The sequence below is a fragment of the Streptosporangium sp. NPDC051023 genome, assembly GCF_040689595.1.
In the GTDB taxonomy this organism is placed as follows: Bacteria; Actinomycetota; Actinomycetes; order Streptosporangiales; family Streptosporangiaceae; genus Streptosporangium.
Window position 1 is genome coordinate 57090 of record NZ_JBFBCE010000003.1, and the last position, 56849, is coordinate 113938.

Annotated in this window: 52 protein-coding genes (1 of these 52 only partly in view); 28 read left to right on the forward strand and 24 right to left on the reverse strand. The window is 70.4% G+C overall.

Annotation, left to right across the window (positions count from 1 at the left end; genetic code table 11):
* Window positions 1-117: the start of an aldo/keto reductase gene (locus AB0395_RS02820; RefSeq protein ID WP_366276289.1), read on the reverse strand. 852 nt of this gene lie to the left of the window's left edge; the window shows 117 of its 969 coding nt (coding positions 1-117); it begins with the start codon at window positions 115-117; the stop codon falls past the left edge of the window.
* 124 nt (window positions 118-241) lie between these two features.
* On the opposite strand from AB0395_RS02820, the gene AB0395_RS02825 reads away from it, so the two are divergent.
* Window positions 242-1303 (forward strand): hypothetical protein, encoded by a 1062-nt coding sequence (locus tag AB0395_RS02825; RefSeq protein ID WP_366276291.1) that lies wholly within the window; start codon window positions 242-244, stop codon window positions 1301-1303.
* On the opposite strand, the gene AB0395_RS02830 is transcribed toward AB0395_RS02825, so the two are convergent.
* Entirely contained in the window at window positions 1281-2546 is a 1266-nt protein-coding gene (locus tag AB0395_RS02830) for an MFS transporter (protein ID WP_366276292.1), read from the reverse strand. The two genes, AB0395_RS02825 and AB0395_RS02830, sit on opposite strands and share 23 nt — an antisense overlap.
* Before the next feature lie 85 nt (window positions 2547-2631).
* On the opposite strand from AB0395_RS02830, the gene AB0395_RS02835 reads away from it, so the two are divergent.
* The 5 genes from AB0395_RS02835 (at window position 2632) to AB0395_RS02855 (ending at window position 10550) form a co-directional block, all read left to right on the forward strand.
* A complete protein-coding gene (locus AB0395_RS02835) occupies window positions 2632-3087 on the forward strand; it encodes a helix-turn-helix domain-containing protein (protein ID WP_366276293.1) in 456 nt (151 codons plus the stop codon).
* Window positions 3088-3266: 179 nt separating this feature from the next.
* Window positions 3267-7049, forward strand: coding sequence for a hypothetical protein (locus tag AB0395_RS02840; RefSeq protein WP_366276294.1), 3783 nt, complete (start codon window positions 3267-3269; stop codon window positions 7047-7049).
* A 183-nt stretch (window positions 7050-7232) separates the two neighbouring features.
* Window positions 7233-8423: an L-2-hydroxyglutarate oxidase gene (gene lhgO / locus AB0395_RS02845; protein WP_366276295.1), complete on the forward strand. Its 1191-nt coding sequence runs from the start codon at window positions 7233-7235 to the stop codon at window positions 8421-8423.
* Between the two features lie 10 nt (window positions 8424-8433).
* Window positions 8434-9165 (forward strand): response regulator transcription factor, encoded by a 732-nt coding sequence (locus AB0395_RS02850; RefSeq protein WP_366276296.1) that lies wholly within the window; start codon window positions 8434-8436, stop codon window positions 9163-9165.
* The gene (locus tag AB0395_RS02855) at window positions 9165-10550 is read left to right on the forward strand and encodes an ATP-binding protein (protein WP_366276298.1); all 1386 of its coding nucleotides are present in this window, start codon (window positions 9165-9167) and stop codon (window positions 10548-10550) included. The genes AB0395_RS02850 and AB0395_RS02855 overlap by 1 nt, the downstream gene beginning before the upstream one ends.
* 124 nt (window positions 10551-10674) lie before the next feature.
* On the opposite strand, the gene AB0395_RS02860 is transcribed toward AB0395_RS02855, so the two are convergent.
* Window positions 10675-12675: an efflux RND transporter periplasmic adaptor subunit gene (locus tag AB0395_RS02860; RefSeq protein ID WP_366276299.1), complete on the reverse strand. Its 2001-nt coding sequence runs from the start codon at window positions 12673-12675 to the stop codon at window positions 10675-10677.
* Between the two features lie 145 nt (window positions 12676-12820).
* On the opposite strand from AB0395_RS02860, the gene AB0395_RS02865 reads away from it, so the two are divergent.
* The 7 genes from AB0395_RS02865 (at window position 12821) to AB0395_RS02895 (ending at window position 21674) form a co-directional block, all read left to right on the forward strand.
* Window positions 12821-14020, forward strand: a complete 1200-nt coding sequence (locus AB0395_RS02865; protein WP_366276300.1) for a biotin/lipoyl-binding protein — start codon at window positions 12821-12823, stop codon at window positions 14018-14020.
* A complete protein-coding gene (locus AB0395_RS02870) occupies window positions 14017-14784 on the forward strand; it encodes an ABC transporter ATP-binding protein (RefSeq protein WP_366276301.1) in 768 nt (255 codons plus the stop codon). The genes AB0395_RS02865 and AB0395_RS02870 overlap by 4 nt, the downstream gene beginning before the upstream one ends.
* A complete protein-coding gene (locus tag AB0395_RS02875; RefSeq protein WP_366276302.1) occupies window positions 14781-16052 on the forward strand; it encodes an ABC transporter permease in 1272 nt (423 codons plus the stop codon). The genes AB0395_RS02870 and AB0395_RS02875 overlap by 4 nt, the downstream gene beginning before the upstream one ends.
* A gap of 27 nt (window positions 16053-16079) precedes the next feature.
* Window positions 16080-16784: a hypothetical protein gene (locus AB0395_RS02880; protein ID WP_366276303.1), complete on the forward strand. Its 705-nt coding sequence runs from the start codon at window positions 16080-16082 to the stop codon at window positions 16782-16784.
* Window positions 16785-16837: 53 nt separating this feature from the next.
* A complete protein-coding gene (locus AB0395_RS02885) occupies window positions 16838-17554 on the forward strand; it encodes a response regulator transcription factor (RefSeq protein WP_366276304.1) in 717 nt (238 codons plus the stop codon).
* 323 nt (window positions 17555-17877) lie between these two features.
* Entirely contained in the window at window positions 17878-19824 is a 1947-nt protein-coding gene (locus AB0395_RS02890) for an ABC transporter (protein WP_366276306.1), read from the forward strand.
* Window positions 19821-21674, forward strand: a complete 1854-nt coding sequence (locus AB0395_RS02895; protein WP_366276307.1) for a GTPase — start codon at window positions 19821-19823, stop codon at window positions 21672-21674. Before AB0395_RS02890 ends, AB0395_RS02895 begins: the two co-directional genes overlap by 4 nt.
* An 8-nt stretch (window positions 21675-21682) precedes the next feature.
* Here the strand turns inward: AB0395_RS02895 and AB0395_RS02900 are convergent, their stop codons facing one another.
* Window positions 21683-22942, reverse strand: a complete 1260-nt coding sequence (locus tag AB0395_RS02900) for a serine hydrolase domain-containing protein (RefSeq protein ID WP_366276309.1) — start codon at window positions 22940-22942, stop codon at window positions 21683-21685.
* 167 nt (window positions 22943-23109) lie between these two features.
* Complete coding sequence (locus tag AB0395_RS02905) at window positions 23110-23439, reverse strand: hypothetical protein (protein WP_366276310.1); 330 nt, start codon at window positions 23437-23439, stop codon at window positions 23110-23112.
* A gap of 467 nt (window positions 23440-23906) precedes the next feature.
* Here AB0395_RS02905 and AB0395_RS02910 point away from each other — a divergent pair, with 467 nt between their 5' ends.
* The 3 genes from AB0395_RS02910 to AB0395_RS02920 all read left to right on the forward strand — a co-directional run bounded on the left by AB0395_RS02910 (window position 23907) and on the right by AB0395_RS02920 (window position 26576).
* Window positions 23907-24491, forward strand: coding sequence for a hemerythrin domain-containing protein (locus tag AB0395_RS02910; protein ID WP_366276311.1), 585 nt, complete (start codon window positions 23907-23909; stop codon window positions 24489-24491).
* 90 nt (window positions 24492-24581) lie between these two features.
* The gene (locus AB0395_RS02915; RefSeq protein WP_366276313.1) at window positions 24582-25472 is read left to right on the forward strand and encodes a hypothetical protein; all 891 of its coding nucleotides are present in this window, start codon (window positions 24582-24584) and stop codon (window positions 25470-25472) included.
* A gap of 117 nt (window positions 25473-25589) precedes the next feature.
* On the forward strand, window positions 25590-26576 hold the full coding sequence (locus tag AB0395_RS02920) for a zinc-binding dehydrogenase (protein WP_366276315.1): 987 nt from the start codon (window positions 25590-25592) through the stop codon (window positions 26574-26576).
* Between the two features lie 254 nt (window positions 26577-26830).
* Here AB0395_RS02920 and AB0395_RS02925 read toward each other — a convergent pair whose 3' ends face one another.
* Window positions 26831-27748 (reverse strand): SDR family oxidoreductase, encoded by a 918-nt coding sequence (locus tag AB0395_RS02925; RefSeq protein ID WP_366276317.1) that lies wholly within the window; start codon window positions 27746-27748, stop codon window positions 26831-26833.
* 140 nt (window positions 27749-27888) lie between these two features.
* Between AB0395_RS02925 and AB0395_RS02930 the strand changes: the two genes are divergently transcribed.
* The 6 genes from AB0395_RS02930 (at window position 27889) to AB0395_RS02955 (ending at window position 32358) form a co-directional block, all read left to right on the forward strand.
* Window positions 27889-28497, forward strand: coding sequence for a TetR/AcrR family transcriptional regulator (locus tag AB0395_RS02930; RefSeq protein WP_366276318.1), 609 nt, complete (start codon window positions 27889-27891; stop codon window positions 28495-28497).
* A 101-nt stretch (window positions 28498-28598) separates the two neighbouring features.
* The gene (locus AB0395_RS02935) at window positions 28599-28910 is read left to right on the forward strand and encodes a type II toxin-antitoxin system prevent-host-death family antitoxin (protein WP_366276319.1); all 312 of its coding nucleotides are present in this window, start codon (window positions 28599-28601) and stop codon (window positions 28908-28910) included.
* Between the two features lie 2 nt (window positions 28911-28912).
* Window positions 28913-29431 carry a type II toxin-antitoxin system mRNA interferase toxin, RelE/StbE family gene (locus tag AB0395_RS02940; RefSeq protein WP_366276321.1) on the forward strand — a complete coding sequence of 173 codons (519 nt, stop codon included), beginning with the start codon at window positions 28913-28915 and terminating at the stop codon, window positions 29429-29431.
* Between the two features lie 224 nt (window positions 29432-29655).
* Window positions 29656-30009: a YciI family protein gene (locus AB0395_RS02945; RefSeq protein ID WP_366276322.1), complete on the forward strand. Its 354-nt coding sequence runs from the start codon at window positions 29656-29658 to the stop codon at window positions 30007-30009.
* Window positions 30010-30017: 8 nt separating this feature from the next.
* Window positions 30018-31253 (forward strand): RNA polymerase sigma factor, encoded by a 1236-nt coding sequence (locus tag AB0395_RS02950; protein ID WP_366276323.1) that lies wholly within the window; start codon window positions 30018-30020, stop codon window positions 31251-31253.
* Between the two features lie 445 nt (window positions 31254-31698).
* Window positions 31699-32358, forward strand: coding sequence for a hypothetical protein (locus AB0395_RS02955; protein ID WP_366276324.1), 660 nt, complete (start codon window positions 31699-31701; stop codon window positions 32356-32358).
* Between the two features lie 174 nt (window positions 32359-32532).
* Here the strand turns inward: AB0395_RS02955 and AB0395_RS02960 are convergent, their stop codons facing one another.
* Together AB0395_RS02960 and AB0395_RS02965 are read right to left on the reverse strand one after the other, a co-directional pair.
* Complete coding sequence (locus AB0395_RS02960) at window positions 32533-32745, reverse strand: DUF397 domain-containing protein (RefSeq protein ID WP_366276325.1); 213 nt, start codon at window positions 32743-32745, stop codon at window positions 32533-32535.
* Window positions 32733-33605 (reverse strand): helix-turn-helix transcriptional regulator, encoded by an 873-nt coding sequence (locus AB0395_RS02965; protein ID WP_366276326.1) that lies wholly within the window; start codon window positions 33603-33605, stop codon window positions 32733-32735. Before AB0395_RS02965 ends, AB0395_RS02960 begins: the two co-directional genes overlap by 13 nt.
* A gap of 230 nt (window positions 33606-33835) precedes the next feature.
* Here AB0395_RS02965 and AB0395_RS02970 point away from each other — a divergent pair, with 230 nt between their 5' ends.
* A complete protein-coding gene (locus tag AB0395_RS02970) occupies window positions 33836-34600 on the forward strand; it encodes an ATP-binding protein (protein WP_366276328.1) in 765 nt (254 codons plus the stop codon).
* Window positions 34601-34921: 321 nt separating this feature from the next.
* Here AB0395_RS02970 and AB0395_RS02975 read toward each other — a convergent pair whose 3' ends face one another.
* Window positions 34922-35686 (reverse strand): SDR family oxidoreductase, encoded by a 765-nt coding sequence (locus AB0395_RS02975; RefSeq protein WP_366276330.1) that lies wholly within the window; start codon window positions 35684-35686, stop codon window positions 34922-34924.
* Window positions 35687-36060: 374 nt separating this feature from the next.
* Here AB0395_RS02975 and AB0395_RS02980 point away from each other — a divergent pair, with 374 nt between their 5' ends.
* Both AB0395_RS02980 and AB0395_RS02985 read left to right on the forward strand, forming a co-directional pair.
* On the forward strand, window positions 36061-37422 hold the full coding sequence (locus AB0395_RS02980; RefSeq protein ID WP_366276332.1) for an AAA family ATPase: 1362 nt from the start codon (window positions 36061-36063) through the stop codon (window positions 37420-37422).
* A 5-nt stretch (window positions 37423-37427) separates the two neighbouring features.
* A complete protein-coding gene (locus AB0395_RS02985) occupies window positions 37428-38153 on the forward strand; it encodes an HNH endonuclease (protein WP_366276333.1) in 726 nt (241 codons plus the stop codon).
* Window positions 38154-38166: 13 nt separating this feature from the next.
* Here the strand turns inward: AB0395_RS02985 and AB0395_RS02990 are convergent, their stop codons facing one another.
* On the reverse strand, window positions 38167-39198 hold the full coding sequence (locus tag AB0395_RS02990; RefSeq protein ID WP_366276334.1) for a LysR family transcriptional regulator: 1032 nt from the start codon (window positions 39196-39198) through the stop codon (window positions 38167-38169).
* Between the two features lie 606 nt (window positions 39199-39804).
* Between AB0395_RS02990 and AB0395_RS02995 the strand changes: the two genes are divergently transcribed.
* Window positions 39805-40101, forward strand: a complete 297-nt coding sequence (locus AB0395_RS02995) for a hypothetical protein (protein WP_366276335.1) — start codon at window positions 39805-39807, stop codon at window positions 40099-40101.
* A 173-nt stretch (window positions 40102-40274) separates the two neighbouring features.
* Here the strand turns inward: AB0395_RS02995 and AB0395_RS03000 are convergent, their stop codons facing one another.
* From AB0395_RS03000 to AB0395_RS03055, 12 genes are all read right to left on the reverse strand, one after another.
* Window positions 40275-41276, reverse strand: coding sequence for a helix-turn-helix domain-containing protein (locus AB0395_RS03000; protein ID WP_366276336.1), 1002 nt, complete (start codon window positions 41274-41276; stop codon window positions 40275-40277).
* Between the two features lie 335 nt (window positions 41277-41611).
* Window positions 41612-42784 carry a glycine C-acetyltransferase gene (locus AB0395_RS03005; RefSeq protein ID WP_366276338.1) on the reverse strand — a complete coding sequence of 391 codons (1173 nt, stop codon included), beginning with the start codon at window positions 42782-42784 and terminating at the stop codon, window positions 41612-41614.
* Entirely contained in the window at window positions 42784-43812 is a 1029-nt protein-coding gene (tdh, locus tag AB0395_RS03010) for an L-threonine 3-dehydrogenase (protein ID WP_366276339.1), read from the reverse strand. Before tdh ends, AB0395_RS03005 begins: the two co-directional genes overlap by 1 nt.
* A 188-nt stretch (window positions 43813-44000) precedes the next feature.
* Window positions 44001-45071 (reverse strand): SPFH domain-containing protein, encoded by a 1071-nt coding sequence (locus tag AB0395_RS03015; RefSeq protein WP_366276340.1) that lies wholly within the window; start codon window positions 45069-45071, stop codon window positions 44001-44003.
* 3 nt (window positions 45072-45074) lie between these two features.
* The gene (locus AB0395_RS03020) at window positions 45075-45509 is read right to left on the reverse strand and encodes an NfeD family protein (RefSeq protein ID WP_366276341.1); all 435 of its coding nucleotides are present in this window, start codon (window positions 45507-45509) and stop codon (window positions 45075-45077) included.
* Between the two features lie 156 nt (window positions 45510-45665).
* Window positions 45666-46802, reverse strand: coding sequence for an Ig-like domain-containing protein (locus AB0395_RS03025; RefSeq protein WP_366276342.1), 1137 nt, complete (start codon window positions 46800-46802; stop codon window positions 45666-45668).
* Window positions 46803-47037: 235 nt separating this feature from the next.
* Window positions 47038-48174, reverse strand: coding sequence for a fumarylacetoacetase (gene fahA / locus AB0395_RS03030; protein ID WP_366276344.1), 1137 nt, complete (start codon window positions 48172-48174; stop codon window positions 47038-47040).
* On the reverse strand, window positions 48174-48995 hold the full coding sequence (locus AB0395_RS03035) for a hypothetical protein (RefSeq protein WP_366276346.1): 822 nt from the start codon (window positions 48993-48995) through the stop codon (window positions 48174-48176). The genes fahA and AB0395_RS03035 overlap by 1 nt, the downstream gene beginning before the upstream one ends.
* A complete protein-coding gene (locus tag AB0395_RS03040) occupies window positions 48992-50161 on the reverse strand; it encodes a homogentisate 1,2-dioxygenase (RefSeq protein WP_366276349.1) in 1170 nt (389 codons plus the stop codon). The genes AB0395_RS03035 and AB0395_RS03040 overlap by 4 nt, the downstream gene beginning before the upstream one ends.
* 184 nt (window positions 50162-50345) lie before the next feature.
* Window positions 50346-51440: a serine hydrolase domain-containing protein gene (locus AB0395_RS03045; protein ID WP_366276352.1), complete on the reverse strand. Its 1095-nt coding sequence runs from the start codon at window positions 51438-51440 to the stop codon at window positions 50346-50348.
* A 154-nt stretch (window positions 51441-51594) separates the two neighbouring features.
* Window positions 51595-52239 carry a response regulator transcription factor gene (locus AB0395_RS03050; protein ID WP_366276354.1) on the reverse strand — a complete coding sequence of 215 codons (645 nt, stop codon included), beginning with the start codon at window positions 52237-52239 and terminating at the stop codon, window positions 51595-51597.
* A complete protein-coding gene (locus AB0395_RS03055) occupies window positions 52227-53327 on the reverse strand; it encodes a histidine kinase (protein WP_366276356.1) in 1101 nt (366 codons plus the stop codon). Before AB0395_RS03055 ends, AB0395_RS03050 begins: the two co-directional genes overlap by 13 nt.
* Window positions 53328-53536: 209 nt before the next feature.
* Here AB0395_RS03055 and AB0395_RS03060 point away from each other — a divergent pair, with 209 nt between their 5' ends.
* Entirely contained in the window at window positions 53537-53995 is a 459-nt protein-coding gene (locus AB0395_RS03060) for a MarR family transcriptional regulator (protein WP_366276358.1), read from the forward strand.
* Window positions 53996-54069: 74 nt separating this feature from the next.
* Window positions 54070-54789, forward strand: a complete 720-nt coding sequence (locus tag AB0395_RS03065; RefSeq protein ID WP_366276361.1) for a DUF981 family protein — start codon at window positions 54070-54072, stop codon at window positions 54787-54789.
* A 199-nt stretch (window positions 54790-54988) separates the two neighbouring features.
* Here AB0395_RS03065 and AB0395_RS03070 read toward each other — a convergent pair whose 3' ends face one another.
* The gene (locus tag AB0395_RS03070; protein ID WP_366276364.1) at window positions 54989-55816 is read right to left on the reverse strand and encodes an SAM-dependent methyltransferase; all 828 of its coding nucleotides are present in this window, start codon (window positions 55814-55816) and stop codon (window positions 54989-54991) included.
* A 137-nt stretch (window positions 55817-55953) separates the two neighbouring features.
* The gene (locus tag AB0395_RS03075) at window positions 55954-56586 is read right to left on the reverse strand and encodes a helix-turn-helix domain-containing protein (protein WP_366276366.1); all 633 of its coding nucleotides are present in this window, start codon (window positions 56584-56586) and stop codon (window positions 55954-55956) included.
* Window positions 56587-56849: the final 263 nt, after the last annotated feature.

Below are 56849 nucleotides of genomic sequence, written 5' to 3' on the forward strand. Positions count from 1 at the left end.
GGCGTGGTCCATGATCGCGAAGGAGTCCTCCTCCGGGGTCAGGGGACCGAAGTTCATGGTGCCCAGGCAGAGGCGGCTGACCTTCAGCCCGGTACGGCCAAGCTGCGTGTATTCCATACGCTCACCCTAGGCACCTGGAGTGCACTCCAGGCGAGCCCGTTTTCCTGAGCCTGCGGGCGCGTCCCGCCGGGGACCGTGGTGGCTCCCGCCGCTACGGTGCCGCGCAGGGCATGATGGCGGGATGGGGAGCAGACCGGGGTATGTCATGATTCGCGTGCTCGTGGTGGCCGCGCTGGCCGGGTTGGCGCTGGCGCCGGGGCAGGGGGCGTCGGCGGACACGGACGAGGACGGGCAGAAGCTGTTCACCTTCAAGGACAGCCGGATCACCGAGTCGAGTGGCCTGGCAGTCTCGCCGACGCACAAGGACATCTACTACACCCACAACGACAGCTCCGACGGGCCGGTCTTCTTCGCGGTCGGCCCTGACGGGCGGACTCGCGCGAGGTTCACCCTGCAAGGGGCGGTGGCCCGTGACTGGGAGGCGATGGCCGCGACCAAGGACCCGAAGACGGGGCAGGGGGTGCTCTGGTTCGCCGACATCGGCGACAACTTCGACGGGGCGTGGCCCGACGTGTCGGTGTACCGGGTGCCCGAGCCCGCCACGCTGCGTGATGCCGTCGTCCCCGCGACGCGCTACCGGTTCAAGTACGAGGACGGCGGCCACAACGCGGAGGGACTCATGGTCCACCCCCGCACCGGGCGGCTCTACGTCGTGAGCAAGGAGTTCTCCGGATCGGTCTACGAGGCTCCGAAGCGGCTGCGCACCGACAGGACCAACGTGCTCCGCAAGGTCGGCTTCGCGCCCATCATGGCGACCGACGCCGCGTACGCCCCCGACGGGTCGAGCTTCGTGATCCGCACCTACTTCTCCGCCACGGTGTACCGCGCGCCCGGAGACCAGATCGCCCGGGTGTCGATGCCGCAGCTCGAACAGGCCGAGTCCATCGCCTACACGCTCGACGGCAAGGCGCTGCTGACCGGTACGGAGGGGAAGAACAGCCCGGTCTACCGGGTGCCGCTGCCCGACAGCGTCCTGCGGGAGACGGCCCCCTATCCCACCCCGACGCCGACGGACGAAACCAAAAAGGGCACGGGCAAGGGAGGCGCGACCACGCTGGTGGCCGACGCGAGGGAGGACTCCGGCGCCGACGCCGGGGTGCCGGGTTCGGCCGTGGCCCTCTGGCTGGCGGCGGCGGCCGGAGCCACCGGTCTCATCACCTTCATCGCCCGCCGTACCCGATAGGACGTTCCTCCCGGGCCGTGGGGGACGCGGGCGGGTCGAGGAATGCCCATACGGCGAGGGCCAGGAGGCTGAACGCCGCGCCGAGGAGGCAGACGGCGCCCCAGCCCGCGATCGCGTACAGGGTGGTGGACGCCCAGGCGCCGATGGCGCTGCCGACCGAGTAGAACACCATGTAGCCGCCGATGACGCGACCGCCCGCGTCGGGGCGGTGGGTGTAGATGACGCTCTGGTTGGTGACGTGAACGGCCTGGACGGCCAGGTCGAGCAGGACGGCGCCGACCGCCAGCGCCCACAGGGACTGCCGGGTGAACGCCAGGGGGATCCAGGAGAGCGCGAGCAGGAACAGGGCTCCGCCGGTGGTTCGCCGGGCGTGGCCGCGGTCGTGCAGGCGCCCGGCGGGTGCTGCGGCCAGGGCTCCGGCCGCACCGGCGAGCCCGAAGGCCCCGATGGCGGTGTGCGTCAGGGACAGCGGTTGGGCGCTGAGCGGCAGGGCGACGCAGCTCCACAGGACGCTGAAGGAGGCGAAGACGAGCAGGGCGAGCACGGCCCGGGTACGTAGCAGGCGCTCCTGGACGAACAGAGCGGCCGTTGAGCGCAGCAGGTCGCGGTAGCGCAGACGCTCGACGGGCGTGGTCTGACGGGGCAGGGCGCGCCGTAGGGCCAAGGCCAGGATCAGTGTCGTGGCGGCGGAGGCGAGATAGACGGTACGCCAGTCCGCCAGGTCCGCCAGCACCCCTGAGACGGTGCGGGCAAGCAGGATTCCGACGACGATGCCGCCGGTGACCTGGCCCACGACGTGACCCCGGCGGTCCGGGGTGGCCAATGCGGCGGCGTAGGCGACCAGGGACTGGGTAACGACGGCAAGGAAACCCATCACGGCGGCGGAGGCGAACAGCGCGGGCACATGAGCGGCGGTGCCGAGGGCCGCGAGCGCCGCCGCCAGCAGTAGGGACTGCGTCGTCACCAGTTTCCGGCGGTTGAGCGTGTCGCCGAGGGGCACCAGCAGGAACAGTCCGAGGCCGTAGCCGACCTGGGTCGCCGTCACCAAGGTGCCGACCGCCCCCTGACCGATTCCGAACTCCTGGCCGAGGGTGGCCAGCAGCGGCTGCGCGAAGTAGACGTTGGCCACCGCCGTACCGCTCGCCACGGCGAACAGCGCGACGGTCCCGCGTGAGAGGCCAGGGGCGGGGGAGCGGGCCGTCTCGGTCCCCTGTTTCTCGCCCTTCCGGCATTCGGTCGTCATGCGTCCTCCATGGTTTCAAGTTGCTACCACTGTGACGCTAACGGAATCTGGTAGCATTTTGCAACCAAATTGGGGAGGGATAACGGTGGTGAAGCGGACCCGGTTCGATGACAGCGAATGCCCCGTGGCTCGCTCGATGGACGCCATCGGCGACTGGTGGTCCCTGCTGATCGTGCGTGACGCCTTCGACGGCAACCGCCGTTTCGGTGAGTTCCAGCGCAGTCTCGGCGTCGCGAAGAACATCCTGGCCGCCCGTCTGCGCACCCTCGTCGCCGGAGGCGTCTTCGACGTGGTTCCGGCCTCCGACGGCAGCGCCTACCAGGAGTACGTGCTCACTCCCAAGGGCAGGGACCTCTTCCCTGTCATCGTCGCCCTTCGGCAGTGGGGTGAAGTTCACTTCTTCGCCGCCGGAGAACCCCACTCGGAGCTCGTGGACCGTCTCTCCGAACGCTCGCTGGCCCCCCTGCGGGTTCATGCCGCCGACGGCCGCGCCGTCGACCCCGACGACACCGTCGTCGTCAAGATCAACCGTGCTCCGTAGGACCTGCCGTCCGGTGAGCCGTCCGTGGCCGCCCCGCCAACGGTGCCCCTTCCGGGGATGTTCTCCGGGAACGGCGCCCGTCGGCCTGCCTGGGGTGAATGCCCGGCAAGAGGTACTCAGCAGGGATTGAGTACCTTGTCGCAAGCGGATCGCAACCTGTGCCCGGCATCCTTCGTGTCATGCACGATCAGAATCCGGTCCCGGGTCCGCATCGCCCGCGACCGAGGGCGGGCTGCCCGGAGTGCGGCGCGCCCATCACGGGGATCCCCGACCGTTGCCCGAACTGCGCGCTGCCGCTGCGGGGGCCGGAAGCGGCCGAGCTGTGGCGGCTCGACGGGGAGCTGGCCAGGCTGCGGGCCAGGGAGGCGGACCTGCTGGTCCGTCGCGGCAACCTGCTCGGCGTGCTCCGGGCGGAGCGCGCCCGCCTGGCCCGGGGCGTTCCCGGGAACATGGGCGTCCAGGGGGTTCGGGGAACCGGGGCCGACCGGGCGGGGCAGGACGTCGCGAGGGTACGGCAGGCGGCAGGTGGAACGGGTCCGGAGACGGTGGGGGCAGGGGCTCCCGGATCGGTGCGGCACCCGGACGCCGGGGCGGGGATCGTCGCCGGGCCTGTGCGGCACCGGGACTCAGGGGCGGGGGCTCCGGGGTTCCCACAGCACCCGGGTTTCAGGCCGGGAAGCGTGGAGGCCGCGCCGCGCAGGGACTTCTCCCCCAAAGCCGTGCAGAACCTGCTGCTGACGCTCGGCGGCCTGCTGCTGGTCGTCGCCGCCGTGGTTTTCACCGTGGTCAGCTGGGGCCATATCGGCATCGGTGGCCGGGCCGCGATCCTCGCGGGGGTCACCGCCCTCACCTTCGCCGCGCCGAAGCTCCTCGTGAGCCGCGGACTCGGTACGACAGCGGAGACGATCGCGATGCTCGGCGTCGCGCTGCTCCTCCTGGACGGCTACGCGGCCCGGCAGGCGGGTCTGCTCGGCGCCGACGGCCCCGAGGCGCTTCACTACACGGCCATGCTGTTCGGCCTGGTCGCGCTCCTCACGGCGGGATACTCACGGCTGCTGCCGCTGAGGCTGCCGCTGCCGGTGGCGATCGTGCTCGCCCAGTTCCCGTTCCCGCTGCTCGTGCTGGACAGAGCGTCCGTGTGGATCACCGCCGCTCTCGTGGCGACCGCCGCGATGGACGCCGTCTTCCTGGCCATTGCCCGGAGGGCGGGTGGCCAGAAAGACGTGGACGGTGTGGACGGCTCCGCTGTCCCGGGGGCGGGTGGCGTGGACGGGTCCGCTGCCCGGAGCGCGGGTGGCGTGGATGGGTCCGCTGTCCCGAGGGCGAACGGCGTGGACGGCTCCGCGGGAAGTGTCTCCGCGAGTGCGACGGCGGGGGTCTGCTTCGCCGTGGTGTGGGTGCTCGGCCTGGTCTACGGGTTCCTGGACTCGGTGCTGGAGTTCGGCCGCTTCCTCGGGGACGAGAGACTGGTGGTCGACTCCGCCAAGGGCGCGCTGCTCGTCGCGCTCGCGGTGATCGGGATCGCCGTCGCCCGGCGCGCCAGGCAGGACAGGCTCAGGGCCCTGGCAAGCGGATCGATGTTCGCGCTGGCCGTCGGTCTGGCGGCGCCTTTCTGGCGGGTGCTCCCCTACGGCTGGCTGGGTGTCCCGCACACCGCGGGGGCGCTGGCCGCCGTCGCGGTCGCGCTGTACCTCCCGGGCCTGGGCGACGCACGGATCCGCTCGGCCGGAGCCTCCTTCGCCGCGCTCGTGGCCGTGCTCACCGCCGTTCCGTTCGTTCCCTGGACGATCACCGTGCTGCTCGCGCCGTTCACCCGGCTGCACGACGTGTGGTCGTGGCCCTACGAGGGCGCCGGTGAGTGGCAGGTCTCGTCGAGCGCCTCGGGCTCGGTCGTGCCCGCGCTGCTGGCGGTCGCCTCGGCGGTGGCCGCCCTGCGCGGACGGGGAGCGATGGGCACCCGGAAGAGGCGGGCGGCGCTGGGCTTCCTCGCCCTGGCGGCGGGTACGGTCGCGGTGGCCGTCGCCCCCGGCGCCTTCGCCTGGAACCACCTGGCGGGCCTCGTCGTCCTGCTGGTCCTGGCCGTCGCGCTCGTGGCCTGCCCGACCTTGGTTGGCGAACCGCGGTGGGCGTCGGCCTTCACCGCGGCGGCCGTACCGGTGGCCGTGCTCGGGGTGGTGACCGCGCTCGCCGCGCGGGCGGAGACCTACGCCGCGCTCGCCGTGCTGCTGGCCGCGTGGGGTGTGGCGACGTTCGCCGCCAGGGTGCCGGGGGTCGCGGCGACGGCACTGGTCATGGCGGTGCTTTCCGCGACCGGCCTGATCTGGGCGGTGGTCACGGGGACGGGGTGGCAGCCGACCGGTGACGGGCTGGCGCTGTCGCTGGCGGTCGGTGCCGTGCTCGCCGTGGTTCTCTCCCTCGTGTACCGCGGAGCCGCCGGCCGGCGTGCGACCGCCGGTCAGGGGGAAACCGTCACGCAAGGTGAAGCCGGTGAACAGTATGAAACCGGTGGGCCGGAGGAGGTCCATGGACAGGGCGAAGCCGGTGAACAGGGTGAAGGCGGACAGGGCGAAGCCGACGGGCCGGGGGAGGATCTCGGTCTGGGCGCAGACGCAGAGCGGCGCGCAGCCGTTCGGGGCGTCGATCCCCGATGGGGCGCCGGGCTGGGGCTGGGCGCGACGCTCGCCGCGTTCGCGGTTTCGCCGATCGCCGAGTCCCTCGCCAGGATCGTCACCTTCTACCGTCCGCTTTTCTTCCCGTGGACGGCCCAGGGAGACCTGACGGGCCGTTTCCCGATCCTCTTCGTGGTCGTCGCCCTTCTCGCGGTCACGGCCGTGACGGTGTCCTGGCAGGTCGCGGGGCGCAAGGGCGGGCTCAGGGCGGCGCTGCTCGCGTTGCCGGTGCTCCTGACGGCGCTGCCGCTCTCGGTCGGCCTGCCGTACCCGTTCGAGGTCGGCCTGTTCGTCGCCGGGCTTGGCCCGTCGGCCTGGATGGCCGCGCGGAGCCGTACGAACTGGGCGTTCGGCGCGGGGGCCGGGCTGTGGACGGTCTCGTTCGCGCTCTCGTGGGCGCTCGCCGCACAGACCGCGACGCTGGTCGCGCTGCCGGTCGTGGCACTGGTCGCGGCGGCGACCGCGTTCCACGGGCGGGAGCGGGCGGTGCGGGCCGGGGGAGCCGGGCTGGCGACACTGCTCGCGGGAGGGGAGGCGCTGGCCGCGGGGCTGGCCCTGGAGTGGCCCGCGCGGTACGCGGCGTTCGGCGTGCTCGCCGTCGCCTGCGTCGCGGCGGCCGTCGCGGGCAGGTTCAGGAACTCGTCGTTCGCCGTCGGGGTCGAGGCCGCCGGATACCTCCTCGCCACCGTCGGCCTGGCGCTCACCGCGGACGACTTGGCGGTCGCCGCTCTGGCCTGGGCGCTGACCGGTGTGCTGATGGCCGGTACGGCGCTGCGCCCCGACCGCCGATGGGCCGGATACGTGGGAACGGCCCTGCTGCTGACGGCCTCGTGGCTGAGGCTGCTCGCCTCGGACATCACCGTGGTCGAGGCGTACACGGTGCCGTTCTCGCTGGTCCTGCTCGCGTTCGGCTGGTGGCGGGCGCGTGGCCGTGCCCTCTCCTCCTGGGCCGCGTACGGCACCGGGCTCGCCTCGAGCCTGCTGCCCAGCATGATCGCGATGCTCACCGGTGAGGGATGGCTCAGGCCGCTGGCGCTCGGCGTCGTGTGCCTGGCCGTACTGCTGGCCGGGGCGCGTCTCCGGCTCCAGGCCCCGGCACTGCTCGGCGGCCTCACCCTGGCCGTCGTCGCCCTGCACGAGCTGGCGCCGTGGATCATGCAGGCCGTGATGGCGGTGCCGCGCTGGGTGCCGATGGCGCTCGGCGGGTTGCTGCTCGTCGTGGTCGGCGCGACCTACGAGGCCCGGCTGCGGGACGTGCGCAGGCTGCGGGAGGCCGTGGGCCGGATGCGCTGACCTCCGTTCGCTCCCATGGTTTCGGCTCTTGGCCGTACCGGTGAATTTCATGACCGGAGTGGTGAAGCACTGCCGGACGGTTACGATCCCCAACAAGGCGGTGCAAGCCTCTTCTCCTTCGGAGAGGGATGGACGTCAGCTCACGCGTGTGCGCGTTCTGGTGGCGATCAGGGAGGTAGGGACGTGAACGTCGGGATCGTCGGTGCGGGGATCGTGGGGCTGGCCGTCGCCAGGGAGGTGGCGCTGACCAGCGGGGCGACGGTGACCGTTCTCGACAAGGAGGACCACGTCGGAGCCCACCAGACCGGGCACAACAGCGGGGTCGTCCACGCGGGGATCTACTACCAGCCGGGCTCGCTCAAGGCGAAGCTCTGCCGGGAGGGGGTGGCCCTGCTCAGGCAGTACTGCGCCGAGCACACCATCCCCTACGACGAGGTCGGCAAGCTCGTCGTCGCCTCGACCCCGGCGGAGCGGTCCGGGCTGAACACGATCGCGGAACGGGCCCGCGCGAACGGGGTTCCCGGAATCGCGGAGCTGGACGCGCTCGGGCTGCGCGAGATCGAGCCGCACACCGTCGGTGTGGCCGCGGTGCACTCCCCGCACACCGCGATCGCCGACTTTCCCGCGGTCGCCCGCCGTCTGGCCCAGGACGTGACGGAGATGGGCGGTTCGGTGCTGCTGTCGCATCCGGTCCGCGCGCTGCGGGAGACCGCGAGCGGGGTCGAGGTGATCGCGGGGCGGCGCAAGCTCGCCTTCGACCGGCTGATCGTCTGCGCCGGGCTCGGCACCGACACCGTCGCCCGGATGGCGGGAGCCGAGGGCGACGTGCGGATCGTGCCCTTCCGCGGTGAGTACTACGCGCTGGCCGGCGCGTCGAAGGACCTGGTCAGAGGGTTGATCTATCCGGTTCCCGACCCCCGTTACCCCTTCCTCGGTGTGCACCTGACCCGCAGGATCGACGGCGAGGTGCTGGTCGGCCCCAACGCGGTCATGGCCCTGGCGCTTGAGGGCTACTCCTGGGGTGACATCGATCTCACCGACCTGCGGAGGATCCTGGCCTGGAAGGGCACCAGGCGGCTGGCCGCCAAGCACTGGCGGACCGGGGTGAGGGAAGTGGTCGGCTCGATGCTCAAGGGCTCGTTCCTGGCGGCGGCGCGCCGCTACGTGCCCGAGCTGACCAGGGCGGATCTGGTCAGGACGACGGGTGGGGTGCGGGCCCAGGCGGTGGCGGGCGACGGGAGCATGCTGGACGACTTCGCGATCGACCGGCACGGCCCGGTCGTGCTGGTGCGGAACGCGCCCTCACCGGCGGCGACGTCCAGCCTGGCGATCGCCAGGCATATCGTGGGGTTAACCTCAGTATTGACCAGTTAACTGCTTTTTCATGTGGGCGAGTGAAGATAAATCCGTGACCGACTCTCCCGAAGCCCGCCTTCTCATCGTCGAGGACGAGCCCAACATCCTCGAACTGCTGGCCGCGAGCCTGCGGTTCGCCGGGTTCGGAGTGAACACGGCGGGTAACGGGACGGACGCCGTCGCCGCGGTCCAGCGCTACCGCCCCGACCTCATCGTGCTCGACGTCATGCTTCCCGACATGGACGGCTTCGACGTCGTACGGCGCCTGCGGGGCGGCGGGACCGACACGCCCGTGGTCTTCCTGACCGCGCGTGACGCGACGGAGGACAAGATCCGGGGGCTGACGGTCGGCGGGGACGACTACGTGACCAAGCCGTTCAGTCTTGAGGAGGTCGTGGCCCGGATCAGGGCGGTGCTGCGCCGTACCGGGGCGGGGGACCTGTTCGCCAGGCCGCCCCGGCTCACCTTCGCCGACATAGAGCTCGACGAGGAGAGCCACGAGGTGTGGCGCGGCGGCAGGGCCGTGGCGCTGTCGCCGACGGAGTTCAAGCTCCTGCGCTACTTCATGGCGAACGCGGGGCGGGTGCTGTCCAAGGCCCAGATCCTGGACCACGTGTGGGACTACGACTTCCGGGGCGACGTCGGGATCGTCGAGTCCTACGTCTCGGTGCTCCGCAGGAAGATCGACAACGTCGACCCCCGGCTGATTCACACCCTGCGCGGGGTCGGTTACGTGTTGCGTCTCCCACCGGGACAGTGATGGGCGGAGGCACCCCGCTCAGGCTGAAGCTGATCACCGTCGTCCTGGTCCTTCTCACCATCGCGCTCGCCTTCATCGGCGTCGGCAGTGTCTCGATCATGCGCGGCTACCTGATCGACCGGGTCGACAGCCAGGTGCGCCTGACCGCGGACAGCGTGATACGCCGCCTGCACCGCAGCCCCGCCACACTGGTCGGCAAGCCGGTACCCGCCGACACCAGGGTGGAGATCCGCGACGCGCACGGCGCGATCACCCTCCAGCTCGTCGGCACCGACGTCGAGGGCAAGCCGGGGCCCAGCCTTCCCCCCGAGCGGGAGACCTATCCGTTCGAGAGCGACGAGTGGCGGATTCATCGCATCCAGCTGGAAAACGGCGGAAGCGTCGTGCTGGCCGTCGACATGTCGGAGGTCAGGCAGATCGTCGGCCAGCTCGCGCTGGTCGAGCTGCTCGGCGGAGGCGGGCTCATGCTGGTGCTCGCCGGGGTCGGGGTGGTGATCATAAGGCGGAGCATGCGCCCGCTGGAGGAGATCGAGCGCACCGCCCAGGCCATCGCCGCCGGAGACCTGAGCCGCCGCGTCCCCGGTGCCAACCCGGCCACCGAGGTCGGCAGGCTCGGCCAGTCGCTGAACGGCATGCTCACCCAGATCGAGTCCGCCTTCCGGGCCAGGTCGGAGTCCGAGATCTCGGCTCGCCGCTCTGAGGAGCGCATGCGCAGGTTCGTCGCCGACGCCTCCCACGAGCTCCGCACGCCGCTGACCTCGATCAGGGGTTTCGCCGAGTTCTACCGGCAGGCCCCGGACGTCGACCCGGCCCCGCTGATGCGCCGGGTCGAGTCCGAGGCGGTCCGGATGGGCCTGCTGGTCGACGACCTGCTGATGCTCGCCAGGATGGACCAGCAGCGGCCGATGGCCATGCGCCCCGTCGACCTGCTCGCCATCGCCGCGGACGCCATCCACGACGCCCGTATCCTCGCCCCCTCCCGCGAGGTGACGCTCTCGGTCGACGGCGCCGCGCTGATCGTCTGCGGTGACGAGGTACGGCTGCGCCAGGTCGTGGGCAACCTGATGACCAACGCGCTGACCCACACCCCGGACGGCACCCCCGTGCGGATGGCGCTCTCGGCCCAGGGCGGCATGGCCGTCGTCGAGGTGGCAGACGAGGGCCCCGGGCTCAGCGCCGAGCAGTGCGAGCGCGTTTTCGAACGCTTCTACCGGGTCGACTCCTCCAGAGGACGCCGGGCGCCGGAGGACGGTGGCAGCGGTCTGGGCCTGGCCATTGTGGCGGCCATGGTCGAGGCCCACGGCGGCACCGTCGCCGTGGACTCCGACCTCGGCAAGGGCTCGACCTTCCGGGTCACGTTCCCCCTCGCCCCCGAGTCCGCCTGAGGGACGGCCCTGTCCGCGCCGGTGATCCCGCGCGGTCGCCGAGCGCGCGGACGAGCGATGGGACTTCGATGTCGCCCCGCCCGGCCCGGGTGCCAAGTCCCTCAGGCCAGGCGGGAACGCCAGGTCAAGGGGTGCCCGAGACGCCTCCCGGCCAGCCGCTGTCCGGGAACCCTCCGGTCGCGGCACCGTCGGGGAGCACGACCCGGTCGTTCTCCGCGAGTCCCGTGGTGATCTCGACGTACTGGTCGCCGCGCACTCCCGTCGTCACGACGCGTTCGCCGCCGCCCTGGACGGTGACCCGCGAGACGCCGTCCTTGGTCCGTACGGCCTGCGCGGGAAGGTAGACGGCCGCCTCCGACTCGGCGACCGTGACCGTCACCGTGGCGGTCTGGCCGACCATGAGGTTGTCCGGCGCCTCGTCGAACGCGATCGTGACCCCGTACCTCACCAGCTGGCCGGTGGTCGTCGCGGTCGGTGCGATACGTGTCACCGTGCCGGTGTACTTCCTGCCCTCCTGGGTGGCCAGGGTGATCACGGCCCGCTGACCCGGCTTCAGGCTGCCGATGTCCGACTCGGTGAACAGCGCCTCGATCTGGAGCTCGTCGAGGTCTCCGAGGGTGAGGAACGCGCCGGTGCCGACGTTGTCCCCGACGGCGCCCGCGACGGACATCACGGTGCCGCTCGCCGGGGCGACGATCCGTACCCCGGCCAGTTCCTCCCTGGCGTCGGTGAGGTCCGCCTGCGCCCGCTTGACCTGAGCCTGCGCCTGCTCGACGCTGAGCGCCCCCTGCCCGTTCCCCGAGTCGCCGTTTTGCCCGGTTCCCCGGTTCACGCCCTGCTGCTGCCCGGTGTTCTGCTGCGCGGTCAGAGCGCTGTTCTGCCCGCTGTTCTGCTTCGTGCCCTGCCCGGTGCCCTGCCCGCCGTTCTGGCCGTTGTTCCGGCCGTTGTTCTGGGCGGAGCACGCGGTCGGCCGGGGGCTCGAAGACTGTCCGGTGGTCGGCCGTGTGGTCGGTTTCCCGGTCGGCTTCCCGGTCGTGGTCGGCCGTGCGGACGAGCTGGGCCTCGGGCTCCGGCTCGGCTCGGCCCCCTGGCTCGGCGCCGCGCTCGAGGGTCCGGGGTTCGGGCGCGTCGGGGTGGCGTCCGGGGTCGCGGTCACCGTGACGGTCGCGGTGGCCGTCACGGTCACCGTGACCGTCGGCACCGGACGGGGAGTCTCCTCGCCGTGGCCCGTGCCGCGCCCCTGCTCGGCCTCGGCTGTCTTTTTCGCCTCGGCCGCCGTGGTCGACGCCGGGACCGGTGTCGGTGTCGGTGTCGGGGTCGGTGTTGGTGTCGGTGTTGGTGTCGGCGCGACCTTGACGAGGTACCCGGCGAGCGCGACCCCGCCCGCCGGAACCGCCGCCCCGAGCCGGGCGGGCGTCGTGGGCGCTATGGGCGCTATGGGCGCTGTGGGCGTTGTGAAGGGAGTCGTGGGAGCGGACGTGCTGCCCGGCACGAGGGTCAGGCCCGGTTCGGGCGTACGGCCCTGCCCCGGAGACCGGGTCGGCGTGGCCGTACCGCTCGGGTGGGGAGTGGGGGTCGCGCCGACCGGCGCGGTAGGCATGGCCGTCGGCAGGCACCCGCCCTGCTTGGTCGGGTCCGATCCCGTCTGGCCCAGATCCCCGTTCTGTCCCTGACTCTGCGGCTGCCCCTGGTTCTGGCCCTGATTCTGACCCTGGCCTTGGGACGGAGACGCAGAGGGGGACGCCGCCCTCTCCTCGGCCGTGTCCAGCGCCTCCTGCGCCGCAGCGAGCTGCGCCTTGGCCGCTGTGTACCGCTCACGCGCGGGCGCGGACCCTATGGTGGCGAGCACCTTTCCCTTGCCGACCTTGTCCCCGGCCTTGACGTAGACCTTCTTGACCGTTCCCGACCCACCGAAGGCCAGCTCGCGGGTCTTGTCGTCCACGGTGTTCCCCGCGGCGGAGACCGCCGAGGTCACGGTTCCCCGCCGGGCGGCGACGAGCTCAACCCGGGGTGCCTGGTTCGAGCCGTCGTCGAGGACGTAGAACGCGCCCGCGCCCACGAGGACGAGGGCGGCCAGGGCGAGTCCTCCCACACGCATGGGTTTCGGGAGATTGGTCGGTCTCATGGCCGACCATCTTGGCGTGCCCGATTCACTGCCTGCTCACAAACACCTGAAGGTTTCCTGTATGTCCTCATCCGTTTGGTGTTTGCAGCAAACACTCAGCAAGAGTTGGGTTTAGCCCAAGTCTGGTACGCCAGGGTCGAGCGCTGTGAAGCTGTCGACCAAGCGCGGAGCGCTGATCATGAACGGGGCTCTGGGGGTCCTGTTGCTGGGCGGCGCGGGAATCGCCTTCTCCTCTCTCGGGGGATCCGCCCCCTCCGCCGACGCCGCGGTGCGAACCGTTTCGGTGACCCGAGGCACGGTGGTCGCCTCGGTGTCCGCCTCGGGAGCCGTGGCGAGCGCCCGTGCGCGCTCGCTGAGCTTCGGGACGAGCGGCACCGTCGAGAAGGTCTACGTCGAGGTGGGGGACAAGGTCAGCAAGGGGCAGCTCCTGGCCAGGCTGGACGACGACTCCGCGCGGGAGAGCCTGGACGCGGCCGCGGCCACCCTCGACTCCGCGGACGACGACACCTCGACCGCCGCCCTGTACGCCCAGTACATCACCGCGAGGAACACCTACAGGGCGGCCAAGCGAGCGGTCGAGGCCACCGTCATCAAGGCGCCGTTCGCCGGTACGGTCACCGCCGTCAACGGTACGGCGGGCGGCTCGGCGAGCGGCTCCTCGTCGGGCACGTCCTCCACCGGATCGGGCTCGGGCGGTTCCGGGACGGGCGGTGGCGGGTCCGGCCTGGGATCCGGCTCGGGATCCGGTTCCTCCGGGGCGGGTTCCGGCTCTGGCGGTTCTTCCGGCGGCTTCATCGAGCTGGCCGACACCCGCAAGCTTCAGCTCGTCGGCACCTTCACCGAGTCGGACATCACCAAGCTCAAGGTCGGTCAGACGGCCTCGATCAGCTTCGACGCGCTCACCGGTGTCACCGCGACCGGCAAGGTCACCCAGATCCAGCCGACCGCCGCCACCAGCAACAACGTGGTCCAGTATCCGGTGACGATCTCCTTCACCGAGGTTCCCTCCGAGGTCAGGCTCGGCCAGACGGCCACGGTCAAGGTCGTCGTCGGGCAGGCGGAGAACGCCCTCGCCATCCCCTCGACCGTGGTCTCGACCACGGCGGGCCGTACCACCGTGACCGTTCTGCGGAACGGCGGGCAGGTGCCCGTCCAGGTCGAGCTGGGGGTCAAGGGCGACGCGCTCACCGAGATCACCTCGGGGCTCGCCGAGGGGGACCAGGTGGTCCGCCCGGCGCTCACCGGGACGACCCAGCAGGGCGGCGGATTCCCCGGCTTCGGCGGAGGCGGGAACCGCGGTACCGGCGGCGGCACCGGCGGCGGTGGCGTGGGAGGTGGCCGGTGACCGCCCCCGTCCTGTCCCTCACGGACATCGTCAAGGTGTACGGCAGGGGAGACGCCCAGGTCCAGGCCCTGCGCGGAGTCTCCCTCACCGTCGAGCAGGGCGACTACGTGGCCGTCATGGGCGCCTCGGGCTCCGGCAAGTCCACGCTCATGAACATCTTGGGCTGTCTGGACGTGCCCTCCTCGGGCCGCTATCTCATCGACGGAACCGACGTCGGGACGCTGGACGAGCGCAGGCTCGCCGTACTGCGCAACCGGAAGATCGGGTTCGTCTTCCAGTCGTTCAATCTCATCCCGAGGATGAGCGCGCTCGCCAACGTCGAGCTGCCCATGGCGTACGGCGGTGTCGCGGCGTCCGAGCGCCGGGCCCGCGCGCTTGAGGCCCTGGAGCAGGTCGGCCTGTCCGACCGGGTCCGCCACGAGCCGAACGAGCTTTCCGGAGGCCAGCAGCAGCGGGTGGCTGTGGCCAGGGCGCTGGTCACCTCGCCCGCCCTCCTGCTCGCCGACGAGCCGACCGGCAACCTCGACACCAAGGCCACCGGGGACGTGCTGGAGATCCTCGACAGGCTGAGCGGCTCCGGCCGCACGATCGTGCTCATCACCCACGAGGACGACGTGGCCTCACACGCCAAGCGGATCATCCGGCTGGTCGACGGGCTGATCGTCGAGGACACCCGCCGGGCGCCCGCGGACGGCCCGCCGCCCCGCGTCGCGGAGGCGGCACGCACGTCCAGGGCCTCTAGCGCGTCGGGAGCCGCCTCGTGAGCAGGCTGGAGATCCTGCGGTTCGCGCTTCGCGGCCTGGCGGCCAACAAGCTGCGCAGCTTCCTGACCACCCTGGGCATCCTGATCGGGGTTGCGGCGGTGATCCTGCTGGTCGCCTTCGGCGAGGGCGCCTCGCAGAGCATCCAGAAGAGCATCCAGCGGCTGGGGGCGAACACCCTCACCGTCTCCGCCTCCTTCGCCGGAGGAGGGGGCGGGGGGTTCGGCGGTTTCGGCGCGGTCGGTGGCGGGACCAGGCAGAACACCGGTCCCCGCACTCAGGCCAGGCAGCTCACCCTGGAGGACGCCAAGGCGCTCGCCGACCCCGAGCAGGTGCCGTCGGCCAGGAGCGTCTCCCCGGTGGTGACCACCTCCTCGGCGACCGCCGTGCACGACGGTGCCAGCCATGCGATCTCCCAGCTCGTGGGCACGTATCCGAGCTACTTCGAGGCGACGAACAAGCCCGTCGCGACGGGCTCCTACTTCGTCAACGACGACGTGCTCGCCGCCAGGAAGGTCATGGTCATCGGGCAGACGGTCGCCGACGAGCTGTTCGGCACCGCGAACCCGGTCGGCGAGCAGGTCAGCGTCTCCGGGGTGCCGTTCACCGTGGTCGGGGTGCTCAAGGAGTCGGGCTCCTCCGGTCTCGGCGGGCAGGACGCGGACGACGTGGCCGTCGTGCCGCTGCCCGCCGTACAGCAGAGCCTGACCGGGTTCGGCGCGCTCGGGTCGATCGTCGTGCAGGCGACGGGAGCCGACACGACCACCTCGGCCCAGGCCGAGGTGACCGCCGTGCTCAACCAGCGGCACGGCATCACCCCGACGGGCACCGCGGACTACCGGATCCTGAACCAGGCGACCCTGCAGGAGACCGTCAGCTCGACCGTCGGGATCTTCACCACCCTGCTCGGCGCCGTCGCCGCGATCTCCCTGCTGGTCGGCGGCATCGGCATCACCAACATCATGCTGGTCACCGTCACGGAGCGGACCAGGGAGATCGGCATCAGGAAGGCCATCGGCGCGCCGCGGAGCGCCATCCTCGGCCAGTTCCTGCTTGAGGCGACGGTGCTGAGCCTGCTGGGCGGGCTGACGGGGGTCGTGATCGCGTTCGTCGGCACCCGCTTCACGATCGCGGGCATCGAACCCGTGCTGGTGCCGTCCTCCATCGTGCTGGCCCTCGGTGTCTCGGTGGGCATCGGGCTGTTCTTCGGCGGCTATCCGGCGAACCGGGCGGCCAAGCTCAGGCCCATCCAGGCACTGCGCCACGAATGACCTGTACGACTTACCCGAGGAGAAGACATGGGCGGCAGTGCGGATGAGAAGGCTCCGGCGGGGGAACTGCTGGAGACTTCCCCGTTCGCGGGTGACCTGGACGCCGAGCTGGCGGCCGGGCCGCGGCGCGGGCTCTCCAGGCTCACGCTGGTGCTCGGCGCGGGGGTCGTGCTCGTCGTGGGCGTGATCCTGGGCATCCAGGCGCAGAAGGCGCTGGGCGGTCAGGGCGGGACGGCCGGTGACCCGGCTGCCGCGATGCGTCAGGGCGTGGCGGGCGGATACGGCCCCGGTGGCCAGGGCGGGTTCGGTCCCGGTGGCCAGGGCGGGTTCGGCCCCGGTGGCCAGGGCGGGTTCGGTCCCGGTGGCCAGGGCGGGTTCGGTCCCGGTGGCCAGGGCGGGTACGGCCCCGGCTCCGGAGGCTACGGAAACGGCGGAAACAACGGCAACGGCGGGTTCGGCGGGTTCGGTGGCAGGCAGCAGGGTGGTCAGGGTGCCCAGGGCGGTGTGACCTTCGGCACCGTGCAGCGGGTCGAGGGCGGGAAGGTCTACCTCCAGCAGCCCGACGGGACCGTTGTCACCGTGAACACCACGGGACAGACGACCGTACGGGTCTCCAAACAGGGCAAGGTCACCGACCTCACCTCCGGTGGCACGGTCGTCGTGCAGGGGACCAAGGGCGCGGACGGCTCGATCACCGCCACCGCGATCAACGAGGGAGGGGGCCGTCGATGACGTTCTCCCCTCTCAGGAAACGTTCAGCCGGACCTGAGCTGCGTTCCAGGAGGGTGAGTAAGCCTCGTGTTGTGCTGGACAAGGTCGAAGCCAGGTTGCTGATCGTCGACGACGAGCCGAACATCCGCGAGCTGCTCTCCGCCAGCCTGCGCAGGTCGGGCTTCGAGGTGGTGACGGCGGCGGACGGGCGGGAGGCCGTGCACTTCGCCGAGCGGATCCGCCCGGACCTCGTCGTGCTGGACGTGATGCTGCCGGACATGGACGGGTTCACGGTGGCCGGACGGTTGCGGGCGCTGGGCGGGCAGATGCCCGTGGTCTTCCTGACCGCGCGGGACGCGACCGACGACAAGGTGGCCGGTCTGCGCGTGGCCGACGACTACGTGACCAAGCCGTTCAGCCTGGAGGAGGTCCTCGCCAGGATCAGGGCCGTGCTGCGCCGTACCAGGGGGGACCTCGACCTTCCGGCCCGGCTGAAGGTCGGCGACCTGGAGCTTGACGAGGAGGCGCACCAGGTCTGGCGCTCCGGCAGGCCGGTACGGCTGTCGCCGACCGAGTTCAAGCTGCTGCACTACTTCATGGTCAACTCCGGCAGGGCGCTGTCCAAGGCGCAGATCCTGGACCACGTCTGGAACTACGACTTCGGGGGCGACGCCGGAGTCGTGGAGTCCTACGTGTCCTACCTGCGGCGCAAGGTCGACATGGCCGAGCCGCGTCTCATTCACACCTTGCGGGGAGTGGGATATGTCCTACGTCCTCCTCATAATGGTTGAATCTTCAGCTGACATTCAGCTTCGCCTCATGTGACCCTGAGCTTCGGGTGCTCAAATGAACAGCGAGTGACCCCCGATCACCCCGCGGTCGCGCGGAAGGGTCGGATTCGCCTCCAGCTGCGGGGGAGACGAATCCGTATGACCCCACGCGAACCCCGGGGTTAAGGCCCCACCGCTCTACCGGGTTCGCCCCCGTAACCCGGTCGAGCGGTGGGGCAAAATCGTGTCCGGGCCCCTTCACCGGCGACGCCGATCGAGGCCTGCCGCCGTGACATCCGCGCGGAACATGTCTAGGGGCCTTCCAGCAGGGAAGAGTCGCTCCTATGAGCCGGAGCGACGGTCTGCTTGAGGCGCTGCGCGAGCTGCGGCGCCGTCTCGACCACGACCTGTTCCCCCTGGCGACCGGTGACGCCGAGGCCGGGCGCGCGGCACTGCGCGAGCTGGCGGGCCAGCTCGACGACTACCTGATCCCCCGGCTCACCGCGATCGACGCCCCGCTGCTCGCCGTCGTCGGCGGCTCAACCGGAGCGGGCAAGTCGACCCTGGTGAACTCCATCGTCGGCGCGGATGTCTCCGAGCCCGGCGTGCTGCGGCCGACCACGCTGGCGCCGACCCTCGTCACCGGTGAGGCCGACGAGGCCTGGTTCACCGCCCAGCACGTCCTGCCCGGCCTTCCTCGTGTCACGGGCGGCGCGCGCGGGCAGCCGGGCACGCTCCGCGTGGTCACCGTCCCGTCCCTGCCCGCGGGTCTGGCCCTGCTCGACGCGCCGGACATCGACTCGGTCGTCACCGCCAACCGCGAGCTGGCCGCCCAGTTGCTCGCCGCCGCCGACCTCTGGCTGTTCACGACCACCGCCGCCCGTTACGCGGACGAGGTGCCGTGGGGATTCCTGCGCGCGGCCAGGGAACGGAGCACCGCGCTCGCGGTCATCCTGTCGCGGGTTCCCCCCGAGGCCATGGGCGTGGTCCAGAAGGACCTGGCCAGGCTGCTGCGGGACAACGGGCTCGGCGGCACCCCCCTGTTCGAGGTGCCCGAACTCGTGCTGCCCGAGGAGAACGCCCGCCTGCCGCGTCCCGCGGTCCAGGCCGTCGCCGACTGGCTGACCGGCATCGCGGCCGACTCCCAGGCCCGCGCGGACGTGGTGCGCCAGACCCTGTCCGGGGCGCTGGAGAGCCTCGCCGTGCGGGTGCCCGCCCTCGCCGACGCCGTCGACCACCAGCACGTCGCGGCCGAGGAGCTTCGCTCGATGACGGGCGCCGCGTACGCCGCCGGGCTGTCCGCCTTCGACGAGGGCATGCTGGACGGCTCGCTGCTGCGCGGCGAGGTGCTGGCCCGCTGGCAGGACCTCATCGGCACCGGCGACCTCATGCGCTCCCTGGAGAACCGGGTCGGCCGGTTCAGGGACCGCCTGGTCGCGATGTTCACCGGCCGTCCCGCGCCGGAGAGCGAGCTGCGGGTCGCGCTGGAGAGCGGGGTCGAGGCGCTGATCAGAGCCTCCGCGGACGACGCGGCCGAGCGCGCGCTCGAGTCGTGGTCGTCGCACCCCTCAGGGCGCGCCCTGCTCGAAGAGGCGGGGGTCGCGGCGGCGGGGCGGCTGGGGCGGGCCTCCGCCGACCTGCCCGCGAAGGCGGAGACGGTGATCAGGGGCTGGCAGGGATACGTGCTCGACCTGGTCCGCGAGGAGGGCGCGGACAAACGGAGCCTGGCCAGGTTCACCTCCTACGGCGTCAACGGCGCGGGGCTGCTGCTGATGCTCGCGGTGTTCGCCTCGACCGGTGGCCTGACCGGGATCGAGGTCGGCATCGCCGGAGGCACAAGCGTGCTGAGCCAGAAACTCCTGGAGGCCGTCTTCGGCGACCAGGCGGTGCGCACCCTCACCGTCAAGGCCCGCGTCGACCTGCGGGCCCGCGTCGCCGCCCTGCTCGGCACCGAGGCCACCCGCTTCACCGCCCTCCTCGACGCCGTCGAGCCCCCAGGGGACACCGGGGCCGCGCTGCGCGCCGCGGCGCTGGCCGTACGGGAGCACCGGCGCGAGCTTCCGCCCGTGGCCGGCCAGGACTCGCCGCCGCCGGGGGAGCGGTCCGGCGAGGACGGGAGGGAACGGGGGGAGTGGCTCCTGCCGGTGAACACCGGGCGCGACGCCTCCGGCGTCGGCATGGCCCAGGACGTGCGGGGAGGTCCCTCTGACCCCCTCTCCCGTGAGGACTCCCGTACCGACCTCTCCCGCGAGGACTCCCGTACCGGCGACCGGGAGGCGGGTGAGCCGTGAAGCTGCTGCGCCGTAAGGGGTCCGTCTCCCTCGACGACCGCCTCGAAGGGCTGGCCCAGGCCGCTGACCTGGCCGAGGGACGGCTGGCGGGGGACGCGGTCGCCGTGGCGCGCTCGGTGGTCTCCCGGGCGGGCGTGCGGCGGAACCTGTCCGTCGACCACACCGTGGTCGCGCTGGCCGGGGCCACGGGCAGCGGCAAGTCCTCGCTGTTCAACCTGCTGTCCCGTACGTCCCTGGCCGCGGTCGGGGTGACCCGCCCGACCACCTCGACCGCGCAGGCCGCGCTCTGGGAGGGGGAGGGGGCGGGGCCGCTGCTCGACTGGCTGGGGATTCCCCGCCGCCACGAGGTTTCGCGGGCCGAGGACGAGGCGGCCGGGCTGGTCCTGCTCGACCTGCCCGACCACGACTCGATCGAGCTGGCGCACCGGCTTGAGGTCGACCGGCTGGTCGAGCTGGTCGACCTGCTGGTGTGGGTGCTCGACCCGCAGAAGTACGCCGACGCGGCCGTCCACGACCGATATCTGCGCCCGCTCGCCCGGCACCGGGACGTGATGGTCGTCGTGCTCAACCAGGTCGACCGGCTCACCCCTGGGGCGGCGGAACGGTGCCTCGGGGACCTGCGGCGGCTGCTCGGTGAGGACGGACTGACCGGGGTGCCGCTGGTCGGGGTCTCGGCGCGCACCGGGGCGGGAGTGCCGGAGCTGGGCTCGCTGCTCGCCTCCAGGGTCGCGGACCGGCGGTCGTGGGCCGCGCGCCTGGCCGCCGACGTCGGCACGGCCGCCGACACGCTCGCCAGGGCGTCTACTGGCACGGCGGCCACCACCGGTACGGCGTCCGTCACCGGTGGTGCAGCGTCTGTCGGTGGTGCGGTGTCCACCGGTACGGCCTCCGCCACCGGCGGTGTGGTGTCCATCGGCGGTACGGCGTCCGCCGACCAGGCCCTGTCGACGGTGTCGGTTGACCGCCTGGCCGGGCCGCTGACCGCGGCGCTGTCCGAGGCCGCGGGGGTGCCGGTCGTCGTCGAGGCCGTGGCCAGGTCGCACCGGCACCGCTCGGTCGTCGCGACCGGCTGGCCGCCGATCCGGTGGCTGCGCCGGTTCCGTCCCGACCCGCTCCGCCGCCTCCGTCTCGGCGGGGTGAGCCAGGGGGCCGGCCGGGGCGCGATCCAGGGGGGCGGCCGGGAGGCCATGGAGCCCCTCCGAGCCTCCGCCGGGCAGTCCGGGCAGTCCGGGCAGTCCGGGCAGGAATTCAGCCAGATCGTCGGCGGCCCTGTCGGCCGTACCTCGATGCCCGTCACGACCGCCGTGCAGCGCTCCCGGATGGACACCGCGATCAGGGAGGCCGCGAGCGCGGCCTCGGACGGGCTGCCGGAACCGTGGGCGGCGGCCGTACGGCGCGCCGCCAGGTCGCACGGGGACGAACTGGAGGACGGCCTCGACCGGGCGGTGGCCGCCACCTCGCTCGGCGGGTTCCGGCGGCCCGTGTGGTGGCGGGTCACCGGGCTGGCGCAGTGGCTGGTGTTCGCGGCCACGCTGGCGGGCGGCCTGTGGCTGCTCGGCCTGCTGGGCCTGGACTATCTCCGGCTGCCCCGGCCGTACATGCCGACGGCGGGAGAGTTTCCCTGGCCGACGCTGCTGCTGGTCGGCGGCGTCGTCCTCGGGCTGGTGATCGCCGCGCTGTCGCGGGTCGCGGCCTGGATCGGCGGGCGCCGCCGGGCCCGCAGGGCCGCCAGGGCACTGCGGGTGAACGTGGATCAGGTCGCCCGCAGGCTCGTGCTGGAACCGGTCGGTGAGGAGCTGTCCCGCTACCGCCGCTTCACCGAGGCCCTCACCCTGGCCGGTGGGAGGTGAGAGCGGACTCAGCGAGTCTCGCACAGCGCGGTCTGGGCCACCTGGAGCACCGCGCGGTCCGCTGAGGCGGGCAGTTCGTACTGGTTGAGGGAGATCGTCACCTGACGCCCGTCCTGGGTCACGGCGGACAGGGTCCGGTAGCCGAGGAAGCTGCCCCGGTGTCCCCACCACCGGCCGCCACAGGACAGCGGGGCCGAGGCCAGGCCCAGGCCGTACTCGCCTCCCGGCCACAGCCGGGCCGGATCGGCGGGGACGGTCTCCCGCATCTCGGCGAGCTGGGCGGGGGGCAGCAGGCGTCCGCCGAGCAGTGCCGCGAAGAACCGGTTGAGGTCGTGCGTCGTCGAGACCAGGGCGCCGCTCGCCCCGGCCACCGTGGGGTTGAAGTCGGTGACGTCCACGAGGCCGTCGCCGACCGGCGTGTATCCGCGCAGGTGCCTGCCGCGCAGCCCGGTGGCGTCGCCGGGCCAGTAGGTGTCGTTCAGTCCGAGCCGCTTGACGACGCGGCGGGTGATCTCCGTTCCGATGTCCTTCCCGGTCACCTTTTCGACGATCATCCCGGCGAGGACGTAGTTGGTGTTGGAGTAGTGCCAGCCGTCGCCGGGCGAGGGCAACGCGAGGGCGACGTTCACGAGTTCCCGGTCCGAGTGGTGGTCGAGGCGCCACTGCGCCACGTTGTCCCAGTCCAGTCCTGAGACGTAGTCGGGCAGCCCGCTGGTGTGCCGCAGCAGGCCGCGCACCGTGATCGAGCCGCCGTCGTAGCGCCCGTTGACCACTCCGGGGAGGTAGCGCTCGACGGGGGCGTCCAGGTCGAGGCGGCCCTCGGCGGCCAGTTGCAGGACCACGGTCGCGGTGAACGTCTTGGTGACGCTGCCGATCCTGAACCGCTCCCCGCCGCGCACGGGCCGTCGGTGCTCCCGGTCGGCCGTCCCGCTCGTCCCGCGCCACGTCCCGCATCCCGGCCCCGTCACCTCGGCCGTCGCCCCCGGCACGCCCTCGGCCCGGGTGAGCGCGTCGAGCAGCCGCTGCGTCCCGCTGTGGTCGCACCTCGAGGACGCGCCCTGCCCGCCGTCCCCGGCACCGCCCGATCCGACGTCCTTCGCACTGGTCACCGTACGGTTCCCCGCCTCGGACACGACCGCGCCCACCGCACCAACTGAGCCCACCGTGGCCCCGGCGGGTACGACCGCCGTCACCACCAGCGCGGCGCCCACCGCGCCCGCCGCGACCAGCCCGCCGATCCTCCGAGAACTCCGCCTGCCGCCAGACATGATCCCGACGTCCTTTCCCTCCACCGGCCCACCCCCGTGGGCGGCCACGTGGACAGATCATTGGACACCGGCTCGTCACGGCGCATCGGCTATCCGGTCGCTCCCCGCCTCCTCCCCGAGATGGGGAGCTCCCCGCCGTAAGGGGGGCTCCCCATCGTCCTCTGTCGTCAGCCGGTTCCCTCGCACAGGTCGGTGTGTCCGGCGTTGTAGCCGTCGACCCAGCCCTTTCTGTCCCAGTCCGCAGACTCGTCGTAGGAGAAGCTCTTCGCCTTGGCGCAGTTGCCTTCCGCCTCGGCGTAGCCCTTTCTGTAGGCGTCCCGGTACGGCTTCGGCTGCTGGTACGGGGTCGGGGTCGGGACCGCCCGCTCCTGCGGGGCGTTCGCCACCACTCGCGCGGAGGCCGGGGCGGCCGTCGTCTGGGAGCCCGCGACGGCTCCGAGGGCGAGAACTGCGAGAAGTGCCGGGCTGAGTGACAACAGACGGTGCCTGCGGTCCATGAGCGCCTCCTCTGACCAGGCCCCCGGCGGGGATCGCCGGAGGTCACGATCGACAAGGCCAGGATATGAAGCGATTTGTCCGCAGTGTGGAATTTATGCAGTTATTGTGCCATTTCCGGGATGGAGGTGGACAAGGACTTTCCCCTGGTCGGAGGCGTTTTTCGCGGAGGCGGAGGCGGAAACTGCAGTGATTTCGACGGAACCCTCCCCGAATCCGCGACGGGAACGCTTTTCTCGAAAGAGGCCTTTCCCGTGGAAATCTGGGAAAACGATTTACCGTCCGCGCAGGTTATGGGGAGTCACTCTCTTGGATGCGATGGGTGGGTGATCCGGGGCCCGGTGCTGCCGGGTAGCGGGCGGCGGGTTGACGGCTCGGGCAGAAAGGTGATGAGATCTCGCCTCAGCGTCGCGGTGCACCCGGCAAAGAGATCGCCGTGGGCATGGAGGCGCCGAAACATGGGACAACCATGGAAACCCCTGTCGGACCGGACGGCCGCCTCGCGGCGTTCGGCAACCAGTTGATCGACATCCATCTCTGGCTCCGCGAGGAGCTGGCCCAGCTCCGTGAGGACGTCGACGCCCATCTCGAAGGTCGCGGCGGGCGGCCACGGGAGCTGCGGGCGCACTGCCTGGCCTTCTGCTCCGCCCTGACCCTGCACCACACCGGCGAGGATGACGGGATGTTCCCAGTCCTGGCGGAGCGCTTCCCCGAGCTACGTCCCGTCATCGAGGAACTGGTGCACGACCACCAGGCCGTGGCCGGGATCCTGCGCAGCCTGGAGGACCTGCTCGGCGGCCTCGGGGCGGAGGCGGAGCCGGATCCCGGTGAGGCACGGCGCGTGCGTGCCGAACTGGACGGCCTGACCGCCCTGCTGGAGTCGCACTTCGTCTACGAGGAGAAGAAGATCGTCGCGGCCCTCAACGCGCTGGGCGCCCCGGGGCCTGACGCCCCGACTTCCGGCAGCCTGCCTGGTTCGGGTCTCTCGCCGCCGAACAGGACGAATCTGCCGGACGCGCCGAGGGGATCCCGCACGAGGCATGATCGTCGCTGACGGCTGACGGCTGACGGTGGAGCGGGGATTTCGCTGGCCGTGACCGATTCCTGCAAGCCTGCGCTCGTACGGCCCGGGCACGATGGGCTCATGAGCATCGACCTCTCCGCGGCGGCCTCCTTCATGGCCACCCACGCGCGTGTCCTGGACCGCCGCCGCTTCCAACTGCTGACGGGCGAGACCGATTCCACCGCCGCGCTGGCCGCGCTCGACGGCTACCGCAACCCCGACGGAGGCTACGGCTGGGGCCTGGAACCCGACCTGCGCTCGCCGGAGAGCCAGCCGGGGGCCGCGCTGCACGCCTTCGAGGTGTTCGAGGACATCCTCCCGGCCACCGCGCCCCAGGCCACCGCGCTGTGCGACTGGCTGGAGTCGGTCATCCTGCCGGACGGCGGCCTGCCCTTCGCCCTGACCCTCACCGTCGCCGAGGGCACCGCCCCCTGGTGGGCGGGCGCAGATTCCACGGTCTCCACGTTGCAGATCACCGCCGTGACCGCGGCCGCCGCGCATCGCGTGGCCGCGCATGACCGTGCCGTCGCCGCCCACCCCTGGCTCGCGCGCGCCACCCGCTACTGCCTGGCCGCCATCGAGGCGATCGAGGAGACGCCCCACGCATACGTGCTGGCCTTCGCCGTACGGTTCCTCGACGCCGTGCATGAGACTCACCCCGAGGCGGCCGACCTCCTCAAGCACCTGAGCAGGTATGTCCCCGCCGACGGCCTGATGCACGTCGAGGGCGGCACCGAGGAGGAGATGCTCCGCCCGCTGGACTTCGCTCCGTTCCCCGATCGCCCCGCCCGCGCCCTTTTCGCCTCGGAGGCGGTCGCCGCCGACCTGGACCGCCTGGCCGGGCTGCAGCAGGACGACGGCGGCTGGACCGTCGACTACGCCAGGATCTCGCCCGCGGGCGCCCTCGACTGGCGCGGCCACACCACCGTCCGCGCCGTCGACGTACTGCGGCGCAACGCCAGGATGCCCTGAGACCCCCGTTTCTGGGCTTGCCTCAGAAACCCGATAATTCAGGTTCAAAAACTCTGGAATATGGTGCCACGTCGTTCGCTTGACATGGAAAAGCATGATCACGACGAAGGGGTGGAGATGCGGGCCATCGGATTCAGGGCGAACGGCGGACCTGAGGTGCTGGAGGCGGTCGAGGTGGCACGCCCGGAGCCCGGTCCCGGGCAGGTGCTGCTACGGGTGGCGTACGCGGGGGTCAACTTCGCTGAGATCCAGCACCGGCGCGGTGAGTTCGGCGCCGACGACGGTGTCGCCGTCCCCGGGCTTGAGGCGGCGGGGGAGATCGTCGCGGTCGGCGCGGACGTCACCGGCCTGCGGATCGGCGAGCCGGTCGCCGCCTACCTGCCCGCCTTCGGAGGTTACGCCGAGTTCGTCGTCGCCGAGGCGGTTCTGACCCACCCGCTGCGCACCACCCAGGGTGAGGTCGACCCGGCCCAGGCCGCCGGGCTGCCGTGCGTCTTCCCCACCGCGTACGGCCTGCTGCACGACACGGCACGGCTGCGCGCGGGCGAGACCGTGCTGATCCACGCGGCGGCCGGTGGGATTGGGGCGACAGCCGTACAGCTCGCCCGGAGCCTGGGCGCCGCCGCCGTCCACGGCACGGTCGGCTCGCCGGACAAGGTGGCCTACGCGCGTGAGCTGGGCTATGACGAGGTCTTCGTCCGCGACGGTTTCGGGGCGGCCATGCTGGCGGCGACCGGCGGCCGTGGCGTCGACGTGGTGCTCGACCCGGTCGGCGGCCCGGTCAGGCAGGAGAGCCTCGGCGTGCTCGCGCCGTTCGGCCGGGTCGCGGTGTACGGCGACGTCGGCCGGCACGACGACTGGACGGCCTCTGTCTGGGACCTGTGGAAGCGCAACCAGACCATCGCCGGGTTCAACATCGGTGACCTGGCGCGACGCGCGCCCGAGTTGATCGGCCGATATCTCCGGGAAGGGCTGGAGCGGGTGGCGGCCGGGACGCTGCGGAGCAACGTCACCGTGATTCACCCGCTGGCGGAGGCGGCGACAGTGCACGAACTGGTCGAGTCCGGAGCCGGACGCGGCAAGATCCTGCTGTCCCTGACCTGAGCGAATCACCCCGCCGACAATCGGGGACCATCAGCACCTGGCTCCCCGGTCGTCAGCGAGACCGACGATCTCCTGGTGCCGGTTTCGGAGCCGTACCTTCCTCGTCACCGTGAAGGATCGTCTTCGCCGACGGAAGAAGCCGCAGGCGAACGATGCCGTCCGCGGCCGATTCCTTGATCGGCTGGCTCAGGGCTGGAACGGCTCGCTGGCCTTCCGGGATTCTCGTGCGGTCACCAGGAGGGCGGCGGAACCCGTCAGCCGCCGGTTCCGGGCGCGGGTACGGCGTGCTCGGCGGCGCGGCTGACCTCCTCCCAGCTCGCCCAGGTGTCCATCCGCCGACGGGAGACGTCGAAGGCCAGGTCGTAGACCATGCCGCCGAGCAGCAGCCGTAGCGGCGGGTCCTCGCTGTCGACCAGCCTCAGCACCGCCTCGGCGGCCAGGCGTGGGTCGCTGTCGACCGAGCCCTCCGCCCACTGCTTCTCCAGCTCGGCGCGCAGCGGGCCGTACGGCTCCGCGGGTGTGGTCGCCGCCATACTCGCGTACAGATCGGTCCAATAGCCGCCTGGCTGGACGATGGTCAGCTTGACGCCGAACCCCGCGGCCTCCATCGCCAGCGCCTCGCTCATGCCCTCCAGCGCGAACTTGCTCGCGCTGTACATCCCGGTGCTCGGGAAACCGCCGAGCGCGGCGATGCTGGAGACCTGCACGATGTGGCCGGAGCCCTGGGCGCGCAGGTGCGGCAGTACGGCCTGGCAGACCCACATCGCGCCGAAGAGGTTGACCTCCAGCTGGGCGCGGGCCTCGGCCTCGGTGAACTCCTCGATCATGCCCATGGACAGGGTCCCGGCGTTGTTGACCACGACGTCGAGCCGGCCGAAGTGCTCGACGGCGGTGGCCACGGCGGAGAACACCGCCTCCCGGTCGGTCACGTCGAGGGGCAGCGTCAGCAGCCGGTCACCGTACCGGTCGCCGAGGTCGTGCGAGGCGATGGTGCGCGAGGCGGCGGCCACCCGGTCGCCACGCTCAAGCGCGGCCAGGGCGAACGCGCGGCCCAGGCCACGGCTCGCCCCGGTGACGAACCAGGTGCGCACGGGGCGCGAGGGGGAGAGGGGCGGGGAGGTGGCCGGGATCCTGGCGGGGGTCTCTGCCGGGGTCTCTGCTGGGGTGCGCATATGTGGAACTCCGATCGTTCGCCGTCCATGCCTTAACGAAACGAGACGGTTCGTCTCGTCTTATGGCGGCAACCGTATAGGAGTCGTGTTCGCCAATGCAAGACGGTCCGTCTCGTCTAGCTGTTTGTTAGGTTGGCCGCATGACGACGCAGCGCAAGCCCTCCGCCAACGCCGCCCGCCGCAGTGACACCTCACGGCGGGCCATCCTCGCGGCGGCGTTCGAGCTGGTCGGCGAGGTCGGCTACGCCAAGCTGAGCATCGAGGGCATCGCCGCGCGTGCCGGTGTCGGCAAGCAGACGATCTACCGCTGGTGGCCGTCGAAGGGTGCGGTGCTCTTCGACGCCTTCCTCTCGTTCACCGAGGGGTCGGACGGTGAGGCCGTCCTGCCCGACACCGGGGATCTGGAGGCCGACCTGAAGACGGTCCTGCGCGCCACGGTCGCGGAGCTGAACGACCCGCGCTACGACGAGCCGATGCGCGCGCTCAACACCGAGATCGCGCACGATCCCGAGCTGGCCGCCGCCTACTCCGAACGGCTGGACGGGCCGATGAGGGAGATCAAGAAGCGGCGGCTGCGCGCCGCCCAGCAGGCCGGGCAGCTCGCGGAGGACCTCGATCTGGACCTGGCCGTCGAGATGCTGTGGGGCCCGCTGCTCAATCGCTGGCTGCAGCGCGGTGGCCCGCTCACCCCCGAATACGCCGATCGCGTCGTCGAAGCCACCCTCAACGGCCTGCGTCCCCGCCGCTGAGAGTGCCAATGTCAAGCCGGGTGCCCCATTGGGCTGGCTCGGCAATCGAGGCTCCCGGCCTGCTGCTTGCTGTTGTGTATAGTTTTCTATATAGTTTTTGCATGGCTGTTCTCCATGATGCGACCGAGCTCACGGTTACCGAGGCCGCGCAGCGCGGAGTGGCTCGTCTGGTGGCCGACGCGGAGCGGGGGGCGGAGCTGGTGGTGACCCGCCGACACCGGCCGGTCGCGGCCGTCGTGAGCATGCGGCGTCTCAACGAGCTGGAAGAGGCCGCTGCCGATCTGCGTGACCTGGCGCTGGTTCTCGTACGGGCGGCGACCGACAGCGGGCGGCGGACGTCGATCGACGATGTCCTTTCCGCTTTCGGGCATACCCGTGAGTCGCTGGCCGCGCTCCCGGATGACGACGAGTAACGGTGTCCGACGTCGTATTCACCGACTCGGCCGTTGACGATCTCCGCAGGATCGGTCCGGACGCCGTCCCCAAGATCCTGAAGAAGATCCTCCTGCTACTGGAGAACCCCGAGGCCGGCTACCCACTCGGCGGGGAACTGACAGGATTCCGCAAGCTTGTCGTCGGCCGGAACACCTGGCGGGTCGTCTACCGGATCACCGACGACAAGGCGGTTGAGATCTGTGAGATCTGGGCCGTCGGTGAGAGGGCCGACGCCGAGGTCTACGCCGAAGCCAAGGCGCGAGTCCGGGCGGCTGGCGGCTCGCGCCCCGACATCGTCCGACTGGGCGCGGTGATCGAGCGCCTCGGAACCCTGAGCGACCACATCCATGTCAAAGAGGTGCCTGCGCGAGAGCCCGTTCCTGACTGGCTCGCTGACCGGCTGATCTACACGGTGGGCCTGGCTCGCGAGGACGTGGCAGCGCTCGACCTGGAAGAGGCCGTCGACCTTTGGGCGGAGTTCCGCTTGAGGTCGCGTTAGCCGGCAACCGTCGCTCATGGGCTGGATGCGTATGTTGAATGGCCAAGTCGACAGTCCAACGTGTCGAAAAGAACTTCGAGGTGGGAACCAACGACGCGCTCGGGGCGCGTGAAAAAACTCCCACCTCTTGTCGTCTCCAGTGTCGATTCGGCCGTTGGCCGTTCGTTTAGGGGGCGAGACGTCGGTACGGTGCCGACGGCGACCACCGAAGGGGCACGACAACGATGCAGCAGTACCTGCTCAGCATTTACCAGCCCGATGGAGACGCTCCTCCGCCCGAGGTGCTGGAACCGATCATTCGGGACCTCACGGCCGTGGACCAGGAGCTCAGGTCCGCCGGAGCGTGGGTCTTCACCGGCGGGCTGCCTCCCGCGAGCACGGCCACCGTGGTACGGGCCCGGGGGGATGAGCTGCTCATCACCGACGGCCCGTTCACCGAGGGCAAGGAGCACATCGGCGGGTTCGTCGTCATCAAGGCGCCCGATCTCGACGCCGCCCTCGTCTGGGGCGGAAAGTACGCCCGAGCCAGCACCCTGCCGGTCGAGGTGCGTCCACTCCAGGGCGATCCCGAGGACTGATCACCGGCGTGTCGCCCCTTCCCGCCTCGGAGATCGAACGAGTCTTCCGTCAGGAGCACGGCCGTGCGGTGGCCGTGCTGGTTCGCGTTCTCGGTGACATCGACAGCGCCGAGGAGGCGGTCCAGGACGCGTTCGCCGAGGCGGTACGGCGGTGGCCGTCCGCCGGGCTGCCACCGAGCCCGGCGGGATGGATCATCACCACCGCCCGCAACCGGGCGATCGACCGTCTCCGCCGGGAGGCGACCCGTCAGGAGCGGCACGCCCAGGCCGCCCTGCTGCACGCCCGCGACGAACCGGCCGAGGAGAGCGCCGTGCGCGACGACCGGCTGCGCCTGATCTTCACCTGCTGCCACCCCGCGCTCGCCCCCGGCGTCCGCGTCGCGCTGACGCTACGGCTGCTGGGCGGGCTCACCACCGCGGAGATCGCGCACGCCTTCCTGGTGCCCGAGCCGACCATGGCCCAGCGGCTGGTCCGGGCCAAGAACAAGATCCGTGACGCGCGGATCCCGTACCGGGTCCCCGGCGAGGCCGAGCTGCCCGACCGGCTGCGGGCCGTACTGGCCGTCGTCTATCTCATCTTCACCGAGGGCCACCTGGCCAGTTCGGGCGACCGGCCCGTCCGCGAGGACCTGTGCGCCGAGGCCATCCGCCTCGGACGGCTCCTGGCCGAGCTCATGCCCGACGAGCCGGAGGTCATGGGGCTGCTCGCGCTCATGCTGCTCGTCGAGTCGCGCCGGGCCGCCCGTACCACCCCCGGCGGTGACCTGGTGCTGCTGGCCGACCAGGACCGCGGTCGCTGGGATCGGGAGCTCATCGCCGAAGGCCAGGCCATCGTCCGGCAGTGCCTGCGGCGCAACCGGCCAGGGCCGTACCAGATCCAGGCGGCGATCAACGCCGTCCACAGCGACGCGCCGACCGCGGCCGACACGGACTGGGGGCAGATCCTGCGGCTGTACGACCAGCTTCTGCCGTTCGCCCCCGGCCCGGTCGTGGCCCTCAACCGCGCGGTCGCGGTGGCCGAGGTCGAGGGACCGGACGCGGCCCTCTCCCTCGTCGACGACCTCGACCTCGACGGCTACCACCTGTTGCACGCCGTCCGTGCCGACCTGCTCCGCCGCCTGGGCCGCCCCGCCGAGGCGGCGCGGTCCTACGAGGCCGCGATCGCCCGCACCGGCAACACGGCCGAACGGGACCACCTGCGGCGCGCTCTCCGAACGCTCGGCGAAGAACTCCACCCCCGCTGAAGAACTCCACCCCCGCTGAGGTACGGCGGCGGGGAAGCCTTGAGCTGGGGAAAGTTGTTCGGGCGATGCGTGAGGAACGGCCTGAACCCGGTTTCTCACCGTCTCGAAGCCCTCCGGAAGTGATGGCCGGAGGGCTTCGATCCGCGGGGGCGGTCAGTCGGCCAGGATCTCTTCATGGCGTTCAGCGAGATCTCCGACGCCCGAGCTCATGGTGCCGACGAACGACAGGCGACGGCGCCTCGCCGGTGCTTCGTTCTCCGTCAGGCTGGAAAGCGGCGAGGGTGCTGTTTCCTCAGAGTTTGAGCACTGCCGCGAATTTGGGAGACAAGGCAAAGACGGGACCTTGCCGAAAAAAGCTTGCCCGGGTCGCATGCAGAGCAGTGGCGATACCCGGGGCCCACATGAGTCATCGTAACTCACTCCCGGTCGCATGGGGAGGTGGACTGTGAACCCCAACGAGGCCAAGCTGATCGCGGACATGATTTCCCGGCCTCGCCTGGCCCCCTACCTGGTCGCGGCGAGCGGAGACCTCGTGGTGGCACTCCGGCTGTATGCGTGGAACACGGAGGCGAGCGGTGCCTTCAGCGGGGCTCTGCAGTACTTCGAAGTCATGCTGCGCAACGTCATGGACGATCGGCTCGCCACACACCATGGACAGCGCGAATGGTGGTGCGCCCCTCGGCTGACCCTGAACGGTCGCGCGTATGACGAGATCACCAAGGCGAACAGGGGCGTTTCGTGCACGGCGGACGACGTCGTGGCGGCACTTTCGTTGGGCTTCTGGGTGTCCCTTCTGTCGTCGGGGAGTAATTACCACTCGCGGCTCTGGTGGCCGGCGCTGCAGTACGCCTTCCCCGGTTACTCCGCCCGGACCCCCGCCGTGCTCCACCAGAAGGTGGACCATCTGCGCCGGTTGCGTAACCGCGTGGCGCACTGTGAGCCCATCCACCACCGGCACCTGGCCAAGGACTTCGAGAGTCTGCTGGAGGTGATCCGGCTCATCTCGCCGGAGGCCGCCGCGTGCCTGCAGAGACTCTCTCGGATCCCCGAGGTCCTGGGCCGCAGGGCGGGAGTGCTTGACGGCGGTCTGTCGCCGCGGTTCTAGGAGAGCCGGACGACGAGCCCGAGGCCGTGCGGCTCATCCTGGGGCAGACGAAGGCACTCGCCCAGGAGTGGGTCATCACCGCCGATCGCTGATCCGTCTTTCACGGACCCGCTGAGAGAAGGGAAACCCTCAGGTCCCCGACCCGAAGGTTTCCCCGGTGAGTGGTTGTGCGAGTCAGCCGAAGTGACCGGCCCTGATGGTGGTGAGGAAGGTCGCCCAGGCGGTTGGGGTGAGGATGAGGGTGGGGCCGGTGCGGTTCTTGGTGTCGCGGAGGGCGTGGTGGCCGCCGGAGAGGGCGGCGACCTCGACGCAGTTGCTTCCGTCGTCGCCGGACAGGCTGGACTTGCGCCACCGGGCGGTGGGGAGTTCCCTGGTCAGGTCGTCCATCTGCGCATCGTCTCCTTGATCAGGTTGAGGGACTCGTGCCGGGACAGGGCGTCGGACCGGATCGCTTCGTATCTGAACGCCAGGTTCCGCATGTCGGTTGGCCGGTCGGTGACTCGGTCGTCCAGGCTCTGCGAGTCGATGTAGGCCACCGGGTGGGTCTCCCTCGTCAGGTCCGCGAGGGTGAAGCTGCCCAACAAGCCAAGCACGTTGCGCGCCGTGTAGGGAAGGATCTGCAGGGATATGCGAAGGTGCTCCTCGGTGTCGAGGAGGCGCTCGAACTGGCCCCGCATGACGCCGGGGTCGGCGACGGGACGGTGCAGGATGCCCTCGTCCATGATGATCCAGAGCATCGGCGGCATCCGCTTCCGCAGGATCTCCTGCCGCTCCATCCTGGCCGCCACCTTGTCCTCGACCTCCTCGGCGGTGGCGCGGGGCTTGCGGCTCAGGATCGCCCGCGCGTAGTCCTCGGTCTGCAGCAGGCCGGGCACGATCAGCGCTTCCCAGATGCGCAGGGACTCGGCCTCGCGCTCGAAGTCCAGCCAGGGCCGGAACCAGCGGGGGAGCTGGGCCTCGGCGCGGTTCAGCCGGTCGAGCAGTCCGGTGAGCGTCGTGCCGAGGTTGAGGGCCTCGTCCACCTTGCCCGCCAGCGCCAGGGTCGGCGAGCGGTGGCCGTTCTCCAGCATGCTGAGCTGGCTGATCGACAGGTGGATCGTCTCGCTGAGCTTTCGCTGGCTGAATCCGGCGGCGAGTCGGAATTTGCGGAGCTCTGTCCCGAATCGAATGCGCGGGGAAATGTAGGGATCGATGGGTATTGTCGGTTCTGTTGCTGCTTCCTGTTCCATTGCCGGGGGGATGGTCATCTCCGGTCTCCTCTCGGTTTCTCCGACCGGTCTCAGGCCATTGTCCGGCACGTCTGTCCTGCTCGGCGAGGGGTTCACAGAAGTGTGAACGGATTGAGGACTCCATTTCCGATACAGCCGTCGACGGCTTTGCGACCGTATGAAGGGTCGAGCCGAAAACACGGCGGCGCCTCGGTCGGTGAACCGAGTAAAACGGAAATCCAGCCCAATTCGGCTGGGGGAGGCGACCCATGAATCCGGAGACGCTCAGCGAAACCTGTCTTCCCAACGACCCGGAATCCGTTTCACGAGCACGCGGTGAAGTCCGTGAATGGCTCGGGAAGGATCACCCCGCCTACGAGAACGCCCGGCTGGCCGTGTCGGAACTGGTCACCAACGCCGTACGGCACGCGGGAGGCGGCCCGACCGGGGATCCGGGGACGGTCGGCGGTTCCCTGCCGGTCGGGGTCTTGAGGGCGGTCGGTGGTTCTCTGCCCGCTGGGGATCCGGGAACGGTCGGTGGCTCTCTGTCCGGCGAGATCTCTGGGGCGGTGCCGTACTCGGGGGCCGGTTCGCTGGTGCTGCGGTTGTCGGCGCTCGGTGACCTGCTGCGGATCGAGGTCGTCGACCAGGGCTGGAGCACGCGGGAACCCCGGCTTCGCGCGGATCCCGCGTTCCCCCTGGCGGAGGGTGGCCGGGGACTGGCTATCGTCAGCGCGCTCTCCGGCGGGAACTGGGGGTACCGCTCGCACGGTCCCGGTCTCGGCCGGACCGTGTGGTGTGAGATCCCCGCCGACCCGCAGCCCTCGGAAGACCCCCTCCTGGACCTCCAGGATCTTCCGGACCTCACCGGCCTTCCGGGCCTCGCCGATCTTGAGAGGGGCGCGGGGCTCGGGCGGAGCCTTCCCGAAGGTCCTGTGAAGGACCTTGTCTCCGACACTCCGGCCTTTCTCGGCTGGCCGGGGTGCGGCGGGCTCTCGACCCAGGTGTGGTGGCTCCCGCCCCGCCCCGAGTAGCAGCGGTGCCCCGAGGAGAACGGTGCCCTGAGGAGGACGGCGTCCTGGGGAGACAGTGTCCTGAGGAGGGCTGTCTCCCAGGGATGTTCTGAGGAGGGTTGTCTCCCGGGGATCGTCTCCCGAGTGAGGGGATTCCTCCTTCGAGGTCGTTTCGACCACCCCCGGCGGGAAACAGCGGCACACCGGTCGTCCCCCGCGCCGTCGTGTGCCCCGCGCTCCCTTCCCCGTTGGAGCGCCCCGCCGGGGGCTTCGACCTCCGGTGTACGGCCCGGCCGCCCGAAGCGCGGCCCGATGCCATCGCCCCTCGCCGGTCCCGGTGTTCTATCGACGCGGAGGGGTGAGCTTCTGCGCGCGGCCGCCGTCGACGGTCAGTTCGACCCCCGTGGTGAAGGTCGCGTCGAAGGCGAGGAACAACACCGCCGCCGCGACCTCCTCGGCCGAGCCATGGCGCCTCATCGGGGTGATCTCGTCTCCCAGCTTCTCGAAGGCCTTCCTCTCGGCCTCGGAGAGCCCGGCGGCACCCATGGTCGGGGTCTTGATGAAGCCCGGACTCACCGCGTTCACCCGGATGTTCCTGGGCAGCAGCTCCGCGGCAAGCACCTGGGCGAACGACCGCAGCGCCGCCTTCGACGCCGAGTAGACGCTCATGCCGGGGGTGCCGGAGTCGTTGGCGATGGAGGTGGTGAAGACGAACGAGCCGCCGTCGTCGACGAGGGGGGCCAGGCGTCGCGCGGTGAAGAACGCGCCCTTGGTGTTGACGTCGAAGATCGCGTCATACGAGGCCTCGGTGACCTGCCCGAACGGTTCCATGTGTGCGACCCCGGCGTTGACGAACACGAAGTCGACCCGGCCGAGGGTCTCCTCGACCTGCCCGCCCAGCGCGTCGATGTCGGCCAGGCTCGTCGTGTCGGACCGTACGGCCTGCGCCCGCGATCCGAGTTCACTTCGCACCGCCTCGAGGTTGCGCTCGTTGCGACCCGTGAGCAGGACCTCGGCTCCGCCGTCGAGCAACGCCCTGACCACCGCGAGCCCGATCCCGTGCGTTCCGCCGACGACCACGGCCTTCCGGTCCGCGTACCTGTCCATGCCCGCTCCCTCCGTCGTGCTCCGACCGGACCGCCTCAGGGCCGGCGGCGCCGGGCACGACACACCCATCGGTTTCAAAGTTTGCCGATTATCAAACCGAATGAAGGTTATATGGTTCCCCAACCATCAAACAATAGGTCGACGTGTGCCCGCCTCCCACCGGCGCGGGGCGGGGCCGCGTTTCGGCTCGCCGTACCAGGGGGGTCCGAACCCGGAACACCCTGGAGATGTGGCCGCCGACCGGGAGCGGCGCGCCGGCCGGCGGGGCTCGCATGACCGGGATTCGCAGAGGTGTCCGCCGAGCCGCGTTTCACCTCGTGAGCGCCGCTATCGTTCAGGAAGGAGACGCTACGATCACGGACGGGGAGGTGACGATGTACATCGCCGATCTCAGGGTCTCCGGCGTCCGTGGTTTCTCCGGTCCCCGGAGCGCGGAGCTTCGGCTGACCCGCCCTGATGGCAGTCACGCCGGTTGGACGGTCCTGGCAGGCCGCAACGGTTCGGGCAAGACGACACTGCTGCGCGCAATCGCACTGGCCATGGCAGGGCCTTCCACAGCCCGTAGTCTCGCCCCCTCCTTCGAAGGTTGGATCTCCAACGACCTCTCGGAGGCGATCGTCGACATGACCCTCGCCTTCGACGAAACGGACGCCTTCGGCCGCGGAGGACGTCCAAAGCGGCCGTTTCCCGCTCGGCTGACCTGGTCACGTGAGACGGTCGGAGACTCCGGACGATACGGCCCGCAGCCGAGTATGAACGGTCACGGCGGTGCCGCTTTCCGTGGGCCGTGGGCTGACAACCCTCGGGGATGGTTCTTCGCGGGTTACGGTCCCTTCCGCCGACTGACGGGAGGATCGGCTGACGCCCGGCAACTCATGATGAGCAGTGGCCCTGTCGCCCGCCTGGCCAGCCTGTTCCATGAGGACGCCTCACTGGCGGAGAGCGTCAGCTGGCTCATCGACCTGCACCTGCGGAGCCTGGAGAGACAGCACGGCGCAGCGAACCTGCTGGCGTTCGTCATGGAGCTGCTCAACGACGGATTGCTTCCTGACGGCTTCCGGGTCGAGAAGGTCAACAGCGACGGCCTGTGGGCCAGACGAGACGGCCAACTCATTTCCCTCAGGGAGATGAGTGACGGGTATCGGACCGTCACCGCGCTGGTCCTGGACCTGGTCCGTCAGATGGACAGGGCCTTGCCCGGCTACCTGGACGGGGCTGTCGCGGGCCGTCTGGTGGAGCTCCCCGGCTACCCCTCGGAGCCACTGCCAACCCCCAGGATGCCGTTGTCCGGTGTCGTTCTCATCGACGAGATCGACGTTCATCTTCACGTGAGCTGGCAGAAGAAGATCGGCAACTGGCTCAAGGCTCACTTCCCCGCGGTGCAGTTCATCGTGACCACCCATAGCCCGTACATCTGCCAGAGCGCGGATCCAGGAGGATTGATCAGGCTTCCCGGCGTCGATGAGGACGTTCCTCCCCGTGTTGTCGATGAGGACCTGTATGACCGTGTTGTCTATGGCAGCGGAGACGACGCTCTTCTCACCGATCTTTTCGGTATGGACTCTCTCTACTCCAACCGCGCCGAGGACCTCCGGCGCAGGCTCACCGTTCTGGAGCGTGCGGTTCTCCGGGGGAACGCGGCTCCTGACGAGGTGCGAGAGTACGAACAGCTGCGAGAGACGCTCACCAGTTCTCTGGCCGCGCGTGTGGACGAGGTCGCCGCGAGGATCGCATAACAATCATGATTCGCATCCGTCGGGTGGAGCTTCCCACCGATCTGGCTGACAGGCTGCGTGAGCGAACAGACAGGCTGCGCGCCGATGGAGCCGACTCCTCGGCGGCGCGGGCTGCCTGGAAGTCCGCCGCCACCACACGGACGCGGCTGACCCAGCTCCTGACCGGTATGGCGACCGGAATCCGGCGATGTATGTACTGCGGTGACGGCCTCGGTACGGACATCGATCATTTCGAGCCTCTCACCGAGGCTCCTGTACGCGCCTTCGACTGGCCGAATCATCTGCTGGCGTGTTCACACTGCAACAGTCACCAGAAACGAGAGCTGTTTCCACGGGACGAGAACGGCAGCCCCCTGCTCGTCGATCCATCGGTGGAGGATCCGTACGATCATCTCGAACTCACGTTGAGCACGGGAACCTACGAGGCGCTGACCCTCCGGGGTGACGCCACGATCAAGGTCTTCGGTCTGAACCGGGGCGATCTGGAGCGGGGCAGGGCAGCCGCCTTCATCAGGACGGTCTCCATGCTGCGTGACCACGCGCGTCTGCGGGACTCCGATGACAGTGGGGGAGAGGCCGCCGAAATCGCCATGTCGCTTCTTGAACAGCCGTTCGCCGACGTCCTCTACGCGATGCTCCGCTATCGGGATCTTCCCGGTGCGGAGTCGGTGTTGCGTGGCAAAGAGGTCGTGACCGCTCTGGCCGATCCCGCCCTCCATTTCTGGCCCTGATTCGGCCCACCGGTCAGAAGACGGATGTCCTTCGAGACGCCGGAACCGGCTGATCCGCCTGGCGGAGGGCTGTCGCGGTGTCCTGGAGGGCGTCCAGGAGGGGGATGAGGAGGGGGTGGCGTTCGGCGCCTCGCCGTACGGCGGCGAAGACGCGGCGTTCGGGACCGGCGACCGGGCGGATCGCCACGCCCGACAGGTCCGGGCCACGCAGGGCGAGACGCGGCACCATCGCCACCCCGGCTCCGGCGGCGGCCAGCGCGACCACGGCGCTGAAGTCGTCGGAGGAGTGGGCGAACTCGGGGATGAAACCCGCGTGCTCGCAGGCCAGGGCGATCACGTCGTGGCAGGGGTTGCCCGGGTACGGGCCGATCCAGGTCTCGCCGGCCAGGTCCGCCACGGCCACCTCACGGCCGGTCGGCGGAAGCCCCTTCGGGTTCGCCGCGGCCACTTCACCGCCGGTCGGCGGAAGCCCCCTCGGGTGCACCGCCGCCTCGCCGCGCGCCAGGGGGTGGTCTCGGGGGAGCACCACGTCGAACGGCTCCGAGTACAGCGGGATGCGGGACAGCCTGCGGTCGTCTTCCGCCGGGGCGCCGCGATACTCGACCGCGACGGCGACGTCGACCGCGCCGTCCAGGACCATGGTGAGGCTCTGGTCGCCCTCCGCGTCGAGGACGCGCACCTGGATGCCCGGCTCCTTGTCCCTGAGCCTGCTCACGGCCGGGGCGACGACCAGCCCGATGGCGGTGGCGAAGGAGGCCACCTTCACCTCGCCCGCCGTACCCGTCGTGTAGGCGGCGATGTCGGCCTCCGCCCGCTCCAGCTGGGCGAGCACCTCGTTGGCGTGGCCGAGCAGGATTCGGCCGACCGAGGTCAGGCGCACGCCCCGGCCGTCGCGTTCGAGCAGCCGGTGACCGACCTCGTGTTCGAGGGCGACGAGCTGCTGGGAGACGGCCGAGGGCGTGAGGTGAAGCGCGGCGGCCGCGGCGGTGACCGTCCGATGATCGGCAACCGCGCGCAGGGTCCTGAGCCGCCGCGTATCTATCACCTGTCCATTTTCGCCGAGATTATTTCTGGACTGCGACGAATCGGGATTATTTCCGGACCGTGAAGATCGCGTCCCCCCGGTCCGCGTCCTGAGGGAGTACGCTCCCGGATCCTCGCCTCGGTGTCGTGGACGGTGCTGCGGCTTCCTGTGAGATCTGCATGTCCGATGGCTACCGCGACTTCCGGGTGGGTGCGTCCGACTTCGTCGGGAAGATCGGCAGGTCGTGGGAGAAAACGGAGAGTTCGATCTTTGTCCGGGATCGCCTCGCGCGGCAACGGTGATGTCGTGGTCGCCGACCGGTGCGACGCGGATGTCCAGGTCTTCCCCGGTGGAGGGCCGTATCCGACGCCCGTGCCCCGGCGGAATCCGCGACCGGAAAGTCATGGAAGAAAGATTTGAAACAATGAGCGAAGAGTTAATGAACTCCGTGAACACATCAATTATCCAATTGTTGTGACTGGCAGAGATCGTATGAATGATGGCTGCATTTCCACTGGTTTCGAGTGATGTGCGAGGAGAGCATGTTTGAGCTGCCGGTTATCGGCAGGACTTCTCTGTGAAGTAACGCGAATACGCTCCGTTCAATGGAAAGGGAACAGTATGCGCATGAAGAGAATGCTCGCGCTGGCCGGCGTCGGTGCGGCTCTGGTCGCGGGCCTCGCCACGGCGACCCCCGCCCAGGCGGCCTCTCATGAGGCCCAGCAGACCGTTGCAACTGTCGGCGCTCAGGGGACGGCGAACGCCTTCACGCCTCTTCGTTACTACACGACCTTCTACGGCCCCAACCCCTGGTGGTCGTGCACCCAGCGCGGCAACCAGGGCGTCAGCAACGGTGAGTGGTGGGACTTCCAGTGCAGGGCCGGTGACAGCTGGGTCGATCTGTACATTCAGGTTGCGCCCTGACATCGTCGGCCGCTCGGTGAGCGCCCATCGTGATTGATCGGTGTCCGGTCATGGCATGTCCAGCCGTGACCGGGCACCGAGCGCGTTGTCGGGGATGCCCGGATTGCCCCTGACAGAGAGGACGCCTGGATCGCCCCCTGACAGAGGTGTCCTCTTCCCTTCGGGGACCCCTTCTACAGTTCCGCCGATCTCTGGTTCGACGACGTCTGTCCGCCCTCGTCACGGTGCCGGCTGTCGCAGTGCCGATCGTCGCAGTGCCGGCCGAACTTCTGGCGGTAGGCGCGGGGGGAGAGGCCGCGTCGCTTGACGAACTGCTCGCGGAGAACGGCGGCGGAGCTGTATCCCACCCGGCGAGCGATCTCCTCGATCTGCAGGTCGGTGGTTTCGAGGAGTTCCTCGGCGTGGTCGAGCCGCTGGGTCAGCAACCAGGCGTGCGGGGTCGTGCCCATGGCCGCTCTGAACTTGCGGTTGAAGGTGCGCGGGCTCATCAGGGCGTGGGTGGCCAGGTCGTCGACCGACATGGGGACGTCCAGGCTGGCGCGGGCCCGGTAGATGGCCCTGGTGAATCGCTCGTCGCCGTCGGCCGGTATGGGCTGGGAGATGTACTGGGCCTGGTCGCCGTCGCGGTGCGGTGCCACCACCATCGCGCGGGCGACGGCGTTGGCCACGGCCGCGCCGTGTTCGCGGCGCAGCAGGTGCAGGCAGACGTCGACGCTGGCCCCGACCCCGGCGCCGGTGATCACATCTCCCTCGTCGACGTAGAGGGCGTTGGGGATCACGGTGACGTCGGGGTAGCGGGCGGCGAAATCGTCGGCGACGGTCCAGTAGGTGCTGGCGCGTCGGCCGTCGAGCAGGCCTGTGGCGGCCAGGAGGTAGGTGCCCGTGCAGAAGCCGATGATGATCGCGCCGCGCCGGTTGGCCGCGCGCAGGGCGTCCAGCACTGCGGCCGAGGGGGCGAACGCGTGTCTGTTGTAGGGCATCAGGATGATCAGGTCGGCCTTTTCGAGGTGTTCGAGGCCGAACTCCACCTGCAACGACAGGCCCAGATCAGTGCGGATCGGGCCCGGTTCCTCGGCGCATATCGAGAAGTCGAAGGCAGGCAGGTTCAGCTCGGGGCGGGCGGCGAACACCTCGCTTATCCCGCCGAAGTCGAAGGTGCTCGCACCCTGTGTCACGAAGGCCACCACCGAGTGAAAAGCGGCCACCTCGTCAACCTGCCGATGCTGCGAGCGTGGACGACGTCGTGACCTTCTCAGCGATTCGCATACGGTGATTCAATCCCGAGAGCGACCGTCCGCGAAACCACTTTAACAATGTCCATGAGTTTCATGTCTCAATTGTTTTCCGTGAGCTCCTGGTCGCTCTGGGCGAGCGGTGAGATCGACCGTGACCGGGTGACCTCCTCCCTCACGGCATTCCGGGTGTGGGCGAGGAGGCCGGTGCCCGGTCGATCGTCACCTCCGTCGACGAGATCCGCCGCGTGTTCGTCCCCTGTCGGTTTTCGCCGGGATTATCTCCGGGCCGCGAGGAACGCGTCCACGGCCCGGTCCACGTCCTCGGTCGAGTGCGCCGCCGACAACTGCACCCTGATTCTGGCCTTGCCGTGCGGCACGACGGGGTAGGAGAAGCCGATCACGTAGATGCCCTGTTCGAGCAGCCGCTCGGCCATCGCGGCGGCCTCCGCCGCGTCGCCGATCATGACCGGGACGATGGGGTGGTCGCCGGGCAGTACGTCGAACCCGGCCTCGGTCATCCGGGTGCGGAACCGCGCGGTGTTGGCGCGCAGCCGTTCGCGGGCCTCGTTGGAGCCGCTGATCAGGTCGAGGACACGCAGCGAGGCGGCGGCGATCACCGGGGCGAGCGAGTTGGAGAACAGGTAGGGGCGGGACCGCTGGCGCAGCAGCTCGCAGATCTCCCTGCGGGCGGCGACGTAGCCGCCGCTGGCTCCGCCGAGCGCCTTGCCGAGCGTGCCGGTGATGATGTCGACGCGGTCCATGACGCCGTGCAGCTCCGGGGTGCCCCGGCCGCCCTCGCCGACGAAGCCGACCGCGTGCGAGTCGTCGACCATGACCATGGCGTCGTACCGCTCGGCCAGGTCGCAGATCTCGTCCAGCGGCGCGACGTAGCCGTCCATGGAGAACACGCCGTCGGTCACGATCAGCCTGCGGCGGGCGTCGGCCGACTCCTTGAGCCTGGCCTCGAGCTCCGCCATGTCACGGTTGGCGTAGCGCAGGCGGCGGGCCTTGCACAGGCGGATGCCGTCGATGATGCTCGCGTGGTTGAGCGCGTCGGAGATCACCGCGTCGCGCTCGTCGAGGAGCGTCTCGAAGACCCCGCCGTTGGCGTCGAAACAGGAGCTGTACAGGACCGTGTCCTCCTGGCCGAGGAAGTCGGCGAGGCGGGCCTCCAGCTCCTTGTGCACCTCCTGGGTGCCGCAGATGAAGCGGACCGAGGCCATTCCGTAGCCCCAGCGGTCCAGGGCCTCCCTGGCGGCGTTCACCACCTCGGGATGGTCGGCGAGGCCGAGGTAGTTGTTGGCGCAGAAGTTCAGCACCTCGCCGCCTCCGGCGACGGCGATGTCCGCCCGCTGGGGGGTGGTGATGACCCGCTCGGGCTTGAGCAGCCCGGCGGTGGCGATCTCGTCGAGGGTGTCACGCAGGTCGGCGCGGACGTTGTCGAACATCAGACGGTCCAATCCATGATGACTTTTCCGGTCTTGCCACTCGCCGCGGTGTCGAAGGCCGCGTCGAAGTCGCGGTGGGAGAAGCGGTCGGTGATGACGGGGGACAGGTCGAGGCCCTTCTCCAGGAGGACCGACATGGAGTACCACGTCTCGTACATCTCGCGGCCGTAGATGCCCTTGATGGTGATCATCGAGGTGACGACCGTCGCGAAGTCGATCGCGAACTCCTCGGCGGGCAGGCCGAGCATGGCGATCCGCCCGCCGTGCGTCATGTTGGCGATCATGTCGCGGAGCGCCCTCGGGTTCCCGGACATCTCCAGGCCGACGTCGAAGCCCTCGCGCAGCCCCAGCTCGTGCATGCCGTCCGCGATGGACCTCTCGGCGACGTTCAGCGCCAGGTTCACCCCGAGCTTGCCCGCCAGGGCCAGCCGCTCGGGGCTGACGTCGGTGACGACCACGTTGCGGGCCCCGATGTGCGTGGCCACCGCGGCGGCCATCAGCCCGATCGGCCCGGCCCCGGTGATCAGCACGTCCTCGCCGACCATCGGGAACGTCAGCGCGGTGTGTACGGCGTTGCCGAACGGATCGAAGATCGCCGCGACGTCGAGGTCGACCGGCACCCGGTGCACCCAGACGTTGGAGGCCGGAAGCGTCACGTACTCGGCGAAGGCGCCGTCGCGGTTCACCCCGAGGCCGACCGTGTTGCGGCACAGGTGCCGCCGCCCGGCCATGCAGTTGCGGCACTTGCCGCAGACCAGGTGCCCCTCCCCGCTGACCAGGTCGCCGATCGCGATGTCCTCGACGCCGGGCGCCACCTCGACGACCTCGCCGCAGAACTCGTGTCCGACGATCAGTGGAGTCCGCAGGGTGTGCTGCGCCCACGCGTCGAAACTCCGGATGTGCAGGTCCGTGCCGCAGATGCCGGTGCGCAGCACCCTGATCAGCACCTCCCCCGCCCCGACGGCCGGTTCCGGCACGTCCGTGAGCCAGAGGCCAGGCTCGGCCCTCTCCTTGACCAGCGCTTTCATCACAGATCCCCCCTCAGCTTCCGACCTTACGCACTGTGCCCGGTCGCTTCCTGAGGTGTCCATCGCGGTTTTCTTAACCCGGCCCACAGCATTGCTTCACGCTTCGTCCCGGAGGGATCTCGGCCTCCCGTACGGCGACCGCCCCCGCACGGGGACCGTACGGGGGCGGGGGGCTGTGCGCGGGCGGGTCAGGGGGTGGTGCGGTGGCGGTTCTCCCGCAGGTCGGCCAGCGGGTCGGAGGAGGGGATGCCGGGGCCGAGCTGGCGGGGGCCGAGGTCCGCCTCGGCGGCCTCCGCGACGGCCTCCGCGGCGGCCTGCTCCGCCTGGGCCGTCTCCCTGGCGGCCGCCTCGCTGATCGCGGGGGCCTCGCGGGTCGCGGGCGAGCGGGGCAGGGACTCGGTGAAGGCCTTCGACACGCCCTGCAGGGCGGAGGTGACCTCGCTGGGGATCACCCAGAACGTGTTGCCCTGGCCCTTGGCCAGCTCGGGCAGCACCTGGAGGTACTGGTAGGCCAGGAGCTGCGGGTCGGGGTCGTTGCGGTGGACCGCCTGGAAGACCTCGTCGATCGCCTGGGACTGGCCCTGCGCCTTGAGGATCGCCGCGCTCCTGTCACCCTCGGCGCGCAGGATCGCGCTCTGCTTGTCGCCCTCAGCGGTGAGGATCTGGGACTGGCGCTGGCCCTCGGCGGTGAGGATCGCGGCGCGCTTGTCCCGTTCCGCGCGCATCTGCTTCTCCATCGCCTCCTTGATGCTCTTGGGCGGGTCGATGGCCTTGATCTCGACCCGGTTCACCCGGATGCCCCACTTGCCGGTCGCCTCGTCCAGCACGCCCCGAAGCTGGCTGTTGATCGTGTCGCGTGAGGTGAGGGTCATCTCCAGGTCGAGCGAGCCGACGACGTTGCGCAGGGTGGTGACGGTGAGTTGCTCGACGGCCTGGATGTAGTTGGCGATCTCGTAGGCCGCCGCGCGCGGGTCGGTGACCTGGAAGTACAGGACGGTGTCGATCTCGACGACCAGGTTGTCCTCGGTGATCACCGGCTGCGGGCGGAAGGAGACCACCTGCTCGCGGAGGTCGATCATCGGGTAGACCCGGTCGATGTAGGGGATGACGAAGTTCAGGCCCGGCTTGAGCGTGGTCTGGTAGCGGCCCAGTCGTTCCACGTTGCGTGCCCGCGCCTGGGGAACGATGCGCACCGAGCGCATCACCGTGAACACGGCGAACAGGACGATGAGCAATCCGGCGATCAGCAGTGCGTCCATTGATCACTCCCGGGGATAGACGAGCGCGGTGGCACCCTCGATCTCGATGACGTCGACGACGGCTCCCGCTGGGATCACCAGCGTCTCGTCGTAGGCTCTGGCGGACCATTCCTCGCCGCCGATCTGGACTCGGCCGTCCCTGCCGGTCACCTCACGCAGAACGTATGCGGGCTTGCCGACAAGAGCCTGGATTCCGAACCGCCCGTCGGCGGATGGCGGCATGAGATGACGTTTGGCAATGGGCCGTACCACGACCATTCCCGTCACCAGGGAGGCCGCGAACAGCACGAACTGGAGCGGGAGCGGCAGGCCGAGACCGGCGGCGACGGAGGTGATCAGCGCGGCACCGCCGAGCAGGCCGAGAGCCGTGGTCAGGGTGAAGATCTCGGCGACACCCAGCACCACCGCGAGAATCAACCAGATGACCCAGTAGTCCATGCTCCGGCCCTCCTCAATAATGAACGGCTCGGATGTCCAGGAGGTTCCCCTATCCACGGTATGTCGTTATGCGAAGGTCGTCAGTGATTGTGCGAAGACCTGTCGGAGAGGGCGGCCGGAAGGCGTCCCCCCGGTGTTCGGCGCGGACGGGCGGGTCTACGGGTCGGCGGAACCCATGCGGGACGAGGGTCGGGTCGGCCGCGCCCGCTGAACTCCGCCGGGGTCGGCCAGGGGGAGCGGGGGCCGGGAGGCGTGCAGGGCGCTGCCGTCGAGCCATTCCTCCCATGGCCGCTGCCAGTAGCCCCAGCCGTTGTCCCACTCCAGCTCGCGGTCGGTGCCCCGGATGACGACGGGGTCGCCGCGCAGGGAGTTGTCGTAGAACCAGGCGGCCTGGTCGGGGCGGACGTTGACGCAGCCGTGGCTGACGTTCTCGCGGCCCTGCGCCCAGAGGTTGTCCAGCGCGTGGACGTACTCGCCGCTGTTGGAGATCCGGACCGCGTAGTCGATCAACAGGTCGTAGTAGTCCGGCTCGCCCTTCTTGCGGCCCGGGGAGACCATGCGGACCGGGTTGGCCTTGTCCATGGTCAGGTGGACGCCGCTCGTCGTGGTGTACTCCCTGGTCGTGGCCATCCCGGCGCTGACCGCCATCTGCTGGACCACCCGGTCGTCACGCCTGACCAGCATCTGATGGGTGCGGGTGTCGATGACGCTGACCTGCTTGCGGCCGACGGTGAAGGACGTCTCGTGGTCGGCCGTGCCGTAGGTGCCGTCGGCCGCGCGGACGCCCGACAGGTGGGCGGTGAGGACGACCCGCTGCCGGGCGGGCCAGTTGCGGCGAGGCCGGTAGACCACCTCGCTCTCGCCGGTCCAGTGCCAGGCGCCCTCGACCGGTTTGGCCGAGCGCACCTCGAAGGCCCGCTCGACGGCCGCCCTGTCCGTGACCGGCGTGTCGAACGTCACGATGATCGGCATGCCGACGCCGACGGTCTCGCCGGGGAAGGGGGTGACGGAGGCGACCCCGAAGGAGCGGGCGGGGGTGAGCGTCCTGAACCTGCCGGAGACGCTCACCGGGGCGCCGCCCGTTCCCGACGCGGTGACGTTGACGATGTGCTCCTGGCCCGGCGGCAGCGCCCAGTCGGAGCGCCAGGTCGACCGGGTGCCGTCGAAGTGCCCCGGCACCGGGACGCCGCCCGCGTACGCCCGCACCCCGGTGAGCGTGCCCGTGTCCGCCTTCACGATCAGGCCCCGCCTCGTCTCCGCCCCCTTCGAACCGGGAGCGGGGACGATCCGCACACCGGGCGCGGCTCCCCGCGGGGCGCCGCTCCCGGTCACGGCCGGAGAGCAGTCGGCGGCGGCGGAACACGCCGTGACCGAGGAACAGGCCGTGACCGTGAGCGGGAGGAGAAGGATCGGGAGAGATCCCACGGCGCGCCGCATCGGTTCGTGCCTCCGGGGTTCACGACTACTCGGACACCCCAGACTAGCGTTAAGTGATCATGGAGGCGCGGTAGGTGACGTGACGGTCCCGCTAGCGGGCCGGGAACACGGTTCCCGAAACCTCGCCCAGAGTGATCACCGTCCCGTCAGGACCGGGAGCGGAGGCGCTGATCGTGACCGTGTCGCCGTCCTCGAGGAAGGCCCTGGCTGAGCCGTCGGGCAGCTTGAGCGGCTCCGTGCCGTTCCAGGTCAGCTCGATCAGTGACCCCCGCTGGTCGGGTTCGGCGCCGGAGACGGTCCCGCTGGCGTAGAGGTCCCCGGTCCGCAGGCTCGCGCCGTTGACGGTCATGTGGGCGAGCATCTGCTCGGGCGTCCAGTACATCCCCCGGTACGGCGGGCGGGAGACGACCTCGCCGTTCACCGCGATCTCCAGCGTCAGGTCGAGCCCCCACGGCTCCCGCCTGCGCAGGTAGTCCAGCGGCTCCGGCTCCTGCGCCGCGCCCGGGACACGGGCCTCGGACAGCGCCGCGAGCGGGGTGACCCACGGGGAGATCGAGGTGGCGAAGGACTTGCCGAGGAAGGGGCCGAGCGGGATGTACTCCCACGCCTGGATATCCCTGGCGCTCCAGTCGTTGACGAGCGTCACGCCGAACACGTGGTCCTCGAACCGCCCGGCCCGATCGCCCAGGGCGGTCGGCGCGCCGACCACGAAGCCCAGCTCCGCCTCGATGTCCAGCTTCGCCGACGGCCCGAAGAGCCCGGCGCCGCGCTGCCCCGACGGCCTGACGACCGGGGTGCCCGAGACGACGACGGTCCCGGCCCTGCCGTGGTAGCCGACGGGAAGCTGCCGCCAGTTCGGCTTCAGTGGCTCATCGTCGGGCCTGAACATCCGCCCGAGGTTGGAGGCGTGCTCCAGCGAGCAGTAGAAGTCGACGTAGTCGGCGACCTCGATGGGCAGGTGCAGCGTGACCTGCTCCAGCGGGACCAGGTGCGCCTCGACGGTGCCCATGTCGGTGCGCAGCTTGTTCTGGATCACCGCCCGGGTGTCCCGCCACGCGGTCGCGCCCCTGGCCATGAAGGCGTTGAGGGAACCGGTCGCGAACACCTCGTCGTGCAGGGCTCCGGCGAGGTCGACGATGTGCTCGCCGTACCGCACGCCGACACGCGGGGTCTCCCCCTCGTGCCGGGAGAAAACCCCGTAGGGCAGGTGCTCGAGGCCCCAGGACATCACACGTTCTCCTCTGTGCCGACGGTGCCTGTGCTTGCGGTGCTTGTGCTGCCGACCCTGACGCGCGAGTCGTCGCCGCTCTGTCCCTCCGCGATGAGGCCCAGGGCGAGCAGGTCCTCGATCGGGGTGCTGGTGCTGCACGAGCCGTAGGAGACCAGCAGTTCCCTGGCGCGTACGGCGACGCCCTCCGGCACCCCGCGGGCCAGCCTGACCAGCTCGCCCACGTCGGTCGAGCCCAGCACGGGCACCGGATCCTCGCCCCGTACGGCGGCGCAGACCGCCAGGACCAGGTTGAGGAAGCCGTGCCGGTCGACGCCAAGCACCGGGTCGAAGTGGCGAACCGCGTTGTGCAGCCCGGCCGTGGCCTTGAAGGGGATGCCCCGCTCAACGCAGTAGGAGATGAAGGCGCCCAGCTCCTGGGCGGAGGGGAAGGCCGCCGCGACCGTTCCACCGCACCTGACCTTGAGCCCGACCCCCTGCGGCAGGTCGACGGGCAGCTGGGCCGCGGTGACCTCGACGAACTGGCGGGCCGGAAGGCCGCCGAGGTCGACGGCCGCGCCGCCGGGCACCTCGACCAGCTCGACGTCGAGGTCGTCGAGCGGGGGCAGCTCGGGGGTGTCGAGGATGAGCCCGAGCCGGACGGGGTGGTCCAGGTGGGCGCGGAGGTCGGGCAGGCGGCTGGCCGCGACCAGGAAGCGGTGGGTCAGCACCGGGTCGTCCGCCGCCAGGTCGGCCCGGTGCCGTTTGAGGGCGTCGGCCATCGGCAGCGCGGTCGGCGGGAACAGCCCGGCGTCGTCGACCAGGGCGTGGAAGAGGCTCATCGGGCCCACGTCCAGGCGTAGGAGGGGTCCTCGACGGAGAGCCCGGTCGAACCCAGGTCGAGGGGGCGGAAGGTGTCGACCATCACGGCCAGCTCGCTCGTCTGGGTGTGGCCCTGCCGTACGGCCTCGATGACGGCTTCGACGGCGCCGGGCTGGGGGCCGTGCGTGAACCCGGCGGGGTGCAGCGAGATCGAGCCGATGTCGATGCCCGAGCCCTTGCGCGCGGTGTAGTCGCCGCCCGCGTAGAACATCAGCTCGTCCGAGTCGACGTTGTGGTGGTTGTAGGGGATCGGGATGGCGTCGGGGTGGAAGTCGAGCGGACGCGGGCAGAACGAGCAGATCACGAAGTTCGGGCCCTCGAAGGTCTGGTGCACCGGAGGCGGGGCGTGGGTGCGCTTCACGACGGGCTCGAAGTCGTTGATGTTGAACGCGTAGGGATACAGGCAGCCGTCCCAGCCGACCACGTCGAACGGGTGGTTGCGGTAGACCAGCCGGGTCAGGCCGCCACGCGTGCGGACCAGCACCGGCACCTCCTCACCCTCGGCGAGCATCGGCTCCTGCGGGGTGCGCAGGTCACGCTCGGAGTAGGGGGCGTGCTCCAGGAACTGCCCGTAGGAGGACAGGTAGCGCTTGGGCGGCCTTATGTGCCCGGAGGCCTCGATGACGAACGCCGTCACGCGGCCCTGGGGAACCCAGCGGTGGATCGTCCCGGTCGGGATGACGACGTAGTCGCCCTCCCCGGCCTCGATCGCGCCGTAGGTCGACTCGAACCTGACCCGCCCCGAGGCGATGTAGACGCACTCGTCGCCCATGGAGTTGCGGTACAGCTCGCTGGGGGTCTCGCTCGCGGCGTACGACATGCGGACATCGGCGTTGCCCGCCAGCAGGCCGCGTCCGGAGACCAGGTCGCCGCCGACCTGTAGGTCCTGGGTGCGGAAGTGCCGGGGGGAGAGCGGCAGGTTGGGGGTCAGCGCCGACGAGGCCGGGGCCTCGACCGCCTCCGCCTTGATGATCGCGGTGGGCAGGTGCCGGTGGTAGAGCAGCGAGGAGTCACTGGAGAACCCCTCCTCGCCCATCAGTTCCTCGGCGTACAGCCCGCCGTCGGGCCGCCGGAACTGCACGTGTCGCTTGCGGGGAATCTCACCCACGACGCGATAGTACGGCATCCGCTTCTCCCAGCTTGTCCGTTTATCGGACATTTTTGTCCTTTATACGTACAACCATCTGTCAGCGGGGAGGCGATGTCAAACACGGAACCGGATGGGGCGCCGGGTTTCGGCGCCCCCGGGCCTCCTGGTTCGCGACATCAACCGGCCCGCCCGGTACGGTGGGCCGGTTTCGTCAGGGATGTCAGGCGCAGGCGGTGCGCTGGAGCAGTGTGGAGAGGGCCTGTTGCGGGTTTCCCGTGTACGGCGTGGCCGCCAGGCTGACCTCGCGACGGCCGTCCTGCCGCTGGAACGCCGCGGTGAAGTAGCCGCCGATACCCCCGGCCTGGCCGTAGAAGGTGCCGCAGGGGGTCTGCAGGGTCGTCAGGCCCATCCCGTAGGTGGTGCCGGGCGAGGGCGTCTTCATCAACGCGAGCTCGGCGGGCGGGAGCAGCCCGCCGCCGAGCAGGGCGCGTAGGAAGCGGTTGAGGTCGGCGGTGGTTGAGACGATGCCGCCTGCCGCCCCGAGGATGGTGGGGCTGAGGGCGGTGATGTCGGTGACGACGCCGCCGACGAGGGCGTAGGAGTGCGGATGCGGCCCCGGGATCGAGGTGGTTTCGCCGGGTGCTGAGGTGCCGGTCAGCCCGGCCCGCCGGATGACGCGCTCGGTGACCTCGCGGGCGTACGGCCTGCCGGTCACGGCCTCCACGACCATGCCGAGCAGGACGTAGTTGGTGTTGGAGTAGGCGAAGCGGCCGCCTGGTGCGTCGAAGGTGCGCGGCAGGCGGTTGGCGAGGGCGACCAGCTCCCGGTCGTGCCAGGTCCGCGTGGGGTCGCGGACGACGCCGGAGGCGTCGAGCAGGCCGGGCAGGTAGTCGGGGACGCCGCTGGTGTGCCGCAGCAGGTGCTCCAGCGTGATGTCGTCGGCCCTGTCCACGACGCCGGGCAGCCACTTGCCCACCGGGTCGGTCAGTCGCAGCCTCCCCTCGGCGGACAGCTGCAGGATGACGGTCGCGGTGAAGAGCTTCGTGACGCTGGCGATCCTGAACCTGCCTCCAGCCGGTGCCGGGCGTGGCGTGCCGTACTCGGCCTTGCCCGCGGCCAGCCGGTAGGTACGGCCGGCGTCTCGCACCTCGGCGAGCGCGGCCACCGAACCGGCGGTGACCGTGTCCTCCAGGGCCTGGCGCAGCTCGGCGCGGAGGACGCCGGGTTGTTCGAGGGCGGCCGCTCCGCCCGGGAGAAGGCCGACGAGGGTGACGGCGGCGGCTGCGGATACGGCGATGTGCCGGAAAACGGGCATGGCTCTCCTAAGGAATCGGGCAGGGAAGATCAGCTGAGGAGCTGAGCAGGGGAAAGTCAGCTGAGGAGCTGAGCAGGGGAAGGTCAGCTGAGGAGTCGAGCAGGGGAAGGTCAGCTGAGGAGCCGAGTAGGGAAGATCAGCTGAGTAGGGGAGGTCAGCGCTCGCTGTCGAGGTAGGCCAGGACGGCGAGTACGCGGCGGTGGCCGCCCTCGTCGGGCGGCAGGCCAAGCTTGGCGAAGACGTTGCCGACGTGCTTGTGCACCGCGTTCTCAGTGATCACGAGCCGCCGGGCGATGGTGGCGTTGCCGTGGCCCTGCGCCATGAGAGCGAGCACCTCGCGCTCGCGGGCGGTGAGGGCGTCGACGAGGCGGTCACGGCCGGACATGAGCTGCTCGACGACGTCGGGGTCCATGACGGTGCCGCCGGCCGCGACCGAACGCAACGCCGTGACGAACTCGCTGACCCGGGCAACGCGGTCCTTGAGCAGGTAACCGACGGCGCCGCCGCCGTCGGCCAGCAGCTCACGGGCGTAGACGCGCTCGACGTACTGCGACAGCACGAGCACCGGCAGACCCGGCCGGGAGCGCCTGGCCTGGATCGCCGCGCGCACGCCCTCGTCGCGGAAGGCGGGCGGCAGCCGTACGTCCACGATGGTCACGTCGGGCCGGTGCCGCAGCACGGCGGCGACGAAGCCGGGGCCGTCGGTTGCCACCGCGGCGACCTCGATGCCTTTGCTCGCCAGCAGCAACTCGACCCCGGCCGACAGCAGGACGTTGTCCTCGGCGATCACGACGCGCACGGCAGCCTCACCACGATGCGGGTCGGCCCGTTGGGCGGCCCGGTCACGGAAACCGTGCCGTCCAGGGCGGCGGCCCGGCGGCGGATGCCGATGACCCCGGTGCCGCGCGTCTCGTCCACGCCGCCGACGCCGTCGTCGGCCACCTCGACCAGCAGGACGCCGCGCTCCCGGGCGAGCCGGACATCGGCCCGGCCTGCCCGGCTGTGCTTGGAGACGTTGGTGAGGGCTTCGGCCACGATGAAGTACGCCGCCGCCTCGATCGCGGCCGGCAGCGGGCCTCGTACGGAGTCGTCCAGGTGAACGGGCACGTCGCAGCGGGCCGCCAGGGCCGCGAGGGCGCCGCCGAGGCCGCGGTCGACCAGGACCGGCGGATACATGGTGCGGATCACCTCCCGTAGTTCCACCATCGCCTCCTGCGCACCCTCGTGCGCCTCCCTGAGCAACTGGGCGACCGGGTCGTTCTCGCCCAGCGCCTCCCTGGCCACGCCGAGCCGGATGGCGATGGCGACCAGCCGTGCCTGGGCTCCGTCGTGCAGGTCGCGCTCGATACGGCGCAGCTCGGCACCGTGGGCGTCGACGACGGCGGCGCGGCTCTCGCCCAGTTCCATGACACGCTCGGCGAGCCACTCTCGTTCCGTGGGTCCCGACAGACATCGGCGGGCGAGCGCGTGGGCGAGCGGCGGCCCCGCCCAACAGAGAAAGACCAGCCCGAGGGCGCCGTACCCGAGCGCGGAGCCCCAGCTGTCCACCGGCGCGAGCAGTACGACCGGCCGGTCCTCGGGGTACAGCCACCACACGGGAACCACCGCGACCCGGCCGGCCGCGATGAAGGTGGCGAACCCGGTGATCATCCCGGTGAGGGCGAACTCCAGGCTCCACGGCAGCAGCCGACCGTCCCGGGGGCCCGGATCGGGGAGGCAGAGAAGGGCGGCGGCTCGGCGCCGGTTCCAGCCGGTCCACCGGCGCAGCCTGGCCGTACCCCCGGGGAGCGCCGCCGCAGGCAGCAGGACAAGGGTCGCCAGACCGCACCCCAGGCCCGTCAGTAGGTAGCCGCAACTTCGTACGGCCCGCGTCAATCTCTCGCGCATGACAGTCAGTTTGCCTATCGGCCCAGCGTGCGGTCACTACAGTCTGCTCCACCACCGGCCCGGACATCACGCGCGGGTGCCGCTGGAGGACGCCCGCGTCCCTCCGGGCGCGCGAGGCGTCACGGCCGCACCATCTCCCCGGCGCGTGACCTGAGCCTGCTGTCAGCACGGCTGATGATTTCCCCACCCCAAGGTCGTAGGTTGGGGGGATGAGCACGCGGACCGCAGCGCAGCAGATCTCCTCGGCGACCGGTTACATGCTCCTGCGCCTCGGCGACCTCGCGCGCGAGCGCATCGAGCGCGAGTTGCGGCGATGGGAGATCTCCGGCAAGGAGCTGCGGGTGCTCGGCTACGCGCACGAGCGGGAGCTGGCGCAGCGCGACCTGTGCGAGCTGTGCGGCATGGACCGCACGACGATGGTGTCCGTGGTCGACAAGCTGGAGAGGCTGGGCTATGCCAGCCGGGCGCGCAGCGACGTGGACCGGCGTAAGCACCTCGTCGTGCTGACCGGCCGTGGCAGGCAGGTCGTCGAGGAGGCGCTGGCGCACATGGCGGAGGTCGAGGCCGCTTTCCTCGCCACCCTCGACCCGGCGGAGCGGCGGCAGCTCAACGACATGATCGCCCGCCTCTACGTGGCGAACGACCCGGCCCGCTCCGCCTCCCCGTGACCCTTCATGGTTACCCGCTGTTTTGATATGACTACCCAGGGAAATTTCCCCTTATGGGGATACCTGGGGTAGTTGTGGCATGGCTGGTGAAGGTCGCTCCGGAGTTGAAGATCGACTGGGCCAGGATGCCCACCTACAACACGATCATGGCGGTCGCGGCGGGGGTCGGCCTGCTCCTGGTGGTCGGGCTCGGCCGCGAGCTGCTGCGCGGGAGGGTCCCCGACCACTTCGAGGGCTGGGCGCTGGCGTTCGGGGTGCTCGGCCTGATCCTGACCTTGACCGGCCTGCACATGACGCTCACCTGGCCGCTCGCCGGGCAGGGCTTCCCGTTCGACAACATCGTTTTCGGCGAGCCGTCATTGGCCTTCGGGGTGTTGATGCTCGCCGCGGCCCTGTACCTGTGGCGCAAGGGCGTCCTGCTGGCCGCCGCCCTTGACCGCCCCGGCCTGCTCGCCCGTACGGCGGGCCCCATCTCGCTGTTCGTGTTCGGCATGGGGCTGGCGTGCTTCGGCATCGCCGCCGCGGGGTGGACCTACACCCTGTTCGCCGCGCCACCCCAGGAGCCCATCTCCGGAGCCTTCGCGGACCTGCCGCTGCTTGAGGCGACGTTCATCTCCGGCCTCTACGTCCTGGTCGGCCTCGGTGCGGTGTTGTTCCCTTTCGCCCTGCGTGCCGGAGGTGGCGGGCTCGCGACCACCGTCGGGGTGTGCTGGGGGCTGGCCGGACTCGCGTTCACCCTGTTCGGCGCGTTGAACTACTTCACCCACATCGGCCTGATCATCAACACCATGTAGGCCCCGCGGGTGGATGCCCGCCGCTCCTCGGGAGGGCGTCGCCCGAGACGCGGCGAGACCCGGCACCGGGCCCTGCCGCGAGAGACCCGCCGTCCGGGGGCGGAACGGTCTGACAGCGGGGCAGGGCGGTGCGGTGACGGGGTGGCGGGACGGTCGGACGACGGAAGGGCGGCATGGGCCCCGAGGTCCGGCCGGGGTGTCAGGGCTTGCGGGCGACGCCGCAGAACTCGTCCACCTCGCGGTCGCTGCCGAGGACGACGGGGTGGGGCCGCCAGCGTGGGCACGAGACCACGCCGGGCTCGATCAGCTCCAGGCCGTCGAAGAACAGGGCGATCTCCTCGGGAGCGCGCAGGATGTACGGGGTTGACCCCTCCCTGTTCCAGATGGCGATCGCCTCCTCGAACTCCGGGCCCTTGATGACGTTGGTGCCGTCGGCGACCACCAGGTAGCTGCCGGAGGGCAGCGCGTCCAGCAGCCGCTTCACGATGGCCCGCGCCTCGTCGATCTCCGTGACGTGACCCAGGATGTTCATCAGCATGAGCGCGACAGGGCGGGAGAAGTCCAGGGTGGCTCTGGCGGCCTGCAGGATCCTGTCGGGGTCTCGCAGGTCGGAGTCGATGTACTCGGTGGCACCCTCGGGGGTGCTGACCAGCAGGGCGCGGGCGTGCGCCAGCACCAGCGGGTCGTTGTCCACGTAGACGATGTGGGACTCGGGGGCCACGCGCTGGGCGACCTCGTGGGTGTTGTCGACGCTCGGCAGGCCGGTGCCGATGTCGAGGAACTGCCGGATGCCCGCCTCGCCCGCCAGATATCGGACGGCACGGGCGAGGAACCCGCGCGAAGATCTCGCGATATCGGCTATATCGGGAAATATCGCACTAAACTGGTCGCCGATCTCGCGGTCGATGGTGTAGTTGTCCTTGCCGCCCAGCCAGTAGTTCCAGATTCGCGCTGAATGGGCCACACTGCTGTCGATTCCCCTCGGCGGTTCCTGACCGGAGGAGGAAGGGGGCGGGGCATCGGCCACGGGGAGCTCTTTCTTTGGCGCCGGAAGCGAACGAAGACCTTTATATCGCTATCTCACCGGTTCATCCCTTTTGGGAGAGCTGATTCATCGCTCAATTTCATATTTCATGGAACGGGCGGTACGTCGTAACCGAGGCGTCAGGCCAGAGAGCGGGCCAGCTCAGCCGCGGAGGCGGCCACCCTGGGGCCGACGATCTCGGGATCCAGCGGGGTGAAGGCGACCACCCCCACCGACGCCTCCAGCCAGGGAAGGCCGGGCACGGGGGCGGCTATGCCCCGGGCACCCTCCTGGAGCTGTCCTTCGGTGACCACGTAGCCCGTACGGCCCTCGCGCAGGGCGAGAACGGCCAGTCCGGCGGCACCTCTGGCCAGAGGATGGCGGGAGCCCTCACGATAGGCGACATGCATGTCCGTCCATGAGGGCTCGACCACCGCGACCGCCAGTCCGTCGTCCCCCTCGGCCACCGTGAGGTGCGCGGTCGCCCCGACCTCCTCCGCGAGCCTGCGCAGAGCCGGCAGGGCGCCCTGGCGGAGCAGCGGCTGGACGGCCCGGGCCAGGACCAGGACGCCGAAACCCAGATGCACGCGGCCTTCGCCGTCCCGCCTGACGAAACCCTCGCTCTGCAGGGTGGTGAGCAGGCGGTAGACGGCGGGACGGCTCAGCCCCAGCTCGGCGGCCAGCTCGGTCGGGGTCCGGCCGCGGCGGCCGTCGGCGAGCAGGCGGAGCAGGCGGAGGCCGCGTTCCAAGGTCTGCGAGGATTCGGCGGGCATCAGAGCACCTGCTGGGCTGGGAACATGTCCCTGATTATCCGTGGCGCGGGTCGCCGCGCCCATGGGGGGCGGCACGCGGTACGGAGAGAGCGAAACCCTCACGCCCGAGAGAGCCCCGGGGAGCCTGGTGGAAGGTTCCGGGAGACCGGCGAAGGTTCCGGAGATCCGTGGGAGTTCCGGGAGAGCGGGGGCCGCTGGGAGACCGGCGGAAGGTTCCGGGAGACCGCGGGAGTTCCGGGAGGTCGGCGGAAGGTCCAGGGGAG

Bases quoted from the DNA above. Each gene is read 5' to 3' on its own strand.
- AB0395_RS02825 (WP_366276291.1), top strand. From the start codon at position 242: ATGGGGAGCAGACCGGGGTATGTCATGATTCGCGTGCTCGTGGTGGCC.
- AB0395_RS02830 (WP_366276292.1), bottom strand. From the start codon at position 2,546: ATGACGACCGAATGCCGGAAGGGCGAGAAACAGGGGACCGAGACGGCC.
- AB0395_RS02840 (WP_366276294.1), top strand. From the start codon at position 3,267: ATGCACGATCAGAATCCGGTCCCGGGTCCGCATCGCCCGCGACCGAGG.
- AB0395_RS02850 (WP_366276296.1), top strand. From the start codon at position 8,434: ATGTGGGCGAGTGAAGATAAATCCGTGACCGACTCTCCCGAAGCCCGC.
- AB0395_RS02855 (WP_366276298.1), top strand. From the start codon at position 9,165: ATGGGCGGAGGCACCCCGCTCAGGCTGAAGCTGATCACCGTCGTCCTG.
- AB0395_RS02860 (WP_366276299.1), bottom strand. From the start codon at position 12,675: ATGAGACCGACCAATCTCCCGAAACCCATGCGTGTGGGAGGACTCGCC.
- AB0395_RS02880 (WP_366276303.1), top strand. From the start codon at position 16,080: ATGGGCGGCAGTGCGGATGAGAAGGCTCCGGCGGGGGAACTGCTGGAG.
- AB0395_RS02890 (WP_366276306.1), top strand. From the start codon at position 17,878: ATGAGCCGGAGCGACGGTCTGCTTGAGGCGCTGCGCGAGCTGCGGCGC.
- AB0395_RS02900 (WP_366276309.1), bottom strand. From the start codon at position 22,942: ATGTCTGGCGGCAGGCGGAGTTCTCGGAGGATCGGCGGGCTGGTCGCG.
- AB0395_RS02905 (WP_366276310.1), bottom strand. From the start codon at position 23,439: ATGGACCGCAGGCACCGTCTGTTGTCACTCAGCCCGGCACTTCTCGCA.
- AB0395_RS02910 (WP_366276311.1), top strand. From the start codon at position 23,907: ATGGAAACCCCTGTCGGACCGGACGGCCGCCTCGCGGCGTTCGGCAAC.
- AB0395_RS02915 (WP_366276313.1), top strand. From the start codon at position 24,582: ATGAGCATCGACCTCTCCGCGGCGGCCTCCTTCATGGCCACCCACGCG.
- AB0395_RS02920 (WP_366276315.1), top strand. From the start codon at position 25,590: ATGCGGGCCATCGGATTCAGGGCGAACGGCGGACCTGAGGTGCTGGAG.
- AB0395_RS02925 (WP_366276317.1), bottom strand. From the start codon at position 27,748: ATGCGCACCCCAGCAGAGACCCCGGCAGAGACCCCCGCCAGGATCCCG.
- AB0395_RS02930 (WP_366276318.1), top strand. From the start codon at position 27,889: ATGACGACGCAGCGCAAGCCCTCCGCCAACGCCGCCCGCCGCAGTGAC.
- AB0395_RS02935 (WP_366276319.1), top strand. From the start codon at position 28,599: ATGGCTGTTCTCCATGATGCGACCGAGCTCACGGTTACCGAGGCCGCG.
- AB0395_RS02945 (WP_366276322.1), top strand. From the start codon at position 29,656: ATGCAGCAGTACCTGCTCAGCATTTACCAGCCCGATGGAGACGCTCCT.
- AB0395_RS02960 (WP_366276325.1), bottom strand. From the start codon at position 32,745: ATGGACGACCTGACCAGGGAACTCCCCACCGCCCGGTGGCGCAAGTCC.
- AB0395_RS02965 (WP_366276326.1), bottom strand. From the start codon at position 33,605: ATGACCATCCCCCCGGCAATGGAACAGGAAGCAGCAACAGAACCGACA.
- AB0395_RS02970 (WP_366276328.1), top strand. From the start codon at position 33,836: ATGAATCCGGAGACGCTCAGCGAAACCTGTCTTCCCAACGACCCGGAA.
- AB0395_RS02975 (WP_366276330.1), bottom strand. From the start codon at position 35,686: ATGGACAGGTACGCGGACCGGAAGGCCGTGGTCGTCGGCGGAACGCAC.
- AB0395_RS02980 (WP_366276332.1), top strand. From the start codon at position 36,061: ATGTACATCGCCGATCTCAGGGTCTCCGGCGTCCGTGGTTTCTCCGGT.
- AB0395_RS02985 (WP_366276333.1), top strand. From the start codon at position 37,428: ATGATTCGCATCCGTCGGGTGGAGCTTCCCACCGATCTGGCTGACAGG.
- AB0395_RS02995 (WP_366276335.1), top strand. From the start codon at position 39,805: ATGAAGAGAATGCTCGCGCTGGCCGGCGTCGGTGCGGCTCTGGTCGCG.
- AB0395_RS03005 (WP_366276338.1), bottom strand. From the start codon at position 42,784: ATGTTCGACAACGTCCGCGCCGACCTGCGTGACACCCTCGACGAGATC.
- tdh (WP_366276339.1), bottom strand. From the start codon at position 43,812: ATGAAAGCGCTGGTCAAGGAGAGGGCCGAGCCTGGCCTCTGGCTCACG.
- AB0395_RS03015 (WP_366276340.1), bottom strand. From the start codon at position 45,071: ATGGACGCACTGCTGATCGCCGGATTGCTCATCGTCCTGTTCGCCGTG.
- AB0395_RS03020 (WP_366276341.1), bottom strand. From the start codon at position 45,509: ATGGACTACTGGGTCATCTGGTTGATTCTCGCGGTGGTGCTGGGTGTC.
- fahA (WP_366276344.1), bottom strand. From the start codon at position 48,174: ATGTCCTGGGGCCTCGAGCACCTGCCCTACGGGGTTTTCTCCCGGCAC.
- AB0395_RS03035 (WP_366276346.1), bottom strand. From the start codon at position 48,995: ATGAGCCTCTTCCACGCCCTGGTCGACGACGCCGGGCTGTTCCCGCCG.
- AB0395_RS03040 (WP_366276349.1), bottom strand. From the start codon at position 50,161: ATGCCGTACTATCGCGTCGTGGGTGAGATTCCCCGCAAGCGACACGTG.
- AB0395_RS03045 (WP_366276352.1), bottom strand. From the start codon at position 51,440: ATGCCCGTTTTCCGGCACATCGCCGTATCCGCAGCCGCCGCCGTCACC.
- AB0395_RS03055 (WP_366276356.1), bottom strand. From the start codon at position 53,327: ATGCGCGAGAGATTGACGCGGGCCGTACGAAGTTGCGGCTACCTACTG.
- AB0395_RS03060 (WP_366276358.1), top strand. From the start codon at position 53,537: ATGAGCACGCGGACCGCAGCGCAGCAGATCTCCTCGGCGACCGGTTAC.
- AB0395_RS03075 (WP_366276366.1), bottom strand. From the start codon at position 56,586: ATGCCCGCCGAATCCTCGCAGACCTTGGAACGCGGCCTCCGCCTGCTC.